The sequence below is a fragment of the Paenibacillus aceris genome (assembly GCF_017874035.1).
Classification (GTDB): domain Bacteria; phylum Bacillota; class Bacilli; order Paenibacillales; family NBRC-103111; genus Paenibacillus_E; species Paenibacillus_E aceris.
On the sequence record NZ_JAGGKV010000038.1, the window covers coordinates 1 to 45,987 of the forward strand.

Sequence of the window (45,987 nt, forward strand, 5' to 3'; positions counted from 1 at the left end):
TCGACTGTGCTTTACTCACTCGTTGTTCAGTTTTCAAAGATCAATTTCTTTCGTTCACCGCCGCGTTACCGAAGCAGCGAAATGTAATATACCATGCTAAACTTTATTTTGCAACTTGTTTTTTTTAAGCCACTTTCGCAACCAGTCCGTTGACCGGATTAGTAATATAACATGATCCCAAACGAATGACAATGGTTTATTTTCCCAAGCGAATCATCCAATGATGAAAAATCGATTTGATTTCGCTGCTCCATTTGGAGATATTGACCTAACGTTCTATAGTGGAGTTTAATAATATCTGCAAATAATCTGCTCGAAGGAGAGAACCTAAAATGAAAGAAACTGTTGTACAGAGACAATTACAAGCATATAACGATAAAAATATTGACGCATTCATGGATTGTTATAGTGAGGACATTAAAATCTATGATTTTCCCGATACACTCAGATTGGAAGGTCAAGAGGCCATGAGGACGCGCTATCAAACCTTGTTCGAATCCTACCCTGATATGATAGCAACCGTTGATAAAAGAATATTTCACGGAAACTATGCAATAGATCATGAAGAAATAACTGGAAGACTAGAAGGTTCTACGTTAAAAGCAGTTGCTATATATGAAATAAAGGATGATCGAATTACAAAGGTCTGGTTTCTTAAAGGTAATTCGTGAGGTGGCGTAGTTTAGACTGGCTTGAAAATAAAAACAGCGGTAGCCTTGGACTGAAAAATAAAGTCCTAGACTACCGCCTTATTTATTGAACTAACGTTCTTCGTTAGTTTTATGAATTGATGACGAAGGGCACTTTAACTAAAGTGTATTCAAAATATTTTTCATGTAATTATTCTTTTCAAAATAATAAGGACCTACATGAGTTAGTTTCATTGGATCACCTTTTTTAAAATCACGCCAGACAATCATATTATGTTCTTCTTCAATGATCGCTGAAACAAAACCGCAATTCAGATCCCCACAATCTGCACATATAAACAGAGGATAGCGGTTTCCGCCCAGTTTACTTAGTTTTTTTAGAGTCAACTCCTCAATTAATTCCTGCTTATAATTATTTGTTCCTGGACCAATGCAAGGGATATATTCATGTTTTTTCAGTAGGTCTAATAATGATTTACCATCAATAACAAAATCATAAAATGATTTATTTGGAATGTCTGTGTTTAAAATCAGTTTTGTAGAAAAAGTATTCAATTTCATTCGATTCCCACCATTGCTTTAATGTTCTCCGTTAGTTCAATAATTGCACAAGTACAAGATGAACACTTTAAATTATTTCAGCAACCCCCCCCAAGAAGTTACGTGCTAAACAGTCCACCACAATATATCCTTGTTCAAATTTCCATCCTAACTAAAAGCTTGCCTACAGCAACTATCTAACCATATAAACGTAAAGACATAAATGACAAGACAATCCTTTAGAAGTCTTCAGCTATCGCTTTGCTTATCTTCTCATAATCATTTGCCATGAAATCATTATATTCTTTTTTTATCTTAGCCTTTATCCATTCAAAATCATATTGATCCATATAATTTTTAGGCAATATTTCTGTTGAATAGATTTGAGTAAATTTATCACTAAATTTTTTAAGTCTTCCTTTAAATAGATTGCTTTGCTTTTCTGAAATTTCAAAGAGCTTTATTCGAGACATATGGTTTCCTGGACCAATAATGATTTTTAAAATTAACTTGTCATTTCTATTTTGAATTTCGACTAGTAATATTCTGTTGCTTCTGGTCCAACCGGTACCTTCTCTGGGAATGATATTGTCTATCTCTCGGGTAATAAACCGAATATAAGTTTTACTCAAGGTATCAATGATGACATCAGATCGTTCGTACAACAGTTCACTTAAATAATTTTTTATATCCAAATATATGTCCGGCTTGAAATCAAATATCAAATCCAAGGCCTTCTGATGCTTGTAGTAGATCTCACGACATATCTTCTCAATGTCTTTCTCTCCCACAAAATACCTCCTCAAGATCTCGATGTATTGGTCTAAAAATTGTCTAACTCGTTCATTAATTACCCCGGATTTTAACCGAAGGGAATTCAATAAAGTAGAGTACATTAACTCGTAGTCAATACTAATCCAATTTTCCTCATCACTAGGCGGATCACCGTCAGGTGTAAGAAAAAGATAGACTTTTTGGTAATTCGAATAATGAGTATCAATAATGGATTTGTACTTATTTAGCTGTTGGTCAGATTCTTTGCTTAATACTTTATTTTCTATTACAAGAATAAATTGATTTTCTTCTGAGAGTAACATTATATCTATGTTATTCCATTCCCGTCTTACTTCAAAATCAAAATAATTCATCATGGTAAGTTCCAGCATCGACAGTTCCACATTGCTTAAAGTTGCTTTATTGTTAAAATAAATGGTCTGGATAAATTTTTTAAGGAACGTATCTCCTAGTCCATGATTCTCAGTAGGGTTGAACAACCAACCCAGGACATTGCTATGGCGGATCTCAGTTTGGTGAATATTCAATGTCTGAAAAACATTAAATTCAGCAAGCCTAGCTTCTAACGGATCCAATACTTCGATATCCATAAGGAATTTTTCAATGGCTGCTATATGATCGTCCATTCTGCTCCTCCGCTTTACCAATTTGTATACATGTTAGATACCAGAAAAAACACTCAAGGTAGTTTTTCCATTATTTTCATATTAATACACTTATTCAAGGTAAAGTATTATTTGCAAAACATCCATTCTAGAAAGTTGAGACAAGTATGCAATTAAACAAATCTGCCCTGGTGCTTAGGGATGAGAAAGCCAGCTTCTTCTGATCATTCAGCAGATAGATCGAATGGATCAAAGAATTCGTATTGCTTAACTCGTAAAGCTTGCTGCCAATTTGACCAAGTTCATTCGTATTGAAATCCATATTATAAAAACTCATCTGAATTTCGGGACCGACAAAATGATTCGAATTAACATATTTTTATTCTTCAAGAAGGCCTGTATGCTTTTCATCACGTTCCTCCTCTGGTTTATGGCAAAAGAAAAAAGAGACAGCCGTTAGACGAGGCCGCCTCTTTTCACTGTATCAGAAGGGTAACGGAACTTGGATGCAGTTTTTTAATGAATGAATACGCTCTTTAAGCATTTTTTAATCGATTTGACTGGGCCGTATTATTTATCGGTATTTTTATCTAATTTGAATACTTTTGCAATCGCTCCAACTGAGCCTAATGTACTAACAACATCCGTTGGGATGAAGATTGTTGATGCTTCTCCTTTAGCCATCTCTGAAAGTGCCTCAAAAGACTTATAAGTAAGAATTTCAGAATTTAGACCGGCTTCATTTAGTGCTTCTATTCGTGAACGCTCTGCATTCGCAACAAGCTTAATAGCTTCTGCACGTCCTAAAGCTTCTAGTTCCTGTGACTTCTGCTTTGCTTCAGCGTCAAGAATTTGACGTCGTTTCTCTGCTTCCGCTGCAAGTATAACAGCGGACTGTTGCGCTTCTGCACGAAGAACGGTAGCTTGTTTTTCACCTTCTGCCTGTAAGATATTCGCCCGTTTTTCTCGTTCAGCTCTCATTTGTTTCTCCATTGAGGTTTGTATATCGATTGGAATCTCTAGTTGTAAAATTTCTACCCGATCGATTCTCACTCCCCAGTTTTCAGAGGCATTATCTAGGGCTTGACGCAATTCAGCCTGAATTCGGTCTCGATTCGAAAGAATTTCATCAAGTTCCATTTTACCTATCGTGGAGCGTAAAGCCGAAGCTACAATATTATGAATGCCTTGCACATAATTTGCTATTCCATATGTAGCTAATTTAGGATCAACCACGGAGAAGAATGTTGCAAGTTCGACACCGATTGCCACGTTATCTTTTGTAATAACGGATTGGGATGGAACTTTCTCCTGCTGAATTCTTAAATCATGCCGACTGCGAACATTATCAATAATTGGGATTATGATGTTAATACCTGCATGAAGTGTTTTATAAAACTTTCCTACTCTTTCAACAATCGCTACAGTTTGTTGCGGAACAATCCTAATTCCTTTAACGATGACAATAACAATAAGAATAATGAGAAAAAGAAATACGATAACCCCTACCATATTACACCTACCCCTTTTTTACATAAAGTTTCGTGACTTTAACATCTATAACAATCGCTTCTTCACCTGCTTGAATCAACTCATCTGCGAATGCGCTCCACATATCGGAATTTACTTTAACCAAACCGCCTTCACCAGGTTTGATATCACTTATTACGAATGCCTTTTGACCTATTAATTGATTCGGTGATGGCAGCAATTCATTGGATGAAGGTATTAGCTTGCGAACAATAGGTAACAAAAAAACATAAATCAAGAAGGCACAAACCGTAAACACACATAGCTGTATCAGAAAAGAAAGATGGAATATTGCTGTAATCATTGAAATAAAAGCACTGGCTGCTAGAACTAACATGTAAAAAGTACCTGTATAAAGTTCGAATATCACAAATAACACGGCCAAAATAAGCCACAGTAACCAAAGCAATTTGTTTCCGCACCTCGCTTTCAGCATCAATTCCTTGTTAAGTTTTATGTGATATCATGCTTGACTATGTCATTAAAAACAACAAAGGAGGCAGTTACTTTACAGATTAATTTGTAAAGTTTTTCAAATGCAAAAAACCAGTAAACTCAAGGTTTACTGGCATCATTATAAGCTTTGACCCCAAACATCATTGTTAGCTGCAAAACCTAAGCATCAAGCTCCATGTAATCAAGAAGTCGAAGTCCGCATGCAGGCTAGTTCCTTGCAAATCCCTAACTCTTCAACGAGATACTTTCACAAAAAATACATAAGATTTTTCCGGGTTTTTGAATCCCATCTTATCTCGTTATTACCAAGGCAATTTCCCCATACCAGGCTCCACATAATAGCCTGAATTATGAAGTCCGGCCGCTTGGCACCAAGCAAAAATTTTCTCTGCAGCTTCTTTTGGGTCCATGTTGGCATCATGGGATGCACATTTTGTATTGAGTTTGCCAGGATGAACCGCACTCACATGAATCCCCCTACTCCTCAGTTCTTGGTCTAAACAGAGAGTCAGCATATTTTGTGCTGCCTTAGCCATTCTGTAGGAATAACTAAACCCACCTTCATAAAATTCGCCTGAAGCTGTCTTTGATAGAGAGGCCAATCTAGATGAAATATTAATGATTCTTGGTACAGATGATCGTTCGAGAAAGCTAAGAGCAGCCTGTACCGTTCGAATGACGCCTAAGCTATGCACGTTAAATAATTCACTTGTTTCTTGGGTCGTGACCTGTGCAATTTGATAAGCAACTCCTGGGATTCCCGCGTTATTGATCAAAATATCAAGCACATTTGTATGTGCATATAATGCGGCTTTTAAAATGTCGGTGCAGGTATCCTCTGTTACATCGGCGACAATGGGGTGGCACGTCGGCATTTCTTTTAGCAGATCATTAGCCGCTGCGTTAGTTCTTACAAGTGGAAATACACGATATCGGTGAGCATAAAATAATTTAACCAGCTCCAACCCAAGACCTTTGCTTGCGCCTGTTATGCACACAGTTTGTTGCATGCTGCCTCTCCCCTTTGCACGGATTGGTTCTCGATAAAAAAAGAGGAGCAGCTCCTTCGGAGCCGCTTCTCATCTTGCAATTATTCAAACACGACAATAGAACGCCCCACATTCACACAATTGCAATCATGAAAAGAATCGAGCGCGTTATTGATTTCCTCCAGCGTAATACTCTCTAAGATAAGTTCATCAAGCAAAAGCTTTCCGTCTAAATAATGCTGCGCCAAAATCGCGATATCTCTCAACGGGTTGATATTTCCGTACAAACTTCCTTTAAGAATTTTGGCTTGTCGGTGGAACGCCTTGGCTGGAATGTTTAATTCCTTATTAGGATTGAACCAGCCTACCGCAACCGTAGTTCCACCTCTGCGCGTTCCAAGCCATGCGTTAACAGTAGCATTCGTGTTGCCCGTCGCATCAATTGCATAGTCAACCCCATAACCGCCTGTTAACTCTTTCAATACTTCAACAACATCTTCTTTGCCGACATTAATGGTGTGAGTTGCTCCATATTTTTTAGCAATTTCGAGATTCTGGTCTTTTAAATCACACGCAATGATTTTGGATGCGCCAACGATTCGGGCCCCTTGAATCGCGTTAACACCGACGCCCCCGATACCGAAAACAGCAACAGTAGATCCTGAGGTTACCCCTGCCGCATAGACGGCAGCACCGTATCCGGTAGCGACTCCGCATCCAAGCAGAGCCGCTTGTGCGAAAGGCATTTCATCTGGAATTTTTACGCAAGACATTTCAGATACAACGGCATATTCAGCAAAGGTGGATAATACGGAATCGTGATAAACGGTTTCGCCGTTTCTGCTTAATCTCGATGTCCCATCGAGCAAAGTGCCGTCGAAAATCGGTCCGAAAGCCGTTTCGCATAAATGTACCTCTCCATTTTTGCAATACAAACAAACGCCACAGTACGGAATCCAGCTTAATGCTACCTTATCTCCGACTTTCACGCTCCTTACATTAGGTCCGATTTCGACCACAGTACCTGAGCCTTCATGGCCGAGAATGTTCGGTAAGCGAAGCGTCGGATCGTTTAAGCTATTTAAATCGCTATGACAAACGCCTGAAGCGCCAATTTTCACCAACACCTCATTGGCCTTAGGAGGAGCCAAATCAACATAATCGATTACTAGTGGTTCACCTAGTTCTGTGCGTATCGCTGCCTTAACTTTCATATTACACCCTCCATCATTTATGAGTTTAGTTCAGGTTGACCCAAATCGATTTTACTTTCGTGTAAGAGTCGAGTGATTGAATGCCACATTCCTTACCCCAACCACTTTGTTTAAATCCGCCAAACGGGCTGGCTAAATCATAGCAGCCGTACTTGTTGATAAAGACAGCTCCTGCATCAAGCCGTGCCGCAACACGATGAGCCCGGGTGATGTCCTTCGTCCATAACCCTGCAGCCAAACCGTAAATCGTATCGTTCGCCATCTCGATTACTTCCTCATCATGATCGAACGGAATAACGACGAGCACGGGCCCAAAAATTTCTTCTTGTGCGACTCGCATGTTATTTTTCACATCTGCTAAAATTGTCGGACGTATGAAGTACCCGTTCGCATTCGAACCGTTCATATCTCGTACGCCTCCCGCTGCCACACGAGCGCCTTCCGCTTTGCCGATTTCGATATACTCCAAAATGCTCTCCATATGTGATTTCGTACACTGTGCTCCTTGATCACTTCTCGGATCAAAAGGATCTCCGAGCACGTAACGATCCGCAAGCTCCGCAAGACGTGAAACGGCATACTCGTATAATGATTTGTGAACGAATAAGCGAGTTGGCGATGAGCATTTTTCTCCTTTATGCGTGAACAGTCCAGTAAACGAACGTTCAATTGCATATTCCACATCCGGCGGATCATTGAAAATAATGTTCGGCGATTTACCGCCAAGCTCAAGAGTTACCGTTTTCAAATTCGAATTTGCTGAATCATGGACGAGCTGTTTGCCAACAGCTGTACTGCCGGTAAAAGATACTTTATCGACTCCTGCATGACTAGAAATAAAAGACCCCGTTTTACCGCTTCCTAAAATTAAGTTAATAACGCCCTGCGGTAATAATTTCTCATCGTGCAAAATTTCGAATAAACGAACGACCGAAAACGGCGTTGCGCTAGATGGTTTCAGCACGACCGTATTACCTGTAGCAAGTGCCGGTGCCAGCTTCCAAGTAGACATCAGCATCGGGTAGTTCCATGGCACGATCTGACCGCACACACCTACTGGAACACGTTGCGTATAATTCAGAAATTGCCCTTCCACTGGCATCGTTTCACCATGTATTTTATCGGTCCAGCCTGCGTAGTAATCAAAAATATCAGCAGATTCACCCAAATCGTCGTAATAGGCTTCCTTGTATAATTTCCCATTGTCTAAAGCTTCCAAAGTTGCTAATTCAGCACGATGCTCACGAATGACTTCCGCAATTCAGCGCATGACATTTGCCCGCTCCTTGCGTCCCATCGAGGGCCATGCCCCTTTTTTAAATGCGTTCTGCGCAGCTGTGACAGCTTGATCCACATTTTCCTTCGTCGCTTCTTGAATGCTGCCGAGTACCTGGCCAGTCGCAGGATTGATCGCGTCGATCGTACGATCGTTCGAACTATCCGTCCATTCCCCGCCAATATAAAGTCGCTTCGTCGTTTTTAACCATTCTTTTGCCCATTCCAGTTTCGGACTCTCCATAGTCATTGTTACTCTCCTCCTTGGTGGACTAGCTCTTTAATGGTAATCCCCTTTTTTTCCGCTTCCTTCAGCATATTGGTAACGCTCGAATAGCCTTCTTTAACCTTAAGCTCCAGTACAAATGGAATTGTGCTTTCCGCAAATTGCTTGCACCGCTCTGCATTCACCGTAATTCCGTCGACACAATCCGTAACGAAATGCTCAACGGCTTCCGCACACATGCTAATTGATTCATAAATGTTCCATGCAGCAAGTCCTTCCCACACGTTCAAGTTCAATTCTCCGTGCTCATATGCCGCTTGTACTGTCCGGTCGAATCCTATCATCTGAAAGCTGCAATGAATCATTGTTTCAGGAACTACCGGATTAATTTTACCAGGGAAGAATGACGAGCCCGGCTGCACAGCCGGCAATTGTAGCTCTGCGAACCCCGCTTCCGGACCTGAGGACAGCATCCGGAAATCATGGGCAATCTTGCTGAGTGTCGATGCCAGTAACGCAAGTCTTGAAGAGACTTCAGCAAGGTCATCAAAGTTTTGTGCGGCATCAAATAAATTATCCCGCAAGCGCAAATCGATATTGCCCGTTACTTCTTGCAGCTTATCGATTACCACCTCCCGATACGCAGTAAGGGCACTAATGCCCGTACCAACAACGGTAGCGCCTAAATTAACCATCTTCAGTTTGTTGACCGCACGGTCGATTTCTTGTCTTCTTCGTTCAACGACGGCTGAATAACCGCTGAATTGATTCCCCATCGAGACCGTTGTCGCATCTTGAAAGCAAGTGCGGGCGATCGTAAGAATTGGCATAAAATCAAATGCCTTTTGATCCATGGCAGAAACCAGTTTGTAAAGTGCAGAATTTAACTTCTTCCAAAGCGTTGAAATTGTCATTCGCATCGCCGTGTGGCATACATCGGTAGAGGATTGGCAAGCGCTCACGTGATCAACTGGGTGAACGAGATCATAGAAACCTCGCTTCCCACCAAGCAGCTCATTGCTGACGTTCGCGATCACTTCGTTGATATTCATGTTAATGCCAGTTCCACCCCCGCCGCTCAATATATCGACGGGGAACTGGTCCGCATATTCACCTGAAATAATAAGGTCACACGCTTTTTCTATAGCTTCGCATGTTTGCTTATCAAACACCTCGGCTTCATAATTTGCTTGCGCAGCGGCTTTTTTAACAAGCGCAAGCGAGCGGAGATAGGTCGGATATTGACCCAATTGCCGTCCCGAAAAAGATAGGTTACGAACGGTCCTTACCGTATAAATTCCGTACAAAGCTTCTGCAGGAACTGAGACTTTTCCTAAAAAATCCTCTTCTGTTCGCATCATATCCATATTCACCTACCACATATGTACGGAGTTAATCTCATACTTCGCTAACATTTCCATATCCAGTTCAAATCCTAACCCAGGTTTATCAGGTGCAGCGATGTATCCGTCCTTATCGACCCGCAGCTTGTCAGCTTGTATGAAATCGCGGCGTTCCGGTGTCCAAGTCGGCGGATCAAAAGGAACTTCGAAATACGGGCAAGTGCTGACCGCACATGTAAGCTGCAGATTAGCCAGCATACCCACACCATTGCTCCAGCTGTGCGGCGTGAACCAATGCCCATTAGCCTGGGCCATTTCGGCTACTTTCTTAATTTGGGTGAATCCACCTGTCAAGGCCACATCCGGCTGATATACGTCTAGTGAGCCATGACGGATCATTTCTCTGAAATCGTACCAATTCCGATTCATTTCGCCGCCGGCAATCCGAATTCCAACCATTTGACGAAGCTGTGCCATACCTATGAAATCATGACAAGGCAGTGGCTCCTCCAACCATAGAACCCCAAGATTTTCAAGCTCCCTGGCTACCTGGTAGGCTTGCTTTAAATCCCAAGTTCTTTCAACATCCCAAGGCATTTTCCAGCCTTGATTGGCATCAACCATAATTTCTAGCTTATCTCCTACAGCTTTACGAACAGCTTCTACGATTTTAATATCATCCTTCGGATTGGCATTATGAAAACGAATTTTCATAGCTTTAAAGCCTTCTTCCACAAGGCCAACTGCTCGATCTGCACGGACTTCAGGCGCAAGCATTTCACCTGTAGACGCGTATGCCAGCATCTTATTTTGACGGCCTCCGAGCAGTTTATAGATGGGTTGACCTGTTGCTTTACCCATAATGTCCCATAAAGCAAGGTCAAGCGGCCAACAGCGGCCGTAATGCAAATCGATGTTATCAATGATTTGAGAGTGCCGCTCGATTTCGAATGGATCCTGGCCGATAAACAAATTTTCATGACCGGCAAATCCGACCATTAAGTCACCGGAAGCAATACCTGTAATACCTTCATCAGTATGGACGGAAACGACCGTTGAGCCGAATTGTGTACGTGGTTTTGGATCCCAAGATGCCCTGAAAGGAGGATCTAGTGGAATGCGATAATGTTTAATATCAATAGATGTAATTTTCATTTTTTACTTCCTCCTAGTTGTCCAGCGAAAAAACCGCCACGATATTGTTTAATGTCATGAGCTACCATAAAAGCTTGGGGATCGATTTCCGAAATTTCCTGGAAAAGTTGACTTTGATTTCGTCTTTGCATAGTAATTGACAGTAATACACGTTCACCATCCATACCTTCTCCCATCCATTGTGTAATCCCATAGCCTTTTTCACGCAGGATGGAAGAGATCGTATTGTCTCGACTGCTTGGTATGATTTGTACAGTAACATAGCCAAGCGCTAATTTTTCTTCCAACTTCATCCCACACAGAATGCCGATGCCATAGCTTATACAATAGACAACAAGATTGATGGGCTGGCTTAAGTTATCAAGTACCAGTTTTAAACCGATGGTATAGACCATAATATCGACCATACTTATCAAAGCTGCAAAGTAACGATAGCCTCTTAATGTTAAAATCATTCTCGTTGTCAAACTGGAGACGTAAATGACTTGTATGATAAATATGGTAAGTAAGATCCACAAGGCAACTCATCTCCTCATCGGGATGGCGATAAATAAAGTCTTATTTTTTCGGAATCATGCCGTTCTCGGTTAAAAATTCCTTCGCTACATCAGCTGCTGTTCTTTTTTCTACATCAGCTTTTGCATTTAACTTGGACATCGTTTGATCATCAATTTTTCCTGCCAGTTTGTTGATTACTTGCACGGCATCCGGATACTTCTTCGCAAAATCCATCGTCACGATAGGTGCAGCATAATATGGGGGGAAGTAATTTTTATCATCTTTTAACGAGGCCAATTTCAAGGCCGGTATTCGACCGTCTGTAGAATAAGCTACAAGCACGTCGATTTTTTTCTCAGCAAGCGCCGGGAATGCTAACGGAATTTCCATTTGCTTAATATCTTTAAATTTAAATCCGTATTTCTCTGATAAACCCTTGAGTCCGTCTTGGCGGTCATAAAAAGTATTATCAATACCCAGCACCAAATTTGGCGCATGTTTCACAAGATCGGAGAAGGTCGAGATGTTTAATTCCTTCATCGTATCTTGTCTGAGGAGAATGGTGTAAGTGTTCGTAAATCCAAGCGGATCAAGCCATGTGAAGCCGAATTCCTTCTCATACCCCTCTTTTACTTTCTTATATACGGTTTCTTTCGTATCCGTTGGATCAAATTTATTTTTCAATACATTCAAATAGCCGGTTCCGGTGTAATCGACGAATACATCGACCTTTCCATCCTTCATCGCTTGATTGATAAACGAGGATGCAGCAAAACCGGATTCATTGATGGAGACATCATAATCAGTGTTTTTCTGCAGTAGTTGACCTACTAATTGGGCTAGTAAGTATTGTTCCGAAAATCCTTTTCCGCCTACGACCATCTTGATTTTCTTCTTCTCTTGAGCAGCCTTATCCGAAGTTGAGGACCCCGCCGTAGATACTGATTGATTAGAGCATGCAGAGAGCAATATGAAAACTAATGATAATGCTAAAGATAGCCATTTAACTTTTTTCATTTGTTGAACCCTCCTATTTTTTATGCTTTAGCTGTTCTTTCCACTTTCTTTTTTAAACCGCTTGTTTGTTTGGTAAGAGAATGCTTGTTAGGCGTTACTTTCGCCTCCAAACGTTTTAACAACAGTTCTGTTATAACAGCCAGCAGCGCTGCAGGTACACCTCCAGCAATAATCAGCTCTGTCCGCATAAGTGCCACACCTCTAAACACGATTTCACCGAGGCCTCCAGCGCCAATAAAGGCTGCAATTGTCGTTACTCCAATCGTCGAAACAGCTGCTGTACGTACGCCTGCCATGACCACGGGCAATGCGAGAGGCAATTCAATGTTCCACAAAATTTGCCAATTCGTCATCCCCATCCCGCGTCCCGCATCGACGACAGCTTGATTCACCTCAAGAATACCGGTATATACATTCCGTACGATCGGTAATAGCGAGTAGAGTACAAGTGCGATAATGGTCGGCTTCACGCCAATGCCAACGAATGGAAGCATGAATCCGAACAGAGCAATACTTGGAATCGTTTGAAACACTCCTGTAATTCCGATCGCGATCCCTGCAAGATTTTTCTTTCTCGTTAAATAAATGCCGAGCGGAATGGAGATGCAAAGTGATATCACGAGTGATGTTAGCGAAATATAAATGTGCTGCCATAAAGCCGTTAGGATAATGCTTTTATTCGAAATAAACGTGTTAACGAACAAATCAAAAGCATTTGTTGATTTATCCATTGGAAACCTCCTTTCTTAACTAATTTTAGTCGTTGCTCCCGATAAGCCAACGAGTATACTTTCCTTCGTTACGTATCCGACAACATCTCCACAAACAGCGATCGGGAGTACGTTCAATTTATTCTCGAGCATTTGAACTGCAGCCTTTTCCCAGCTTTCATCCGACTCAAGCACTGGAATTCGAGCAAATGCAGCCTTTTCCACACAATCGTCGGGTCGATTATGACGCTGAAGCGCTTCCAAAGTTACGATGCCGTAATACTTTCCTTCCAGATCACATACGATCCATGCTTCTTCGCCATTTTGACGCGAAAGCTTCATGGCATCTCCAACCGTTTGCTTACATTGCAATTTTGCTTTCGGCCGAATCATGTACTTCGCGATCGCCCTTTTTGAATCAACATTCGATGCACTCAGTCGCTTTTCACCGATAAATTCGCTAACGAAGCGATTAGCTGGGCGGCTCAAAATATTTTTTGGCGTGTCGAGCTGTACAATACTCCCTTTGTTCATTATGGCGATCCGATCGGAGATTTTTAATGCTTCATCCATATCGTGTGTGACAAACAAGATCGTCTTGTTAATTTCCTTTTGCAATTTACTAAGTTCATCCTGAAGCTGTTCCCGACTGATCGGATCAAGTGCGCTAAAGGGCTCATCCATTAACACGATCGGAGGTTCGGCGGCCAAAGCTCGTATAACGCCGATTCTTTGCTGTTGCCCCCCGCTTAATTCGGATGGATAACGGTTACGGAATATATGCGGATCTAGTCCAACCATCTCAAGCAAGTTATCGATTCGCTGAGAGTAATCTTTCTCTTTCCACCCTTTCAACTTTGGTACAAGGCCAATATTTTTGCCAATCGTCATATGTGGCAGCAGACCTACTTGCTGAATGACGTAACCGATATTTCGTCTTAGTTCAACTGCGTTTAATTTCGAAATGTCTTCATTTTGCACAAAAATATTACCAGATGATGGTTCGATTAACCGATTGACCATACGGAGCGTCGTTGTCTTTCCACATCCACTCGGTCCGATTAAGGAAACGATCTCGCCCTTCTGTACTTCAAAGCTGACATCCATCAACGTTTGCACTCCGGCATAGGATTTACTTACGCTTTCAAACCGAATCATTGTACCCCTCCCTTGATGTCATTTGTTTAATTTCTCCCTCAATATTATATATAGCAAAAACCGTGCCAATTTATTTGCATGCAAAAATGCGGCTCTCTTCAAGAGCCGCATGCGAATGTGTGTAATATTTCTACAATTCAATTGTATAATTTTCACACAGTGTATGATTTTTTTACTTTTTCTTGATTAAACGTGCTTCGATTAAGTATTGCCTTGCCAGTTCAGTTATATCCTCATGCATGACATCTGCCTTGTAGAGTAAAACCATGAACTTATCATGATCGATTTTTTGTGTAAGCTGATTTAAAAGCAATTCAAGTTGAGGATGCTGCTGCATAGTTCGGGCAGTAATTACCGGTGCTGGATTATATGGAGGGAAAAATTGGCGATCATCCTCCAGTTCAACTAAGCCATACGTTTTAATTCGGCCATCCGAGGCGAAGCCAACTGCAGCTTGGACCCTAGATTCTTTTACAGCCTGAGCGAAAAGCTTTGTTTCAGATACAATAACATTTTCTAGTGGGATCATGAAATCGTACGCCTTTTGAAATTGTTCTATTCCGTCGCCACGAACAAGAAACTCCTTGTTAGTCGCAATATTGAGCGGCCTATGTTCTCTGGCGTATTTGCTTAAATCGCTGATTGTCTTCAGGCCATACTGCTCGGCAAGTTCTTTCTTGACGAGAATGGTCCAACTGCTATTAATTTCAGTGGTCATCGGAAGCCATTGTAGGCCGATCTTCTTATCCTCTGCAGCAACCGTGTTGAATGCCTCCTCTGCGTCAATAATACCGGCTTTTTGATGATAATAAATGAGCGCTGTATTGGCGTAATCCCAGTATTGGTCAATCACGCCGGCTTTACTGGCGGAACGGATACTTGTGCTTCCTTTAAAAATAATTTCCTTGACACCAAACCCGTTTTCTCTAAGTAAAATACCCGTCATTTTCATTAGCAGGTATTGTTCAGTAAAGGACTTGGAACCGATGGTTATGATTGGCTTCGATTCGTTAGATGAATTCTCAGTCGAGCTAGCGTTCGAATTATTCCTCATACTCAACGTGTTGGTAATTAGTAGGACAGTAGATATAGAAAGGATCAATAATAACGCAACGAGCGCTGCGCACTTCAACTTCATCCTGTCTTCCTCCCCTCAAGTATGGGGAATTTACACCTCATTGTCGTTCCCTCATCCATACGGCTTTGAACATGCAACTCCCCGCCGTGTTCCATCACTATATCACGAGCAATTGTTAGCCCCAATCCGGAGCCCTCCTCTTTTGTCGTGAAAAAGGGATTAAATAACCATGCCATCGTTTGATCAGAAATGCCTGCACCCGTATCTTTTACTTCGACTACGAAGAACCTGACTCCGTTTTCCTCGTTTACCGATGTCCGAATGAGCAGTGTTCCTCCATTAGGCATCGCTTCAATACTATTTATAATTAAATTTAAAAATACTTGCATTAATTTATTATAGTTTCCGATAATCGCATTAGGCTGCGGAGCATAATTTTTATTCGTGTCAACTTTGGCATCTCGCAGCTTAATTCGTAATAGCTGCAGCGCCTCATCCAGCAGCTTGTCCATACGGATTGACTCATCTATTTCGCTATTCATTTTGGAAAATGAGAGAAACTGTGTAACAATCCCATTCATACGTCTTACCACGCGAAAAATGTCGTTTACCAGTTCATCTATACTTTCTCCCCTTGATTCTTCATCTACTTCCTCTTTAAGCAGCTCGGATGCGCCCGAAAGAATCGCCAGCGGGTTTTTAATTTCATGGGCGATACCTGTACTGATTTGCCCGATTATTGCAAGCTTCTCGCTTTGCTTAACATGCTCTTCAAAAATTTTCCACTGGGTAATATCCTGCAGTACAGCAATGCTGCCAATAATACCGCCTTGGATATTAAAAAGCTTGGAAGTGGCGATCTTCACAACATGCTTTTGTCCATTCGCATTCAAGATGTATGTTTCCGTATCTTCTCCAATACGCTCGGAATGTAAAGTGTCTAATAAAATGTAATCGGCATCATTATTTTTTATCGGAATTTCAGCTAATTGTTTCCCAATCATGTATGGCCTCGGGTAACCCGTGAGCTGCTCAAATTTTCTGTTGATATACGTAATTATTCCTTTGGTATCGATAGTTAGGATGGCATAGGGAATACCTTCGATTACATCGCGTAAATATCGTTCCTTCTCCTCTACCAACCTCTGTTGCTCACGTAAACTTAAAGCGGTGGCAATCATCGTGTGCCATAACACACCAAGTTCATCCTTAGATTGGCTCGAATCATTAGAGGTAATGGTGATCGGTTCATTGACATTACGTTCAATGCTTCTGGCAAATTGCGTTAACCTTACGATAGGTTGTAATATTTTTTGGATGCCAATACCAATGAATAATAATGTTAACATAAGAATGCATAAGAAGGTACCTGTTAACGCCCACGACAGATCTGTTAACGATTTAAACGCGAAACGCTCCGGCACTCCGAGGACAAGTCCCCAGCCATCCCACATCGTTTTGTATGCCATAATACTTGGCTCATTATGATAGCTGCCTTTCATCGAACCGGACGTATAACGAGATAGCTCTTCTGTAGCAGGAAGGGAAGAAGTATCACTGCCAATTTCATTTATAACTGTAGAGGCAATGACTTCCCCATGACTATCCGCTATAAAGCTAAAGCCATTGCTGGCCTCCGTACTGACACTTAATATTTCCGAGAGGTGGTCACGGCTTAGCTCTGCCACCAAAGCACCGGAAAATGCGCCGGAATTGTCCAGCACGGGTAGCGATATAGTTACGACCCGCTCTCCGCGAGGGTTCTGAAAAATATCGGAGACTGTATAATTGTTACTCCAGCTAACGATATCAAAGCCAGGAAATTGATAGGTCTGCATCAGTTTATGCAAATCAAATGGAGCCTCAAACAACATTTGCTTGTTTGCATCGACCATTGTAATCGACTGAATCATAGAGCTGCTGGCTATCGTTTGTTTGGCACGTTCATACATCCTTTGAATTTCTAGCTTGTTGTTCTCATCTACCTCAGAAATCAATTGCAATTGCAGCACCGCATCTGAAATTTCGGTATTGAACCTTTTGACCAATGCATCCGCGCTCAAAACATTCTTTCGTACAATATCCTCTTCTACGACTTGATGAGTATACTCTAAAATGATCGTGTAGAATAGGAGAACCGGAACAACAATAATAATGGAATAGATCACCAGATATTTCATTTTGATACTACCGGATATGGATGAGAATGGATGTTGAAAAACCTTTGATGCCATGAGCTTCCTCCCCGTCCTTATCTCAGTTTCTTCATTTTATAAATGAGCGTGTGTCTTGAAATACCTAACAGGTCAGCTGCTCTTGTCTGATTTCCTCCAACTTCCTCAAGCGCTCGGTTGATAAGGTCTTCCTCTACTTCCTCCAACACCCTTTGCAGATTCAATTCTCCGGTGATCCTTTTTCCCGTTTCGGTAACTTGAAGCTCTTGCAAATTAGGTTTAGACCATTCATCTGAAAGGTCCTCAATATGAATGACACCTTTTGCATGTACGATATGTAGCCTTTCCAGCATGTTTAACAGCTCCCGGATATTCCCTGGCCATTCATGAGTGGTAAGCTTAGCAACCGTCTCGTCGGATAAAACTACCTGCTTGTTGTATTTATCATTTAGCTTGCGAATGTAATTGACGATCATTTGCGGAATATCCGCTTTCCGCTCTTTGAGCGGGGGGACTTCAATTTCAACTAAGTTTAAACGATAATATAAATCTTGACGAAATTTCCCTTCCTTCACAAGCAGCTTGATATCTTTATTCGTTGCGGTGATTATTCTAACATCCACACTTCGGTAAGAATTGCTCCCAAGCTTCATAAACGTCTTTTCCTCAATAATATGGAGCAGCTTCGCTTGCATGGCAAGCGGCATCTCTCCAATTTCATCCAGAAAAATTGTACCACCGTCAGCAGCTTCGAATTTACCTGCTCTTGTCTCCGTTGCTCCCGTAAAAGCACCCTTCTTATAACCGAATAACTCACTTTCTAATAACGAATCTGGAATAGCTGCACAATTAATGGCGACAAACGGCTTGTCCTTACGATTGCTGATCTTATGAATCCATTTAGATAGCGCTGTCTTTCCAACACCACTTTCCCCTAATAACAGGATGGAAGCATCTGTCTCCTTGACTTTATATATAAGCTCACGAATTTCTTTCATTTGAACGCTTTGAAATACCAGTTCTTCATGATCGTTCGTTGACGCCAGTTGTTCCTTCAATACCAGATTTTCAAGCTGCAGCCGCTTGCTTTCACATGCTTTCATAACGACCTCTTTAATTAATTCCAGCTCGCTCGGCTTGTTTAAGTAATCAAATGCACCCATCCTCATCGCATTTACCGCATTTTCTACATTCCCATATGCAGTCAGCATGATCACTTCAATGTGCGGGTAATCACTCTTTATCTTTTGCAGCATTTCAAGTCCGGTCAGATCAGGCAGCATATAGTCCAAAATAATTACATCAATGTCCTGCTCAAGTATTGTTCGCAGCCCGTCTTCACCTGTGTATGCATGAAACGATCGGAAGCCTGACTTTTTTAATTTTTGGGAAATAATCCGGCACAAACTTTCTTCATCATCTATGATTAAAATTCCAAAGGAATATGACATTTGATTTGCTCCAATCGCCTAATGTCTGCTCATCCGCGCAGCCTCGAAGATAAAATATTCATTTCTTCTCTATACTTCATGACCGTTCTGCGGGAAATTTGCATGCCACCCTTGTTCATCAGATCAGTAATTTGCTGGTCAGAAAGCGGTTTGTTTTTGTTCTCGTCCTCGATTAGTTCCCGGATTCGGTACTTCATCCGTTCTGCGGAAGCAGAGTCTCCATCTGTCGTCGTCAAGGCTGTGGCAAAGAAAAATTTCAATTCATAAATACCCTGAGGTGTCTGTACAACTTTATTTTGAATCGTTCGGCTAACGGTAGATTCGTGGAGTCCCAGTTTATCTGCAATCGCTTTCAATTTTAATGGCTTTAGATAAAACAATCCTCTCTCCAAAAACATCTGCTGCTCCTCGATTATGGCTTCGATTACGCGCACAAGCGTATGCTTCCGATCCTCCAAGCTTTGGATCAACATCCTTGCAGACTGCATATGCTTCCTCTTATAATCCGCCACTTCTTTGGTATCGCTTTCAGAAAGAAGCTGCATGACATTTTTATTTAATGAAACTTTAGGAACCCCATCATGATATAACAAGACGATGTAATGGTTTAATTCCTTATAAATTTCAGCGTCCGGCTTGAGATTCATTTGCTGATGATGCTTGAAGGCAATACCTGGTTTGGGATTCAGCGTGCGAATATAGGCCATTGATTTCTTTATCAAATCCAAAGGAATCCCTAATCCTTTGTCGAGATATTTCCATTTGCCGTTGCCTAATTCGGATAAATGGCTGCTAACGAGCATCTCGGCATAAGGATCTGCATTCTGATCCCTACGAATTTGAATCTCCAAACATTCTTGAAGTGTTCTGGCTGCAATCCCTGGGGGTTCTAACGCTTGGACTTTAGATAAAACTTGTACTACTTCGTCCTGTGTGACTTGCAAGCAATGTGATGTCTCTTTTATGGTAATGGTTAAGTATCCTTTTTCATTTAAATTACCTACTAAAAATTTCGCAATCATGTACTGGTGTTTCGTTAGTTTTGCAAAGCGTAGCTGGCTTAAAAGATTCATTTCCAGCGTATCTTCCGGGTTCGCGGCAAGATCTATGAATGGAACCGAACGGTTCGAGTCGGCCCTCGTTTTTCCATTGTTATTCGGTTTTCGACTCCTCATACTTTCGGTCCATGCTAATTCCAGCAATGGATTCTCTGCTGATTGCTCGTGCACATAGCTGACTAAATCTGCGGAAGACAACTGTAAAACATGAATCGATTGTAACATCTTTGGGCTTACTGTCAGACCTTGGCTTTGCTGCAGAACAGCTTTCGGGTTTAAGTTCAACATTCTCACCTGCCATATGATTGTATAAATATTATACAATGGCAGTTTACAAATAAGAAGATTAAGATTGTAGTCCTTGTATGATGTACTAAAAATACGTCGAGAGCATTCTTAAATACTAAAACCATGGAGCTTTCACACCTCCCGTTCTGACAGTTCACCCTAAAGATGACGCCTAAACATTCCAATTAAACGCACAACGAAATCTGATGTTTCCCGATAAGCTGTCCGGAGTATTTGCCGCCTTGCCAAATATTGCACATACGCTGTCCGTCCGGTTTAGTTCACGCGAAAGAGGTCAATCAGTTTTCACTGACTGACCTCTTTTTCTTTAGTGATCTCCCTCGGGCTAAGTCTCCTTATAAAACTCATGATAAAACTTCATGAGCGCCCGCTTCTCAATTCTTGATATAGGAGCGGCTGATACCCAGCTCCTTGGCAATCTCCTGCTGCGTCCACTCTTCTCCGCCTAATTCTAGCCCAAACCTACCGAATACATGGACCAGCAGTAATAATTTCTTTATCCATATTGGAAAATTTCTCAAAATTGCGAGTAAACTGTTCAGCCAACTCCCAAGCAGCCTTCTCATACGCCTTTTGATCCTGCCAAGTATGACGGGGAACAAGAACATTGCTAGGAACACCCTCTACGAAATCGGGACAGAGCACACCAAAGATCGGATCGGCCGCAAACGTCGCTTGCTCGATACTTCCATTCAAAGCAGCGGTTACCATCGCACGGGTGAAAGTTAAGTTCATCCTCTTTCCTACACCATAGGGACCTCCGGACCACCCAGTATTCACCAAATAAACTTTAACTTGATGCTCCTCAATTTTATCTCCTAATTGCTTTGCATACACAGTTGGATGGAGCGGAAGGAAAGGCGCCCCAAAGCAAGTGGAAAATGTCGCCTCCGGTTCCGTTACTCCTCTCTCGGTACCTGCCAGCTTTGAAGTATATCCTGACAAAAAGTGATACATCGCCTGTTCCTTCGTCAGCTTCGAAATAGGAGGCAGCACGCCGAAAGCGTCAGCTGTTAAGAAAATGATAACTTTGGGATGACCCGCCTTCCCTGGGATAACAGCACCAGGAATTACATCGATCGGATAAGCGGCTCGCGTATTTTCTGTCGTCCGAGTATCGTAATAATCCGCTCTACCTGTCTCTGGATCCAGAACGACATTTTCTAAAACTGAACCATAACGAATGGCCTGCCATATTTGCGGTTCCTTTTCTTCGGATAGATTAGCACATTTGGCATAACATCCGCCTTCAAAGTTATAGACCCCTTGATCGGTCCAGCCATGCTCATCGTCACCAATCAACCGGCGGTTTGGATCAGCGGAAAGTGTCGTTTTCCCCGTTCCGGATAACCCAAAGAATAAGGCCACATCGTCTTTCTCTCCAACATTTGCTGAGCAATGCATCGGAAAAATGTCACGGAAAGGGAGCAAATAATTCAGAACGCTAAAAATCGATTTTTTCATCTCTCCTGCATACTCGGTCCCGCCGATGAGAACCAATTTCCTTTCAAAGGAAAGGCAGATAAACGTTTCAGAGCGCGTACCGTCCACTTCCGGATCAGCTTTTAAGCCCGGCAGTGCGATCACAGTAAACTCCGCACTGTGGGTTTGCAATTCTTCCTCTGTCGGACGAACAAAAAGCTGCCGGACAAATAAATTATGCCATGCATATTCATTCACGATGCGAATGGGTAACCGATACGCCGAATCTGCCCCGGCATAGCCGTCGAATACAAACAAATCCTTATCCGACATATAATCTTGCGCTTTTTGGTAGAGCCGCTCGAACTGAAGCTGTGAGATGGGTTGATTCACTGCCCCCCAATCTATGTGATCCATGACGGAAGGTTCTTGGACTATGAACTTGTCTTTGGGAGAACGTCCAGTATATTTCCCTGTGTATACTTGTAAGGCCCCTGAGGAAGAAAGAACCCCTTCCTTCCGTTCCACTGCTGTTTCGACCAGCTGGGATACGGGCAAATTATTCGATATCACACCTATTTTCAACTGCTGCAACCTGGCTTCCATCCTCATCAATTCCCTTCGTTGTGTAATCCAAACATTGCTGCTCTTTGTAGTCCGAGTCATTAAGTAGTAACGTATAATCTACGCTAAAAGAGACAAATCCTTCGAAGGAACACGGAGGGAATTCCCCTAAACCCGAGAAGCCAGCTGGAAGTACCTTCCCTGTCATTAATTTTACCGGTTGACTTCACCTTTTACCATGAGCTCCCTCCTAGAGTCATATAGTATGTATTATTTATTTATTAGTATATATTAAACAACTGATTTCGTGTGATAAATAATGTTAATGATGCAATACATATTTATTTATAACCTATGTAAGTAAACGGCTTGTCTCTAGTAGGAGTGCACCGGAAATCAACATTCCTATCTGAAAGTGTATTTCTATTACTATCCAGCTCTTCTTTCTGTTTCTTTGTCTGAGACAGCTTTTTCAATGGTACCGAGAGCAACTTCATTTCCCTACGTACTTATAATTGAACTAAAAAAAGCGTTCACCCAGTTAAGTGAACGCCTATTTACTTCAAATCTTTATTGACTGCTTCAAGATATTATTTTACTTCAAAACAATATTTATCATCCAACAACTCTCTCTTAAAACAAGTTGTGCTTTTGGGATTCTGTTCGTAAAAAAGAGGCCGACAAATGCAACTTATATTTTACTGACAACTTCCTTATTTTGAAGCAGAGCTACCAGATATGCCAAGGTCAATCCTTGGCCCCATCCTTGTATTCTCTTCTTGGAGATCACCTTGTAATCATCTGCAGAGTACATCACTGCGGTTCCTGCAGATACATTCCGAACCGAACCGTCTTCGTCAATGTTTGCCAATATACCTCCATAAGCTTTGGCCATATAGTTTTGATGCATCGGATGCGCATAGGATACCAGTGCAGCGGCAATACCGGCGGAGGCAGAGACTTCCTCATAAGAAGTTTCATCATTTAATACCGTACGCCACAGCCCATTCGGTGATTGCAGCCTGACCAGAGCGCTTAATTGATCGCCGAGAGCTCCTCCGATTTGCATCCACATAGGCATAAATGGATTCAGCATTTTATATGCTTGCGCCATCGTATAAGCGGCCCATGCATTGGCTCTGCCCCAGTAAATAGCGGACAGATGATCTTTCCTGATATTGTCCCATGCGTGATAGAACAAATTCGTCTTCGTGTCCTGTAGATATTCTTCATGCCAGTAGAATTGATTGAGCGCATCGTCGATATATTCTTTATTGTCGAGTTTAAACCCAAGCCGCAGCAGGAAATACGCGGCCATGAACAACGTATCCGCCCACGCCTGCTCCGGAAAGTCATTTTTGGAGGATACCGTATGCTGGAAAACACCTTCCCCGAACCGGATGGCATCCTTTCGCAGGTATTCGGCTTTCATAAGAGCCAAATCCAGGTACTTTGAGTCGCCTGTGGCTTCATGCAGGGTCAGCATGGTATGCCCCATGGCACAGCTATTAACCATCATAGGCGGGAGCCCGAGCTCGAGATATTCGTCCACCCATTTGACCAGAAAATCGATGTATTCTTGTTTCCCCGTTACCTCCCAGGCTTTGCAAATCCCGTAATAAGCAACCCCGCAGGACCAGTTCCAAGTGAAATCCATATTCATCGTTCTGCGGACCACCCGGTCAATGAGTTCTCTTACTTCGTTTTCGTCACATTCAAACTTTCGCATAATGTTTATCTCCTTATCCATGGGATCACAATTCTATTCGTCAATGTTTTCGTTATACACTGAACGATGTAACTAATAATCTTCATCAAGGCGTGAAACGAAGGACACATTATTCATGACAAAACCTTCTACATTGTAAGCCTTAAGTCCATACTTACCTATGGCGTTCACATATTCCAAATGAATATTTTGCACAGTATAAAAAATAACATAATATTTGAAGGAATTCTCCGCATATATAACTATAAACCATTTAAACCCCGCATATATTGTGAGCTGAAGATACATGAACCACTCGTTTGTTAATTTTTTCATTACCTTCAAGCGTATCGATAATTTGATTGATCCCCAAAGTTACCTTCCGCTTAACAGCTTAGCCCACTTCTTGATAGGAACGGCGAATTAAAATCCACGTCCCTTGTATTTTCCAAAATGCCCCCGCATAGGCAGTGGTAACACCATTACTGCTGTCTATTGACACTAAATTCACATTACAGATGAAAAAGATCCAGAATGGACAAGCAAAGACCAGGGATCTTTGTTGTTGTTATTAAACAGTTTTGTCTATCAAAGTCTGAACCTTACCGCTTCGCTTTATAAAACTCATGATACAGCTTCATCAGCGCTCGCTTCTCAATCCGCGACACATAGGAATTATAAAAAATAAAGTGTTGCTTCTTAACAGCCCTGTGGACTTCAACTATCGTACCCGTTAGATTTTACCTTCGATAAACCCAGCCGCTTTTTTTATTCAATCACACATTAATGCAAAAGGGACTTATCCCGTTTGAACAACCTTCCCTATCCCCCTTATTTATTGTGAATACCCGAAATGGTTATAATCTGATCTACCCAGACATAATAATGATGTAAATAAAACTTTACATTATGAATGATATACATTACATTATGTATATAAAACTTAACTTATCAAAAAAAGAAAATACAGGCGGTGTAGTGCATGACCTATCAAGAAAAGAAGAGCATCGTATCGTTGATCAGCACAATAATCATTTTCGGATCTTATTGCTTGTACATGTATCCGCAGTACCCCGAAGGGGGTCTGGAGTCGATGGAAATCTTTCGTTATTGGGGTTCCTTCGTTCTCATCTTGATGTTGGTTTCAATCGTTGCCCATATCATGATCAGTATTATTTTTAACATCGTCTTTAGAATAACCACCGGAGAAAAGGAACCAACATTTATGGATGAACTGGATAAGCTCATTGATCTGAAAGCGACCAGAAATTCTTTCGTTGTGTTTATTCTCGGCTTTCTTCTTGCCATGGCATCGCTGGTTATCGATCAGCCATCACAGGTGATGTTCATGGTCCTGGTCATCTCCGGATTCTTCTCCGATGTGACCGGCTCCGTCACGAAACTTTATCACTATCGGAAAGGAGTCTAGTATGGGCAAAATTCTTGTCGGCAATCACATCCGAAAATTAAGGTTCAACCATGATGAAATGACACAACAGCACTTGGCTGACAAGGTGGGCGTAACAAGACAAACCATCGTGGCCCTAGAAAAGGGTAACTACTCCCCATCTCTAGAACTGGCTTTTCGCATTGCTCACGCCTTCAACTTACCTTTGGAAGAGGTTTTCTTTTACGGGGATAACACAAAGAAGTAAGAACTAAGATTTTTTTGCTTTACCGTTTATGAATTTATTAAAAGAAGGAGACAAACAAATGAACTTTTCTAACAAAAAGAGCGCGTTCATTGTGGGAGTACTGTTTATACTTGCAGCTGTTACGGCGATAATAGGTCTTAATTTATACGATCCTATCCTAAACAGCCCCGATTACTTGACTAATGGTTCCGAACACGCAAACCAGGTGATACTGGGAGCGCTTATGGAGTTAATTCTTGTCGTTTCAGCGGTTGGTACTGCAACTACAATGTTTCCAATCTTAAGAAAATACAATGAAACTATAGCTCTTTGGCATGTTGGCTTCAGGTTTCTTGAAGCGATTATCATTACTGTTGGTATAATCAGCGTACTGTCCCTATTGACCTTAAGCCAGGAATTTGTAGCAGCAGGCGCCCCGGATATCACCTCTTTTCAAGCTTCAGGTACGGTGTTGAAAGCCATACATGACTGGACCTTTATGCTTGGTCCCCTTTTCATGCTGGGTATAAATACGATGATGTACAGTTATATATTTTATAAATCCAAGCTCGTGCCCAGGTTTATACCTATTCTGGGTATGACAGGGGCAGCTCTTGTTTTTATTTGTGCATTGTTAGTTATGTTCGGTGTCATTCAACAAATTTCGGTTTGGGGTGGTATTTTGGCGCTGCCAGTAGCAGCTAATGAAATGATTTTAGCAGTATGGCTCATCGTTAAAGGATTCAATGAAAAAGTAATAAAGTCCTAGTATTATAATTTCCTCCACTAACTTCCTCCACGTATATTTTTACAGCCCGGTCTGTGACGGAATTCCCAACGATTTTGATATCAATGAATTACTTGAAAGTGGGGCGAGCAAAGTTGATAATATCTTATACCTTTCAATCCCCATGGCACACCTAAACTTGCATAAGAAAAAGCCCTTAAATTCCAAGGGCTTTTTCAAAACACATTATTTTTAACTAGTTCCGTATTCAAGCAATTCTTCATCCGTCGGTTCTTATTCGTTCTCTTTATTTAATCATTCCTTCTTGATGCGTTCTGCCTGTTACTTCAATTGATAAATTCAAAGGATTAATTTTAATTTTTACTACAGTAATTATTATTCGACTGCCATGGCATCAGCTTTTGTTACATGGACAGTACTATGTGGATGTTCTGGTGGTGCATATATCGAGTATAGTTTCAGAGGGATATTACCTGTATTGGTTATATTGTGCCATGTTCCAGCGGGTACTACAATGGCGGAGTCATCAGAGACTTTTCTTACAAAGTTTAGATTATCTTTTCTTTTGCCCATTTGAACAATCCCTTGACCTTGTTCTATACGTAAGAATTGATCAACGTTCGGGTGAATTTCCAAGCCGATATCTTCGCCAACATTAATACTCATTAAGGTAACTTGCAAATGATTTCCAGACCATAAAGCGGTACGAAACGTACTGTTTTGCTTCGCAGCCTGATTGATATTAACTACAAACGGTTCAGGTCCATAATCTTTTAACTCTATACCCACTTGAATATCATGCCTTATATCATTAGGAATAGACCCGTAAACAGACTGCCTTCCATAGTTATACATTGTTGGTACATTTACATGATAAGGAAAAGGATATGGGCAATAATATGGATTCATGTAAGGATTATTGTACATTTTTTCATTCCCTCCACACAATTATAAAATTATCTTATGAATTATGCTTAGGGAATGTACCTAGATTCAGCATCTAAGGCAGTAGTTATTAAATATAGGTATAGTATCTAGTTAGAACAACAAGGTTAAACTGACACCCCATTTTTCAAATACAAAAAACGGTGCCGCGTCTATCCAAAAACACGCACCGATCGTTTTTACCATTGTTCCTGAATCAAGGATGATTGGGGGGCTGACTTTGCCAGGAAACAACCATATTTTTGTTATTTGGATGAGCAAGAGCACAGGCGTCGAAATAGCCAAAAGTGGTAGGAGCAGAACAGATTTACCTCTTAACAATTTGTTCACTAACATCATCCCGCTCCATGACTAAGAGGGTGATGTCAATATTCCCATTTTTCCTGAATTCCTTGGTGGTCATTCCAGTAATGCGTTTAAACAGAGCAGAGAAATAATGAGAGTCGTTATAACCAACGAGAAAAGCGATTTCAAACGATTTAAACGATGTCGTCTTAAACAGCTCCATCGCTTTTCGTATGCGATAATGTGTCAAATACTCGATAAAGGCACGACCTGTTTCCTGACTGAATATTTTGCTTAGATGGCTGGAACTCACCTTGTGGTGTAGGCGAGTCTATTGGCGATGAGGAATACTTTGCTGGTAACCTTAAATTGTTCAGGAGCTAATCACCACTCTGGCAGAACTGGAATCCCAAATCATTTACCTTCAGCAAGAAGGAAATACATTGATAAAACCTCAATTATGCTTGCGGTGCGCCGATTAATGCAGCACCGCCATCAAAACAGATGGTTCAAACTGAATCATAAACACCCCTGGCCGATTGGCCAATGATTTCTTCTTTCGGAAGCTAAAAAGGCTGCCAATGTTGGCTGCCTTTTATTGTCTATAGCACAAGCACTCCAATCAAAAAGGGAGCCTTACATTGCTATGCACTTATTTATTCATTTTTGGGTAATAAGTAAATCCCGGATTTTTCACTATAAATTGTTTCTCTTTTTTCAATGCGTTCATTAATTCAGGTCCTACATGTAAGTTTTGTTCTACTAGTTGATGAGGTGTGAGCGCCATCCACTGATTCAATGAAACATCTTCAAAGCGGTCACTCTTAAACATCTCCAAAGCCCACACACTTTCATTACCTGTGTTTTGAATATAGTGACCGAAGGCACGTGGTACATATCCAACATCCCCGGCACGATAATCGAAAGTCCGAGCAGTACTATTGGGTGCCAAAACCGTCATTCGCGCCGTTCCTGAGATATAATACTGCCATTCATCATTGTTTGGATGCCAGTGCATTTCTCTCATTGCGCCTGGTTTAATTTCCAGTAACGAAGCGGCGATTTGAGTTGAAATCGGAAAGTTGGTTGAATCCACAATACGCACGGTACTCCCTCCAGGAGTTACAATCGGCTCTTGTGCAAGGAGTCGATGCGAAAAGGTTTGTGGTATCGTTCCCTGCGGATCTTCTACCTGTTGACTTTCAAGTGGACCGGGAACGTTTGATTGAAAAATGTACAACTGGTGGTTCGGGATATGGGCAAAGGCGCTTGTTGGAACACCAAAATTCGCCGATAGCACGTCTTTGGGCGTATGTGCGAACCAATCCGAGATGGCTAAAGTATTGAGGTCAGAAAAGTTGCCGTCTGGGAAGACGAGCAAAAACTCACAACCTTCCTCCAGTCCTTGAATCGAATGCGGAATTCCGGGTGGGAAGTACCAAAGGTCGCCCACGCCAATATCGGCAATGAAGTTCCTCCCATTCTGATCAACGGATGTGATTCGTGCTCGCCCCACAAGCACAATCGCCCATTCCGCTTGCTGATGCCAATGCAACTCTCGCACACCACCCGGAGTCAGAGCCATATTCACCCCAGCAAGCGTGGTCGCAATCGGCAGTTGTCTAACTGTCACTTCCCGTGACCAACCACCGTGATTTAACTGCATATTCGTATCGGAGAAAGAGAATTTTAGGTTAGGAAGCGATCCGGCATCGGTGGCAGGCGAAACTAGCATGTCAGGGTTCTGAATGTCTCGCATTATGTCACGTGGTCCTAAATCCCACCAACCGGCACCATCATTTCTTATCGGTTGTGGTATATGTCCAGTCCGTGTTTCGATTTTCAAATGTTTTGCACCTCATTTTCTATACACTTCATACTCGTAACTGGTTAAATGCCTATCTTAAGTTATGAATACAGTCTGGATTTGGAAATTTGTCCCCCTTGCTTCAAGTCAACTCGGTTATACAAAATAACATTTTTTGAAATGGCAGTGGTCTAAGAAGTAAAAAGAGAAGTCTTTATTTGGAAATTCAAGGAAGATGTCTCTATTTTATCGATTATAACATCCACTTCAGATAGTGCTTTTAGACGTCATTTCACATGTACAAGATTCTACCTGCGCTAAACCAAAACACGATACGGACTTGATTTTAAAAAAAGCCGCAATTTAAGCGGCTTTTAATGGGCAATTTTTAATCAAGAAAATATTCGGATACCGTGTGTAACAGTCGACTATGCGCATTCTGGAAATGTTCTGGGTTCTCATCACAATCTTTAAAGGAAACCATACAGGATGCCACAATTTCGTCAGCTAGAGTCTTATTCCTCTTAGCTAAACACATCAGCAGTTCATAATCTTCTATTCCCGATCTCATGGCTTCGAGTCGCAAGCTGCCCCAAGGTCCATCCGTTCCAGGGTATGCGATATGAGTATCTCCCGGTGGAAGCCTCGAAGCACTTAGGTTGGTCAATACCGGGGAGGATTGTTCAAACGGGTCTTGATCTCCCATATAGTAATTGAACCCCCAGTGTTTAACACACATTGATCCCAGCAGGCCGCACTCCCCTAACTCCCTGAATTTTCTCATCCATACCTCGAACTTTGTTCGCTGGCATGAAAAATACATTCCCTAGAATTCATCGGATTAACCATGTGGTTCCAATGTCTATTCTAAGGGATGCACTTCACATATGACTTAAATTCTGTTTAAAAGATTAGCTGCCCTTTCTTTTGTCCCTGTTATCGTGATCGGTTTTAATCGTGACACTGAGACCGGAAAGACTCAAGTTTCCAGTTGCGTCAACCGCTTTGATCATAAACATGTACTTCATATCTTTTTGCAAATTGGTGACATTGTAAGTTGTAACGTTGTCCAAAACAGCGATTTCCTTAGCAGAAGTATCGTTCACCAGATAAACCCTATAACCGGTCACGTCGATGTTATCAGTTGCTGCATTCCAGTTTAAGGTCAAGCCGGTTTTCGTTACATTGGTTGCGGTCAAATTGCCGGAGTTCCAAAGCGGTGCAAAGGTGTCGCCCGTTTGTGTATTTTCTGCACCCGCTTGATTAATAACGTCAGCTGGAACATCTGCCGTTTGATCCACAAAAGTGTAAAGTCTAGGCGTCCAATTTACAGGCTGCAAAGTACCGTTGCTCTTGGCAATTTCAACATTGTTGCCATTCAATACGGAGCCTTTGTCAGTGAATGCAGTTCCGCCGGATACTTGAATCAGAGATGAAGGAGATAAACCCGAATCATTCGCAAAATAGTTATTTTCAGCATAGACCTGCGATTGGTATCCTACCCCGATTGCATAGAGGAATGGGTTATTCGGTTGGTTCGCTGTTCCTTCGTAATAGTTGTTATACACATGAACTTGACCGTAACGTACACGTGGTGCACGCTGACCTACGTTCCGATAAACGTTGTGATGGAAAGTAATTCTTTCCTTGCCGGCATCACCGCTAAAGCTATCGCTTCCACCTACTAGCGTCGTCTTGTCATGGTCATGGAAGTAGTTGTAGGATACCGTAATCATGTCGGATGCATTCGTCATATCCACGGCACCGTCGTGTTGTTGATACTTGCGTCCAAAATATTTATGGTTCGGATCATCAATGCCGCCTAAGTCACTAAATGTGTTATGGTCAATCCAAACGTGAGTGGAGCCTTTAACCGAGATGTTGTCATAAGCGGAGTTCCAATTACCCAAATCGCCATCCGTCGGATCCCACTGGGGGAAATAATCGAATGTGTTTCGGAATTCGATGTTCCGGATGATTACATTATCCACATTCTCTAGGTTCAGGTTGCCGCCAAGAATCTTCGCATTGGTGCCGGGCAAACCGACAATCGTCGTATTTGAACCGACATTAATTTTGACTTGTTTGCTCTGATTATTTGCCGATCTTACACGTGCCTCTTCCAAAGCGCCACTAGGCAATGTTTTACCCCAAACGGCCGGATCGTATGTTTTGAGATAAGCATCAAAATCATAAAGCGGATCCTTGTAGAATTCCATACCTATCGGGTTGTCGTTATTATCTACATTCATATTCATCGTGCCGTTAATGAAGATTATCTTCGGCGTTCTGCCGGCCACTGCTTTCACCAGTTCACTGCGTTTACTCACGATGAAAATATTATCCGGATTAGTCGTTGATCCTCCGGTTGTTCCTGTGGTATGGGATCCCCATCCGTCATTAGGCGCTAGTACCTGTCTGCCAATGTCGTTATCTCCGGTATTGATCACATTTATGGTCAATGGCACGGTGATGTCTCCGAAATTAAAGCCCATTGTTGTTGATCCCACAGGCAGCCCACAAAGGTAATCTTTCTTGAGCGTATATACACTCCCGGTAACGGTATAGTCCAATGGTCCAAGAACTTCTGTGCCATTCGTGATATTCGTCAGCGCAAATCCGTTGCTCCTGACGCTTACGTTAATATCCGCATTATTTGCCGGGTTCATATCAAAGCTGGAGGATGTAACCACAACTTCTGGCGTATAGTTTACTTTCGGCATGATAACCGGAATGGATGGATCCCAGCCACCTAAAATTTGCGGAATCGTCAAACTTGCTTCCTGTCCTGTGAGCTGAGTGGAAATTTGACGTGTGGTTACATTCGCACCGTATCCATAGCTGTTATATTCCGAAAAATAGCTAGTTATACAGGAACCCGCACAGGAAGCCGCCCAGCCCTCCGGAAGAAACTTATTCGAATCGATTAAAGTGTTGATAAATGTAACTCTTGCGTAGTCCTTCCAAGCGCGCCCCAAGTCGTAAATCCCTTGTGCAGAGGGGCCGTCGACCACTTGAGAATTAAAAAATACATATCCCTTGTCCGTCGTATTTCTTTGCGCTCCTGCCGTAATATGTCCTCCTGCACTCTCTCCGGCCGGAACATTGCTCACAAGCACTATTTTCACATTGTCCATGACGACAGCGGGAGCTTCACCGAAGATGAAATCGACGTCTCCTTCAATAATGCTGTTGTGGAAATAATGACGTCCCTGATTTTTGGAATTCAAGCCGTTGTACAGCGTATCTTGATAGCCTTTCAATCTTACCGTTTCCAATACGGCCATATCGCTTTTGAGCGACAGAGCTACCGCCTGTGCCACTTCACTGCGCGGTCCGGCGCTGTTCTCAATCGTCAGATTGGAAGCGTTAAAGAAGTCTGCAGTTACGTCCACTGTCTGACTTAGGAACGTGTTTCCTGTGTGACCGGGCTTGCCCTGTGTCGCCGCAGTCCCTGCGTAATCGCCATACATAATGGATGTTTTATCCATGCCTGCGCCGACAAGACTTATATATGGACGATCAACCTTAAGCTTTTCGGTATACGTTCCGGGAGCGATATAAATGATCGTTCTTGTGGTGTTATTTGTCGGAACCCGATTAATAGCACTTTGAATAGTATTGAATACTCTTACACCATCAGCTGCTACATTTCTATCAACCGTAAGCACAGCCGCCGGGAGTACAACAAGTTCATCCGAATCAGAGCTTTCGCCGTTCGAATTTACAGCGGAAACAACATAATAAAGAGGTATCCCGTTTGTCACGCTCCAATCGTCAAATGTTGAATGGTAAGTTGAAGAGATAACCGTATATGGCCCGTCTGCAGAAATAGCTCTCTTTACATTGTAAGAGGAAGCGCCATTTACCGCATCCCAGGAAAGGCTTACGCTGCCATCGTTTGCGACTGCTTGGAAGCTTGTCGGCTTAGCCGGTGCACCCTTAACCGGAGTATTAGGCTTCGCTTTTAATTGATTTGAAATCATGCTTTCTTGCATATCATTTACAGCAGTAACTACGTAATAATAAGTCTTGCCGTTTTCCGTTGTGGTATCCAAGTAACCGCTTCCGTTAACATTGGCTAGAGCTGTGTATGGTCCACCGTTTACCAAACTTCTTTTTACGCTGTAAGACGATGTCTTCGTCACTGAAGTCCAATTTAGCTGGACCTGGTTATTTCCAGGTTCGACGCTCAATAGCGTCGGACTACCTAACGGTTCTGCAGGGGATACCTTTTCGAGCAGTTTTGGCTGACCCAGACCGCCGACATTCCCGGCTGTAAGTCTGTAATAATACTCCGTATCCGACCTCAAGTTCGTATCGAGATAGGAAGTGCCGGTAAGCTTTGTTTTCCCGTTCATCAGTAATGGGACAAAAGGTCCTTCCGGTGTTGTGCTTCTCTCAAGCGTATAGAAGGTCGATTTATTAACAGGATCCCAGGCGATCGTAAACTGTCCGTCTCTGACGGTGGCGTATAGGCCTGTAATCTCATCTAAAGGAGGTTCCACGTTGTTAGGATAGCCGGTCGCATAATACGAGTACTCACTTTCACCGGACGTGTTCACCGATGTCACCTTGTAATAATAGTATTTATCGTTAATCAGACCGGCCGTATCCGTGTAGCTGTTTGACGGCACTCCTTCAGCAAGCTTTTCATAGATTCCATCAAGGGATTCGCTGCGATACACATTATATGTATCCGCACCGCTTGTTGCATCCCAACTCAGCTCAACCCTACGGTTTGCGCCTTCGGCTGTCAAGTTTTTCGGTGTCACCGCTTCCTGTTGATAAACGATGATGTTGTCAAGATACGCATTCCCTGTCGACGAACCCGCCATTCTAAAATTTATAGAGGCGATATCTGTAACTGGGCTGGCAAATTTGAAATTTCCGGAGAATATGCCATTAATATAAAGATCTGCAGTATTTGCTTTAATATCGGCAACGTACTTCACCGTATACCAGGTCTTTGCCAGGAATTTTTGTGTGCCACCTGTTTGAGGATTTGGAAAGGCGAAATCGGCCTTTAAGGAAAGCGCTATTTTCAAATTGCTATCTAGCAATTCCAATACATATGAGTCGCTTACCATAGCGCCTTCCATAAATTCGAGCTGGGCGGTAATCCCTTTGTTGCTTGCTGCGGTTACAGGTGTAAACGCTTTATTGAATCCGCCTCTGCCAGCGCCGTCACTGATCCATAATACATTGGTTGTGTTTCCCACTAAAGTAGTCGATGTTTGGCCATAGCTGTTTCTAAGATTACTACTATTAATTATCGTAGAATTGTTCGAAGCCGAAAAAGCAGTAATCGCACCGCTACCAAAAGGCGGAGAATACCCTTCCGGTAATACTCCTAACGTACTGCCTTCAATATCATCATTGACAAGAGATGTAACCGGCGCTGCCGCCGCCAGAACTTCAGACGCACCGGTGAGCGGCACGTAGGAAGAAAGAAACAGCAGACACAACATAATTCGAAGCACTTTCATCATATATTCTTTCAACTCCTAAGTTTAGAATGATCCATTGAAAAAATCAGCGCGGTTAAAGACCCTGTAAATAAAGTCTTAAACCGCAGCTGCTGTTTCAGCCTGTTTTTCAACTAATGTTCTGCGTTAGTTTAATGCACTAACCTTTTCAATGAACCTTTGGATGATAATGGATAATTGTGCTCTTGTTGCTGTATCTGTCGGAGCAAGAATATTATTTCCATAGCCGCTGATTAGCCCTGAGCCTATTGCCCATTCCATGGGTTCTTTAGCCCAACTTGATACTTTATTTCCGTCAGTAAAGGCATCCACTTTCTTGGCACTAGAAATGTCATATCCTTTATGCTTTGCATAATTGTATAGTATAGTGCATAGTTGTTCTCTTGTTATGTCTTCATTCGGTCCGAAGAGCCCATTTCCATAGCCGCTTATAACGTTGCTTGATGAAGCCCATGCAACGGCGTCACTATACCATGTGTCTGTGTTAACATCTGTAAAGCTGCTTTCTAAAGCTGACGGATTTCCTTCCAGTCTATAAAGAATAGTTACTATCACGGCTCTGCTGGTATTTTGATTTGGGCTGAAGCTGTTTTCGGATGTTCCTATCATAAGCCCTTTTTCGCTCATAAATTTTATACCTTTATAGAACCAATCATCTTCTTTTACATCGATGAATTTATTGATAGAATCTGAAGTCCCTGGAATTTCGTTGTCTACATCTTTAACTTCTTTTTCCTTAATAAATGTAGGCTCAACTTTAGCCCCGCCTACAGGCATGATAAAGCTATAGGTACCTTTTGCATTTTCAGTGATTTTTACTTCCTTACCGTTTTGATCGAATACCTTAATATCATCCAACTTATAGCCCTTATCGGGTGTGACGGTAATGGTAATCTTGGTTCCGGCAGTTGCTTTGGTTATGTCATAAGAAACAGAACCGTTTTCCGCCTTTGCACCTATCGACACGGAATAACTTGTAGAGGTACTGCTACTTCCGCTGCTACTGCTATTGCTACTGCTATTTCCGCTGCTACTGCTACTGCTTATGGAAATGCTCAAGTTGATGGTGGTGCTTCCTGCATCGTTTGTAGCTTTTACTGTAAAGCTTGCTGTCCCTGCTGCAGTCGGTGTTCCACTTATTTTTCCTGTCGATGCTTCCAGTGAAAGTCCTGCCGGCAAGCTGCCGCTTGCGATGCCCCAGGTTATTGGGGTATTTCCTGTTACAACTAACGTTTGACTGTAGGGAGTGCCAACTTCGCCACTTGGCAAGGTGCTTGTGGTAATAATTGGAGCTACCGGTGTTTCTTCTACCGTTACGTTGATGGTATAGATTACTTCAGTTGCATCGTCTTCTGCGGTTACTAATACATTCCAGGTTTTACCTCCATCGGTTGTCGTGGCAGTACCTACAGTTGTATTAACATCAGTGGTAGTTACCACGATATCAGAGGCTGTAAGTTTCGCTAATACTTTATCGTGCGGAAGTACTACGTTGTAGACAGTATTATCGCTGCCAGGAACGGTGGCCGCTACTCCAGCGACAGTTACACTTGAAACACTGGCATCAGAGGCTGGCCCCGATAATAAGGTGTGCGTCACGCTCGGCCCGTGCCCGGTCCATTTTCCAAAGCTGACCTGGTTCCGAGGAAGTTCGGTATTTTTTGTACCGGTAAAGCCCGTGGAGCCGTCAAGTCCGCCTGCGCCGGACGCATATTTCAGAATCTCGCTTCCCGCTTCCACAGAGATTGTATAAGGAATATTGGGAAGAAATCCGGCAGTTGAAAGCACATAAGTATTTTGACCCGGTAGAACGGTTGGTTTCGCGTTTGTTTGAACTGCTCCACCTTCCACCGGCACGCCGTTAATCATAATGCGGTAACCGGCAAATCGTGCGGTATCGCCATTGGAATAATCCGTTACGTCGTTTTCGCCCCATGTGAGGGTCATATCTTCCCCAATCCATCTGCCGCCGCTAACGGTAAGCTTGCTACCGGGAGCCCACTTCGGAATCTGCATTAAGGTGCCGGGAACGGTGGTGATCGTAATCGGACCCGCCACAGGCCCTTCCTGTCCAACCCAATTGACGGCTTTCATCGTAACATCATATGTCACGCCATCATCCAGCCCCCACAGCGAGTAACCTTTCCGGCTGGAATTGTCAAAATAGGCTTTGAATGTTCGGGTAGCATATTTGGGATCTTGCGGCGTTGCCGTTAATTCGTAATAATGCACACCGTAGACAGCATCGGTAACGGCATTCCAAGCGAAATCCTGCCAGGAAATGCCCGTAATGTTTGCAGCTTTAACTTTAAAATCCGGCGATGCAGTCGAGACCGTGGATGCACCAAGCGTTGCATCTTTCGTAGTTACCAACGTCTCCAGCAGTTCGCCAAAGGAAGCGTTTGCACCTGTCGTCTCCGGTCGGACCGCAATTTTGTAGGAGGTTTTTGGGCGCAGCGCGATTTTCGCGGATTCCGACACCGCCCCCGATCTCATTACAATCTCTTTTTGCTGATAGCCATGACCATCCTGCATATCAACCAACACGGCGTACTGTGTCGCATTATCGATGGCGGGCCAATCTAAAGTGACATTATAAGTATTGGTCGTCACGGTGAGAGCGCCACTCCCATTCAGCGCATCCGGCTTACGGTTTGTGGTCCCAACGCAATTCTCGATCGTGACGTTCTTGCTGTTGGTGGTGGTAATGGCTTTTTGAAGACCTGTAATGTTGCGGAAGGTAACATCCGACATGCCATTTATCGCAATCGTACCGCCATTTGCTCCTGAGTAAGAAAGGATCTTGATATCCTCGAACGTGAAATTGCGCAGCACCGGACTTTTAGCATAGGCGGAACTGCCGGGTGCCGTTGTGTTAATCAGAGGTACGATAGAGTTTGACACCGTCATATTGCGCACTAATACGTTTTCAAAAGTCAGCGGCAGCTCGCTTTCCGGGCCGAAGGCTGTGCTGGCGTTGCCGTCGCTGTAGGATGTGTCAATCACAATCGTGCTGTTTCCACCAAGCATATAATTAACCGCATTGTCACGCACGACAATATTGCGGATACCGCCGCCGGTGGTAGCACCGGATTTCATACGCAAGACGCCATTACTTCCTGTTTCGCTCGTATTATAGACATTCTCTTCCGCGACCATATCGCCGATCCAGCCGCCGGTATGGCTGCCCATCGCCAACAAGCCGCCATGGCCGTTGCGCACAAAGTTATTGAAAACGCGGCCCTCTCCGCTTGCCACTTTGTCTGTCAAATTGCGTACGACTGTGCCCTGACCGGCCGCAAAGTTGATGGCGTCGTCGCCGGTATCCCAAAAGCTGTTCATGACCATCAGATCAAGGCAGTCGCCAAACTCGACACCGTCGCCGTTGTTGGCGTCGAACATCATCGTAACAACGCCGTTCACAGCAATCTGCTCGGACTGATAGTTGACGATTCCATGGAATGCTGGATTATAGAAGGTCAGACCCTCGTAATACAGGCCATGCACGCCGCGAGTTACCATTAGGTTAGGGCGGGTATTGTAAAATTGCGAGGCACCGGCATTCGGTGTTTGATCCTGACGCGACTGCCACATCGCATCAGCAGCAAGGATGCCTCTTACCGAGGCGGAATCGGATGCGCTATTATTATCAACGTTGGTGCTGCTGCCTCCCTGGTAGTTCGGCAATCTCCAACCATTTCCGGAAGGATCATCGAAGCCTGGAGATGGATCCACCGCCGTTTTGTTCTGTAAGCCGCTTCCGGTGGTATTCTTCCATCCGTTGCCGTCAATTGCGCCCTTGCCAACGATGCGGATGTTCTCCAAGGAGCCATTGTCCCAGGATACAGCATTCAACAGGCCATATGTCCGGATATCCTGTGAATAAGGATAGACCAGAAGGCTTCGCGGATAGTGGTCAAAAACAGGAGAGCCGAGCAGTACAGCCCCTTCTTCAATTTCAAAGGTCATATTGCTGTGCAGAAACAATGATCCGCTTAGATAATACCAAGGCGCAGCATTGCTTCCGCTTCCCTTCAATACAACCTTGCCGCCCGCAGGGGTGGCGTCGATCGCAGCCTGAATCGCAGCAGTGTTCTTTTCGATTTTCTTTATAATCTCTTCATTATTATTTGCACGCCGAATTGTATAGTCGCCAGACTTATCGGTAATATAGGTTACGCCATGGTCGGCGGCGTCTATGACGATAGGTGTAGACGTCGTTGAAAAGTTAAGCGGCGCACTAAGAGCAGACTTTGTAGTGTCGGCGTAAACGGCCCGCACCTTAAATTCATACATCGTCTTGGGTTTCAGACCGGTCGCCATAAAGGAAAGGTTGCTGATCCGATGATGATTCGTGCCCAATTTCTCGTAAAATGCGTCCATATACGCATTGACATAGGAATAATTCTTTCTAAAATTATCGCTTGCAAGTCCGAGACTGATTCCATCCTGGAATACCTCATAGTCCACGATCTTTTCTGTACTCTCATAATAGTCGTCCGGCTTCTCCCAGATAAGTACAATTTTTGATTCATCAAATGCTAATGGAGGAACGGATAAGTTTTGCGGTGCCGCAGAATAGCTGCCCGCCGCATGAACAGGCATTGCCGGAAATAAACCAACCAGCAGAGCCAGTGAGAGCATGAAACTGTAGATAAAACTAGCTATCTTCTTCATCTTCATTTCCTCCTGCTGTTAAAATCGTTAGATTAATAGACTTTCCTTTGAACCTTTTTCCTGTACTGCGGGAAAGATTGTATCATTTCCCCACATTCCCCTCTCATATTTATTTAGCTTGCTAATATGTACAGTTACTATTAAACCAATTTCAGAGGATTACAGATATAATCATTAGATCACATTTTTGTAGTACAACCTGTATAATCGGGCAATTTGTTCGCAATATCATTGAAGAAAGAGCCAGACAACCAAATATTAAGCTTTGCTCTGTTGAATTATGCATTGTGATCTTCGTTCATGTAATCTTCCAGTTTATCTTTATCGCGAACAAGCACCTGCGAAATAAACAGACTGCCTTGTAAGGAAGTCTGTTTATCTCTTTTACCAGTTACCTAGATTTACTTCAACACATTATTGTCGGGGGCCCACTTCTGCTGCCACAACGGATAGTCATTCGCCAGCAAGTTGGCCGGGGTTGAGTTATACCAGCTGTACTTATTTCGGCGTTCGTAGGAAATGTCGGCCATGTCGTACTTCTTCACACCGTCACGTGAGGAGAAGATAGGCTTATAGGTACCGATTTCGTAGAAGCGCGCCCATAGCAACGGGGCTTTCGCATCATTGACGAGAACCCGGTCGGAGCCGAACTCCAGTGTCGGATCCACCTTCTTCCCGACCTTCACGCCGGTAATCTTCACTTCGTTCAACCAAGCGACAGCGGACTGAACCGCATCGACGACCTCCGCGCTAGGCTTGTCGATGCTCATCAGGAAACGGATAACACCGACGCTCTCCAAGCTGCTCACCGACGCCAGTTCGTAGGCACGGCCGACGGTCGGCTCCAGCGAATTCTCGTCATACTGCTGCGCCCAACCTGTTTTCTTGCCATCTGTAGAGATCTGCAACTTCAAAAGCAGGGTAACTCCTTTATCATAGGCAACCTTCGCTTTAGCCGCATAAGCGTCGTCAACGTAAGCGTAATCTACCGTCCGATTGGCCACATCCCTCATCACTTCGAGGATGTTGATCATGACATTATCGTTTAGTGTAATATGTGATTGATAGCCGACGCCGCCTGGGAAAAACTGCGGCCAGCCGCCGTTGCCGTATTGTCCGCTTTGCACATAGTCCAAGCCTTTATAAAATGAGTTGCGATACTTCTCCACCTTGCTCGCATTGTACACCTTGGCGAGGAAGCTCATCTCCGAGAACGTAGCGTCGTTATCAATCGTCGATTGCACCTTTACGTTCAGCGCGCCAGTGCCAGAAATCGGCTTCGTCATATCGACATCAGTTTCCAGCTTGATCCAACCGCCGTCCTTGTTCTGGAATCCAAGGATATTGTCAGCCACCTGCTTGGCTTCGTCACTGCCGTACCATTGCGCCGGCTGATCGATCATCGTGGCAAACGTCACCTTACCGCCCTTCGCCATCCCCCCTGAGCCAGCCGCAGCCTCGGGATGGGTGTAGGTCGCGGTAATGCGGGTGCGGTTCGCATCCCAACTTACGAGGCAGCCAACGCTCTCCATCACGAAACGGACCGGAAGAAAGACACGTCCGTCCGTCACCCGCGAGCTTACAGGTGCCGTCTTGGGTTGACCGTTAACAGAGGCTACCCTCTCCCCCATCGTCAAAACCAGCGTGCTCCCGTTCAATACAACTGTCGTCTTCTTAGCAACCTCGTCCCATTGGAACGTGCCGCCGAGTGTGCCGATAATGTCCTGCAGCGGTGCAAGCACGCTATCGTCTACCATGACTGCCTTCGTCAGCAGCCCTTCCTCCAGCTCGTGATAAGCGCCGTTTACAGCAAAATTCGGCTCACCCATAATGATCGAAACCATGTCCGTTGCGTATACAGGAGTGAGCGCAGGGGTGGTAGGCGCATCCTCCGCAAAAGCGGTTGGTAAGGCCGCTACCCCACCGATCGTTATAGCTAGTACTAATGTTCGAAATATCTTCTTCAACAGGACATCCGCTCCTTTTCATGTTCAAGCTCCGACATAGCAACGCACATATGAATGAACGTGGCAACGCCGTGCAAATCGTTCGTATGACGCTCACGGGCAATGTAGTGATCATAATCGCCTACCCCCGTGCCGATACAAATATCGGGAACAAGCATACCGCCGTTATCATCGAATCCGATTCTGTTTAATACGCCTTTATAGCCTTTACGCGCACTTTACAGGAACCCCTCGACGGGCACCCAACCGTGTTTGACGGCTTTCGCCATCGCAAAGACGAACAGCGTAGAACACGACAGTTCAAGCCAATTGTCCGGGCGGTCGCCTTTGTCGAGTACTTGATACCATAAACCCTCGCGATCTTCCTGGAACTGGCGAACAGCCGCCAGTAAGTCGCGTAAAATAACAATTAACTTCGCACGCTGCGGGTGCGTATCCGGCAGCAGCTCAAGGATTTCAGCCAGCGCCATCGCGTACCAACCGACAGAACGCCCCCAGAAATCAGGCGAACGCTTCGTCTCAGGATGCGCCCACTTGGCAACCCCACTCTCGTCCCAGGCGTGAAACAGCAGCCCAGTCGCCTCGTCCTTCATATGCTTCTCAATGAGAAGCGCCTGTTCCACAATAAGGTCGAACCACTCCGGTTCACCGTATTGAATCGCGTATTTTACCGCGAACGGACCTTCCATATAAATTCCGTCGAGCCACATCTGGTTCGGATAAACGTCCTTATGCCAGAAGCCGCCGTCCGATGTTGTCCGCCAGCTCTTCAGCATGTTCATAAGTCTTGAAGACAGCTTGCGATAATGCGCATCGTCCGTCTCCGCATCAAGCAGGAGCAACAATTGCCCCGACATGAGGTCGTCAAGATGGTCCTGCACCTCCAACTCGCCGTTAGGTCCAACCATCAGATCTACATAAGCCTTAATATAGTCGAAATAGGCACTGTTGCTGTTTAAAAGCCAAACCTTCTCCATCGCCTGCAAAAAAACACCTTGATGATAATGCCACCGCCCCGCCGGAGGAAGCTCCTCCGGGGAGTATCGGCGCATAATCGTATCGCACGCATGCGCAGCCCATACCAACGGCGGGTCCTGCACCGTCAGCGGTTGTTTGTCTAATGCTTCACTCACATCGAATCTCCTTTTCCCGATAAACATCCCGATCGATCGGTTGCTCACACCGCAAACCTGATACCGCTTCTGCCTGACCGATAAAACTCCTTCGTGTCTTTATTTCTTTGCTTTGCTGTACTCGTCTGTGTATTCCTTTATGATTTGGTCGCCGCCTTTAGCCTGCCAGTCGCCGATAAGCTTCTTGAAACCGGCTTCGTCTATTTGGCCCATGATGTACTTCACGCGGGCATCCTTTGTAATTTTGTCGAGCTCGGAGCCTTTTTCCGTATAGGTCTGAGAGATCAGCGGATCTGTAACGTTCGGCACAAGGAACTTCACCATCTCTTCATACTTTTGTTTGTACAGCTTCATAAGCTCGGAATCGTTCTTGTTTGTGACCCAAGCTGGCTTTACAAACAAGAGTAAGTGAAAGTTATATTAATCAACTAAAAAAGGATTATCCAAATGCTAAGCAAATAACCATTCAAAGAATGGATCCTACGCCTACGCCTGCACCTGAACCTGGATTACCTCTTTTACCAAATGCCGCTAAAGCTCTAACTAATCCTGGGGAAGTATCGCCTCAAGCTTGGTATGACGTTGGTGTTTCGTATCGAGTAGGTATGAAGCAGCTGGTTGCAAATGACGCTTATCGTGATCCTTACATTCTTTATGAGTCAGTTGCTAAAGGACAAACTAAAACTACAACGACATCTATGGAACGCACTGTAACAACCAGCATCGGTGGTACTGTTGCAGGTGGAAAAAAAGATGTGTGGAATATCTCAGCGACTGGTAATGTTACTGGTTCAGTAAAATCAACAGTAACTAAAACAACAAGTTTAACCGGTCCTCCAGAATCAAGTTCATCAAACAGCCGTGCATATTATATGCAAGCATCCTATGCAGCTTGGACTATTGGCGTTGATACGCTAGGATTTCCGAGCGGTGACTTTATATCGGGGGAACTCATATCCGGTTACGTTCCTGTGTGGCTTTACTTCTCGGTTGACAATTAAATCCCATTAATTTCTTCTAAAAGGTGACTCTCAACAGAAAATGGATTATGCTGAGAGTAAAACCTTTAATTGGAGGATAAGATGAGAAAAGAATTTCTTTACACTGTTTTATCGTTAAGTTTACTCCTGAATTTTGGACTTACTATTTATTATTTATTAAAACAGCCGACAATAGCTCCATCCCAGCAGCTCCAAAACATTCGTGGTGATATTTCACTAAATCAGGGCGGCGTATCTAGTGCATCAACTCCCAATGGAGACCTATGGTTATTTATTTCAAATCAAAACAAAATTTATTACATTTCTAAACCAGATTCCACTGGGAAGATTAATATCTCCACGGATTTTTTACCTCGCTAAAAAAGAACGGAGCCACTAGATTGAGCGGCTCCGTTGTTATTATGTTCTATTCCAGAAAGTATGACCTTCAAACAGGAGGTCGTTTTTGTTTTCTGGCTTAAATCAACATTATTGTTAACATTAATATTTACAAAATTAAGGGTGTGATAATACAATCGGTAAGGCATGTGAAATCAATGGATTACGGGTCCTCATTCCTTGGCTCTTTTAGCAACCCTGTTTAACAACCCCTACAGGATTCATAAAAAGAAAGACAGCCTAAGAATGGCTGCCTTCCTTTTTTATCTTCGTTGATAATGATACTGCTTTTTATACTTCCTTGTGCTTACTATAACCCTTAATCATTCACAATGACATTGTGTATGATTCGAATTTTAATTTTAAGCAACTAGTTTGCCAAACATTTTTTCGTATAAAATAAATTTCCTGGAAATATAGTTGTTTTAATTATTTTGAAAAAGAAATAGCGGCGGACTAGGACTTGAAAAAAGTCTTAGGCCGCTGCCGCCGCTGCCTGTTTATTAAACTATCGTTATCCGTTAGCTTAATAACTCCTAACCTCCAAAAACGATATGAATTCAGAATTTTCTTTACTCGTTCGACAAAATTTTGTTACCTACAAATTTTTCATCAATTCAATTTTCGTAACAATCCAACCTATATCTTCTATTAAATGAACATTATATCTTTGAATGCCTCTGTTCTTTTCATTGATAAAGTTACAATCACATTCAAGCAAATATATACGGTCTCTAAACTTCTTTTCACTTAAAGTGACATTTATAACCTTATATTCATTGGTATTGGAGCTTAAATATTGTTCGATTGAAGCCTCGGGACTAGAATCAACATTTCTTGTATCAAAGAACAATTTTATAATGTTCGAAAAATAGACGATAGAAATAAATAAGAAACAACTAAAAAAAACTAAAATAATCCTTGTCTTTGTAATTCTCACAAATTCCACCTCGAGTTACCTGACCTAATTCAAAGTATACCATAATTTGGAACTAATCTGCCCATTACCTCAACGGACAACGGCAGCCGAGCGGATGCCCGGCTGCCGCAATGTCGTGATTGAACTCGTTCTTCTTTAGCGCAACAACCCTTATGAAACACTACAAACCTTCTTAGATACTGAACATAAGATCCGAAAAGTTGAACAGAGGTTACCATTTGAACCGAGTCGGAAAAGGTTATTGTCTAAAAAATATTCAGCCCTTTACCAACAGGTTGCACAGTCTCTAGGACACGATTGGTCATTTCTGATCCTATTAATGTTTTGATGACCCAGGATGATAAATCCTGTCCTGCGAGACATCCAGCTGCTGTGCTGATGTTACCGTTGTTTACAAAGCTCTCATTGACCACTTCCACTCCAAATGAAGCTAATTGATCTGCAGCAGTCGGATACGTTGTAGCCTGTTTTCCAGTTAAGAACCCCATAGCGCCTAATAACAAAGCTCCTGAGCACATGGATCCGATTAATTGCTTGTCTACTGAAAGTTTAAACCGACTTAGATAGGAAGGATCCTGAAACAACTGCTGGACGCCTTTTCCACTTCCAAAGAGAACTGCATCAGACGAATTTGCTTCCTCAATCATCCCATGCATGGGGATTATAAGTCCTGCCATCGAAACATGTGATGTTTCTGTTCCAAGAATCTTTACTTCCCAATCAGCAATGCCACCTACCAATCTCACCCTGTTTAGCAAGTCCCATGGTAGGAATACATCAAGGTCTGTAAAATCGTTAAAGCAAATTATAGATATCTTCATCACATCAACTCCTTTAAACTCTTGCATATATAAAAAAGTTACACTTCAATAGTTTCTTATGTCTTATATCTTTATTTTAGTTTGAAAATTGATGAAGTAAAAGATCCAATAATGATTAAATTTAATGTACCATTTTTAGTTCTCTGCCCGTTCGTATTATGAGGTTAACCAGTTTTTACTGGTTGACCTCTTTTGTATTTTAGAGGTTTAGTAACGGTAGCCGGGGGCGAACGTCTC

The 45,987-nt window shown here is 43.1% G+C and carries 34 protein-coding genes and 5 pseudogenes; 6 read left to right on the top strand and 33 right to left on the bottom strand.

Features of this window, described 5'->3' with window-relative positions; genetic code table 11:
* The first annotated feature begins 332 nt into the window (after positions 1 to 332).
* Positions 333 to 671, top strand: coding sequence for a nuclear transport factor 2 family protein (locus J2Z65_RS33525; RefSeq protein WP_167062868.1), 339 nt, complete (start codon positions 333 to 335; stop codon positions 669 to 671).
* Between the two features lie 138 nt (positions 672 to 809).
* Here J2Z65_RS33525 and J2Z65_RS33530 read toward each other — a convergent pair whose 3' ends face one another.
* The 22 genes and pseudogenes from J2Z65_RS33530 to J2Z65_RS35565 form a co-directional block, all read right to left on the bottom strand.
* Positions 810 to 1,211, bottom strand: a complete 402-nt coding sequence (locus J2Z65_RS33530) for an oxidoreductase (RefSeq protein WP_167062873.1) — start codon at positions 1,209 to 1,211, stop codon at positions 810 to 812.
* Between the two features lie 218 nt (positions 1,212 to 1,429).
* Positions 1,430 to 2,611, bottom strand: a complete 1,182-nt coding sequence (locus J2Z65_RS33535; RefSeq protein ID WP_167062876.1) for a PDDEXK-like family protein — start codon at positions 2,609 to 2,611, stop codon at positions 1,430 to 1,432.
* A gap of 127 nt (positions 2,612 to 2,738) precedes the next feature.
* Complete coding sequence (locus J2Z65_RS33540; RefSeq protein ID WP_167062879.1) at positions 2,739 to 2,912, bottom strand: hypothetical protein; 174 nt, start codon at positions 2,910 to 2,912, stop codon at positions 2,739 to 2,741.
* A gap of 248 nt (positions 2,913 to 3,160) precedes the next feature.
* Complete coding sequence (locus tag J2Z65_RS33545) at positions 3,161 to 4,102, bottom strand: SPFH domain-containing protein (RefSeq protein ID WP_167062881.1); 942 nt, start codon at positions 4,100 to 4,102, stop codon at positions 3,161 to 3,163.
* 7 nt (positions 4,103 to 4,109) lie between these two features.
* Positions 4,110 to 4,457, bottom strand: coding sequence for an NfeD family protein (locus J2Z65_RS33550; RefSeq protein WP_167062884.1), 348 nt, complete (start codon positions 4,455 to 4,457; stop codon positions 4,110 to 4,112).
* Between the two features lie 421 nt (positions 4,458 to 4,878).
* A complete protein-coding gene (locus J2Z65_RS33555) occupies positions 4,879 to 5,586 on the bottom strand; it encodes an SDR family NAD(P)-dependent oxidoreductase (protein WP_167062887.1) in 708 nt (235 codons plus the stop codon).
* Positions 5,587 to 5,666: 80 nt separating this feature from the next.
* Entirely contained in the window at positions 5,667 to 6,779 is a 1,113-nt protein-coding gene (locus J2Z65_RS33560; protein WP_167062890.1) for a Zn-dependent alcohol dehydrogenase, read from the bottom strand.
* 25 nt (positions 6,780 to 6,804) lie between these two features.
* Positions 6,805 to 8,304, bottom strand: a pseudogene (locus J2Z65_RS33565) (aldehyde dehydrogenase family protein).
* A gap of 2 nt (positions 8,305 to 8,306) precedes the next feature.
* The gene (locus tag J2Z65_RS33570) at positions 8,307 to 9,641 is read right to left on the bottom strand and encodes a lyase family protein (protein WP_240159881.1); all 1,335 of its coding nucleotides are present in this window, start codon (positions 9,639 to 9,641) and stop codon (positions 8,307 to 8,309) included.
* Positions 9,642 to 9,653: 12 nt separating this feature from the next.
* A complete protein-coding gene (locus J2Z65_RS33575; RefSeq protein ID WP_167062895.1) occupies positions 9,654 to 10,778 on the bottom strand; it encodes a mandelate racemase/muconate lactonizing enzyme family protein in 1,125 nt (374 codons plus the stop codon).
* The gene (locus J2Z65_RS33580) at positions 10,775 to 11,296 is read right to left on the bottom strand and encodes a DUF2179 domain-containing protein (RefSeq protein ID WP_167062897.1); all 522 of its coding nucleotides are present in this window, start codon (positions 11,294 to 11,296) and stop codon (positions 10,775 to 10,777) included. The genes J2Z65_RS33575 and J2Z65_RS33580 overlap by 4 nt, the downstream gene beginning before the upstream one ends.
* A gap of 40 nt (positions 11,297 to 11,336) precedes the next feature.
* On the bottom strand, positions 11,337 to 12,293 hold the full coding sequence (locus J2Z65_RS33585) for an ABC transporter substrate-binding protein (protein ID WP_167062900.1): 957 nt from the start codon (positions 12,291 to 12,293) through the stop codon (positions 11,337 to 11,339).
* Between the two features lie 20 nt (positions 12,294 to 12,313).
* Positions 12,314 to 13,024 (bottom strand): ABC transporter permease, encoded by a 711-nt coding sequence (locus J2Z65_RS33590; RefSeq protein WP_167062903.1) that lies wholly within the window; start codon positions 13,022 to 13,024, stop codon positions 12,314 to 12,316.
* 15 nt (positions 13,025 to 13,039) lie between these two features.
* On the bottom strand, positions 13,040 to 14,161 hold the full coding sequence (locus J2Z65_RS33595; RefSeq protein ID WP_167062906.1) for a betaine/proline/choline family ABC transporter ATP-binding protein: 1,122 nt from the start codon (positions 14,159 to 14,161) through the stop codon (positions 13,040 to 13,042).
* Between the two features lie 172 nt (positions 14,162 to 14,333).
* Positions 14,334 to 15,299 (bottom strand): ABC transporter substrate-binding protein, encoded by a 966-nt coding sequence (locus J2Z65_RS33600; protein WP_167062910.1) that lies wholly within the window; start codon positions 15,297 to 15,299, stop codon positions 14,334 to 14,336.
* Positions 15,296 to 17,473, bottom strand: a complete 2,178-nt coding sequence (locus tag J2Z65_RS33605; protein WP_167062913.1) for a sensor histidine kinase — start codon at positions 17,471 to 17,473, stop codon at positions 15,296 to 15,298. Before J2Z65_RS33605 ends, J2Z65_RS33600 begins: the two co-directional genes overlap by 4 nt.
* Positions 17,474 to 17,490: 17 nt before the next feature.
* Positions 17,491 to 18,864 carry a sigma-54-dependent transcriptional regulator gene (locus tag J2Z65_RS33610; protein WP_167062916.1) on the bottom strand — a complete coding sequence of 458 codons (1,374 nt, stop codon included), beginning with the start codon at positions 18,862 to 18,864 and terminating at the stop codon, positions 17,491 to 17,493.
* Positions 18,865 to 18,893: 29 nt separating this feature from the next.
* Entirely contained in the window at positions 18,894 to 20,210 is a 1,317-nt protein-coding gene (gene rpoN, locus J2Z65_RS33615) for an RNA polymerase factor sigma-54 (RefSeq protein WP_167062919.1), read from the bottom strand.
* A 346-nt stretch (positions 20,211 to 20,556) separates the two neighbouring features.
* Positions 20,557 to 20,704: pseudogene (locus J2Z65_RS33620) on the bottom strand (sigma factor-like helix-turn-helix DNA-binding protein); the annotation flags it as partial.
* The gene (pckA, locus tag J2Z65_RS33625) at positions 20,694 to 22,259 is read right to left on the bottom strand and encodes a phosphoenolpyruvate carboxykinase (ATP) (RefSeq protein ID WP_244999185.1); all 1,566 of its coding nucleotides are present in this window, start codon (positions 22,257 to 22,259) and stop codon (positions 20,694 to 20,696) included. The gene pckA and the pseudogene J2Z65_RS33620, both read right to left, overlap by 11 nt.
* A 649-nt stretch (positions 22,260 to 22,908) precedes the next feature.
* A complete protein-coding gene (locus J2Z65_RS33630; RefSeq protein ID WP_167062925.1) occupies positions 22,909 to 23,946 on the bottom strand; it encodes a glycoside hydrolase family 88/105 protein in 1,038 nt (345 codons plus the stop codon).
* 581 nt (positions 23,947 to 24,527) lie between these two features.
* Positions 24,528 to 24,599, bottom strand: a pseudogene (locus J2Z65_RS35565) (RNA polymerase subunit sigma); the annotation flags it as partial.
* A 308-nt stretch (positions 24,600 to 24,907) separates the two neighbouring features.
* Here J2Z65_RS35565 and J2Z65_RS33635 point away from each other — a divergent pair.
* From J2Z65_RS33635 to J2Z65_RS33645, 3 genes are read left to right on the top strand one after another with little or no spacing between them, the layout of a single operon-like run.
* On the top strand, positions 24,908 to 25,354 hold the full coding sequence (locus tag J2Z65_RS33635; RefSeq protein WP_167062929.1) for a hypothetical protein: 447 nt from the start codon (positions 24,908 to 24,910) through the stop codon (positions 25,352 to 25,354).
* A 1-nt stretch (position 25,355) separates the two neighbouring features.
* Complete coding sequence (locus J2Z65_RS33640) at positions 25,356 to 25,580, top strand: helix-turn-helix transcriptional regulator (RefSeq protein WP_167062932.1); 225 nt, start codon at positions 25,356 to 25,358, stop codon at positions 25,578 to 25,580.
* A 58-nt stretch (positions 25,581 to 25,638) separates the two neighbouring features.
* Positions 25,639 to 26,328: a DUF4386 domain-containing protein gene (locus tag J2Z65_RS33645; protein ID WP_167062934.1), complete on the top strand. Its 690-nt coding sequence runs from the start codon at positions 25,639 to 25,641 to the stop codon at positions 26,326 to 26,328.
* A gap of 354 nt (positions 26,329 to 26,682) precedes the next feature.
* Here the strand turns inward: J2Z65_RS33645 and J2Z65_RS33650 are convergent, their stop codons facing one another.
* From J2Z65_RS33650 to J2Z65_RS33690, 10 genes and pseudogenes are all read right to left on the bottom strand, one after another.
* The gene (locus tag J2Z65_RS33650; RefSeq protein WP_167062937.1) at positions 26,683 to 27,234 is read right to left on the bottom strand and encodes a cupin domain-containing protein; all 552 of its coding nucleotides are present in this window, start codon (positions 27,232 to 27,234) and stop codon (positions 26,683 to 26,685) included.
* 325 nt (positions 27,235 to 27,559) lie between these two features.
* Positions 27,560 to 27,850: a helix-turn-helix transcriptional regulator gene (locus J2Z65_RS33655; protein ID WP_209856299.1), complete on the bottom strand. Its 291-nt coding sequence runs from the start codon at positions 27,848 to 27,850 to the stop codon at positions 27,560 to 27,562.
* 339 nt (positions 27,851 to 28,189) lie between these two features.
* Positions 28,190 to 29,383: an oxalate decarboxylase family bicupin gene (locus J2Z65_RS33660; RefSeq protein WP_167062942.1), complete on the bottom strand. Its 1,194-nt coding sequence runs from the start codon at positions 29,381 to 29,383 to the stop codon at positions 28,190 to 28,192.
* 349 nt (positions 29,384 to 29,732) lie between these two features.
* Complete coding sequence (locus J2Z65_RS36240; protein ID WP_420850849.1) at positions 29,733 to 30,167, bottom strand: DUF4091 domain-containing protein; 435 nt, start codon at positions 30,165 to 30,167, stop codon at positions 29,733 to 29,735.
* A gap of 88 nt (positions 30,168 to 30,255) precedes the next feature.
* A complete protein-coding gene (locus tag J2Z65_RS33670) occupies positions 30,256 to 34,836 on the bottom strand; it encodes a pectinesterase family protein (RefSeq protein ID WP_167062948.1) in 4,581 nt (1,526 codons plus the stop codon).
* Between the two features lie 123 nt (positions 34,837 to 34,959).
* On the bottom strand, positions 34,960 to 35,799 hold the full coding sequence (locus J2Z65_RS36245; RefSeq protein WP_420850850.1) for an S-layer homology domain-containing protein: 840 nt from the start codon (positions 35,797 to 35,799) through the stop codon (positions 34,960 to 34,962).
* A gap of 90 nt (positions 35,800 to 35,889) precedes the next feature.
* A pseudogene (locus tag J2Z65_RS33675) lies at positions 35,890 to 39,516 on the bottom strand (fibronectin type III domain-containing protein); the annotation flags it as partial.
* A 395-nt stretch (positions 39,517 to 39,911) separates the two neighbouring features.
* On the bottom strand, positions 39,912 to 41,477 hold the full coding sequence (gene pelA, locus J2Z65_RS33680; RefSeq protein WP_167062954.1) for a pectate lyase: 1,566 nt from the start codon (positions 41,475 to 41,477) through the stop codon (positions 39,912 to 39,914).
* Positions 41,474 to 42,637 (bottom strand): annotated as a pseudogene (locus J2Z65_RS33685) (glycoside hydrolase family 88/105 protein). Before J2Z65_RS33685 ends, pelA begins: the two are co-directional and overlap by 4 nt.
* Positions 42,638 to 42,709: 72 nt before the next feature.
* The gene (locus tag J2Z65_RS33690; protein WP_167062957.1) at positions 42,710 to 42,964 is read right to left on the bottom strand and encodes a hypothetical protein; all 255 of its coding nucleotides are present in this window, start codon (positions 42,962 to 42,964) and stop codon (positions 42,710 to 42,712) included.
* Positions 42,965 to 43,215: 251 nt separating this feature from the next.
* On the opposite strand from J2Z65_RS33690, the gene J2Z65_RS33695 reads away from it, so the two are divergent.
* Both J2Z65_RS33695 and J2Z65_RS33700 read left to right on the top strand, forming a co-directional pair.
* Positions 43,216 to 43,611, top strand: coding sequence for a hypothetical protein (locus J2Z65_RS33695; RefSeq protein WP_167062960.1), 396 nt, complete (start codon positions 43,216 to 43,218; stop codon positions 43,609 to 43,611).
* An 81-nt stretch (positions 43,612 to 43,692) separates the two neighbouring features.
* The gene (locus J2Z65_RS33700; RefSeq protein ID WP_167062963.1) at positions 43,693 to 43,971 is read left to right on the top strand and encodes a hypothetical protein; all 279 of its coding nucleotides are present in this window, start codon (positions 43,693 to 43,695) and stop codon (positions 43,969 to 43,971) included.
* 1,203 nt (positions 43,972 to 45,174) lie between these two features.
* Here the strand turns inward: J2Z65_RS33700 and J2Z65_RS33705 are convergent.
* Complete coding sequence (locus J2Z65_RS33705) at positions 45,175 to 45,750, bottom strand: DJ-1/PfpI family protein (RefSeq protein ID WP_167062966.1); 576 nt, start codon at positions 45,748 to 45,750, stop codon at positions 45,175 to 45,177.
* Between the last annotated feature and the right edge of the window lie 237 nt (positions 45,751 to 45,987).

Excerpts from the sequence above, each read along its gene's own strand:
- J2Z65_RS33670 (WP_167062948.1), bottom strand. The coding sequence starts at position 34,836 with ATGATGAAAGTGCTTCGAATTATGTTGTGTCTGCTGTTTCTTTCTTCC.
- J2Z65_RS33525 (WP_167062868.1), top strand. The coding sequence starts at position 333 with ATGAAAGAAACTGTTGTACAGAGACAATTACAAGCATATAACGATAAA.
- J2Z65_RS33535 (WP_167062876.1), bottom strand. The coding sequence starts at position 2,611 with ATGGACGATCATATAGCAGCCATTGAAAAATTCCTTATGGATATCGAA.
- rpoN (WP_167062919.1), bottom strand. The coding sequence starts at position 20,210 with ATGTTGAACTTAAACCCGAAAGCTGTTCTGCAGCAAAGCCAAGGTCTG.
- J2Z65_RS33640 (WP_167062932.1), top strand. The coding sequence starts at position 25,356 with ATGGGCAAAATTCTTGTCGGCAATCACATCCGAAAATTAAGGTTCAAC.
- J2Z65_RS33555 (WP_167062887.1), bottom strand. The coding sequence starts at position 5,586 with ATGCAACAAACTGTGTGCATAACAGGCGCAAGCAAAGGTCTTGGGTTG.
- J2Z65_RS33605 (WP_167062913.1), bottom strand. The coding sequence starts at position 17,473 with ATGGCATCAAAGGTTTTTCAACATCCATTCTCATCCATATCCGGTAGT.
- J2Z65_RS33695 (WP_167062960.1), top strand. The coding sequence starts at position 43,216 with ATGAAGCAGCTGGTTGCAAATGACGCTTATCGTGATCCTTACATTCTT.
- J2Z65_RS33550 (WP_167062884.1), bottom strand. The coding sequence starts at position 4,457 with ATGTTAGTTCTAGCAGCCAGTGCTTTTATTTCAATGATTACAGCAATA.
- J2Z65_RS33540 (WP_167062879.1), bottom strand. The coding sequence starts at position 2,912 with ATGGATTTCAATACGAATGAACTTGGTCAAATTGGCAGCAAGCTTTAC.
- J2Z65_RS33650 (WP_167062937.1), bottom strand. The coding sequence starts at position 27,234 with ATGTACAATAATCCTTACATGAATCCATATTATTGCCCATATCCTTTT.
- J2Z65_RS33585 (WP_167062900.1), bottom strand. The coding sequence starts at position 12,293 with ATGAAAAAAGTTAAATGGCTATCTTTAGCATTATCATTAGTTTTCATA.
- J2Z65_RS33560 (WP_167062890.1), bottom strand. The coding sequence starts at position 6,779 with ATGAAAGTTAAGGCAGCGATACGCACAGAACTAGGTGAACCACTAGTA.
- J2Z65_RS33530 (WP_167062873.1), bottom strand. The coding sequence starts at position 1,211 with ATGAAATTGAATACTTTTTCTACAAAACTGATTTTAAACACAGACATT.
- J2Z65_RS33575 (WP_167062895.1), bottom strand. The coding sequence starts at position 10,778 with ATGAAAATTACATCTATTGATATTAAACATTATCGCATTCCACTAGAT.
- J2Z65_RS33570 (WP_240159881.1), bottom strand. The coding sequence starts at position 9,641 with ATGATGCGAACAGAAGAGGATTTTTTAGGAAAAGTCTCAGTTCCTGCA.
- J2Z65_RS33545 (WP_167062881.1), bottom strand. The coding sequence starts at position 4,102 with ATGGTAGGGGTTATCGTATTTCTTTTTCTCATTATTCTTATTGTTATT.
- J2Z65_RS36240 (WP_420850849.1), bottom strand. The coding sequence starts at position 30,167 with ATGTATTTTTCATGCCAGCGAACAAAGTTCGAGGTATGGATGAGAAAA.
- J2Z65_RS33590 (WP_167062903.1), bottom strand. The coding sequence starts at position 13,024 with ATGGATAAATCAACAAATGCTTTTGATTTGTTCGTTAACACGTTTATT.
- J2Z65_RS33595 (WP_167062906.1), bottom strand. The coding sequence starts at position 14,161 with ATGATTCGGTTTGAAAGCGTAAGTAAATCCTATGCCGGAGTGCAAACG.
- J2Z65_RS33705 (WP_167062966.1), bottom strand. The coding sequence starts at position 45,750 with ATGAAGATATCTATAATTTGCTTTAACGATTTTACAGACCTTGATGTA.
- J2Z65_RS33600 (WP_167062910.1), bottom strand. The coding sequence starts at position 15,299 with ATGAAGTTGAAGTGCGCAGCGCTCGTTGCGTTATTATTGATCCTTTCT.
- J2Z65_RS33700 (WP_167062963.1), top strand. The coding sequence starts at position 43,693 with ATGAGAAAAGAATTTCTTTACACTGTTTTATCGTTAAGTTTACTCCTG.
- pckA (WP_244999185.1), bottom strand. The coding sequence starts at position 22,259 with ATGGAAGCCAGGTTGCAGCAGTTGAAAATAGGTGTGATATCGAATAAT.
- J2Z65_RS33635 (WP_167062929.1), top strand. The coding sequence starts at position 24,908 with ATGACCTATCAAGAAAAGAAGAGCATCGTATCGTTGATCAGCACAATA.
- J2Z65_RS33610 (WP_167062916.1), bottom strand. The coding sequence starts at position 18,864 with ATGTCATATTCCTTTGGAATTTTAATCATAGATGATGAAGAAAGTTTG.
- J2Z65_RS33645 (WP_167062934.1), top strand. The coding sequence starts at position 25,639 with ATGAACTTTTCTAACAAAAAGAGCGCGTTCATTGTGGGAGTACTGTTT.
- J2Z65_RS33630 (WP_167062925.1), bottom strand. The coding sequence starts at position 23,946 with ATGCGAAAGTTTGAATGTGACGAAAACGAAGTAAGAGAACTCATTGAC.
- J2Z65_RS33690 (WP_167062957.1), bottom strand. The coding sequence starts at position 42,964 with ATGAAGCTGTACAAACAAAAGTATGAAGAGATGGTGAAGTTCCTTGTG.